The sequence below is a fragment of the Streptomyces sp. NPDC055243 genome (assembly GCF_044544025.1).
In the GTDB taxonomy this organism is placed as follows: domain Bacteria; phylum Actinomycetota; class Actinomycetes; order Streptomycetales; family Streptomycetaceae; genus Streptomyces.
Map to the genome: position 1 here is coordinate 953213 of NZ_JBITWR010000001.1, position 54264 is coordinate 1007476.

Annotated in this window: 56 protein-coding genes and 2 pseudogenes (2 of these 58 only partly in view); 30 read left to right on the forward strand and 28 right to left on the reverse strand. The window is 71.7% G+C overall.

All coding sequences use genetic code 11. The features are described 5' to 3' along the window. Positions 1-767 carry the 5' portion of a DUF2252 domain-containing protein gene (locus tag ACIGXX_RS04125; protein ID WP_351156071.1) on the reverse strand. It extends 640 nt beyond the left edge of the window, so only the first 767 of its 1407 coding nucleotides appear in the window; its start codon is at positions 765-767; its stop codon lies beyond the left edge, outside the window. A gap of 124 nt (positions 768-891) precedes the next feature. On the opposite strand from ACIGXX_RS04125, the gene ACIGXX_RS04130 reads away from it, so the two are divergent. Next, positions 892-2196: a diacylglycerol/lipid kinase family protein gene (locus tag ACIGXX_RS04130; RefSeq protein ID WP_399972507.1), complete on the forward strand. Its 1305-nt coding sequence runs from the start codon at positions 892-894 to the stop codon at positions 2194-2196. Positions 2197-2221: 25 nt separating this feature from the next. On the opposite strand, the gene ACIGXX_RS04135 is transcribed toward ACIGXX_RS04130, so the two are convergent. Continuing rightward, on the reverse strand, positions 2222-2683 hold the full coding sequence (locus tag ACIGXX_RS04135; protein WP_351156065.1) for a hypothetical protein: 462 nt from the start codon (positions 2681-2683) through the stop codon (positions 2222-2224). Between the two features lie 182 nt (positions 2684-2865). On the opposite strand from ACIGXX_RS04135, the gene ACIGXX_RS04140 reads away from it, so the two are divergent. Both ACIGXX_RS04140 and ACIGXX_RS04145 read left to right on the forward strand, forming a co-directional pair. After that, a complete protein-coding gene (locus tag ACIGXX_RS04140) occupies positions 2866-3129 on the forward strand; it encodes a hypothetical protein (RefSeq protein ID WP_351156063.1) in 264 nt (87 codons plus the stop codon). Positions 3130-3260: 131 nt separating this feature from the next. Then, positions 3261-3725, forward strand: a complete 465-nt coding sequence (locus ACIGXX_RS04145; protein ID WP_351156061.1) for a LuxR C-terminal-related transcriptional regulator — start codon at positions 3261-3263, stop codon at positions 3723-3725. A 43-nt stretch (positions 3726-3768) separates the two neighbouring features. On the opposite strand, the gene ACIGXX_RS04150 is transcribed toward ACIGXX_RS04145, so the two are convergent. The 3 genes from ACIGXX_RS04150 to ACIGXX_RS04160 form a co-directional block, all read right to left on the reverse strand. Further along, a complete protein-coding gene (locus ACIGXX_RS04150; RefSeq protein ID WP_351156059.1) occupies positions 3769-6069 on the reverse strand; it encodes a LuxR C-terminal-related transcriptional regulator in 2301 nt (766 codons plus the stop codon). 165 nt (positions 6070-6234) lie between these two features. Beyond that, positions 6235-6720: a DUF1269 domain-containing protein gene (locus ACIGXX_RS04155; RefSeq protein WP_351156057.1), complete on the reverse strand. Its 486-nt coding sequence runs from the start codon at positions 6718-6720 to the stop codon at positions 6235-6237. After that, positions 6720-7274: a DUF1269 domain-containing protein gene (locus ACIGXX_RS04160; protein ID WP_351156054.1), complete on the reverse strand. Its 555-nt coding sequence runs from the start codon at positions 7272-7274 to the stop codon at positions 6720-6722. Before ACIGXX_RS04160 ends, ACIGXX_RS04155 begins: the two co-directional genes overlap by 1 nt. Positions 7275-7408: 134 nt before the next feature. Between ACIGXX_RS04160 and ACIGXX_RS04165 the strand changes: the two genes are divergently transcribed. Genes ACIGXX_RS04165 through ACIGXX_RS04175 form a run of 3 tightly spaced genes read left to right on the forward strand, consistent with a single transcriptional unit; the run spans position 7409 to position 13057 of the window. Beyond that, positions 7409-8842 (forward strand): hypothetical protein, encoded by a 1434-nt coding sequence (locus ACIGXX_RS04165; RefSeq protein WP_361464676.1) that lies wholly within the window; start codon positions 7409-7411, stop codon positions 8840-8842. Positions 8843-8861: 19 nt separating this feature from the next. Beyond that, the gene (locus ACIGXX_RS04170) at positions 8862-11558 is read left to right on the forward strand and encodes an MGH1-like glycoside hydrolase domain-containing protein (RefSeq protein ID WP_351156050.1); all 2697 of its coding nucleotides are present in this window, start codon (positions 8862-8864) and stop codon (positions 11556-11558) included. Further along, on the forward strand, positions 11555-13057 hold the full coding sequence (locus ACIGXX_RS04175; RefSeq protein WP_361464671.1) for an alpha-amylase: 1503 nt from the start codon (positions 11555-11557) through the stop codon (positions 13055-13057). The genes ACIGXX_RS04170 and ACIGXX_RS04175 overlap by 4 nt, the downstream gene beginning before the upstream one ends. Before the next feature lie 10 nt (positions 13058-13067). Here the strand turns inward: ACIGXX_RS04175 and ACIGXX_RS04180 are convergent, their stop codons facing one another. Genes ACIGXX_RS04180 through ACIGXX_RS04195 form a run of 4 tightly spaced genes read right to left on the reverse strand, consistent with a single transcriptional unit; the run spans position 13068 to position 16556 of the window. Further along, complete coding sequence (locus ACIGXX_RS04180) at positions 13068-14807, reverse strand: sulfate permease (protein WP_366463460.1); 1740 nt, start codon at positions 14805-14807, stop codon at positions 13068-13070. Positions 14808-14814: 7 nt separating this feature from the next. Further along, the gene (locus ACIGXX_RS04185) at positions 14815-15108 is read right to left on the reverse strand and encodes a hypothetical protein (protein ID WP_399972517.1); all 294 of its coding nucleotides are present in this window, start codon (positions 15106-15108) and stop codon (positions 14815-14817) included. After that, positions 15105-16124 (reverse strand): polyphosphate kinase 2 family protein, encoded by a 1020-nt coding sequence (locus ACIGXX_RS04190; protein WP_361464664.1) that lies wholly within the window; start codon positions 16122-16124, stop codon positions 15105-15107. Before ACIGXX_RS04190 ends, ACIGXX_RS04185 begins: the two co-directional genes overlap by 4 nt. 12 nt (positions 16125-16136) lie before the next feature. Further along, complete coding sequence (locus tag ACIGXX_RS04195; protein WP_351156037.1) at positions 16137-16556, reverse strand: hypothetical protein; 420 nt, start codon at positions 16554-16556, stop codon at positions 16137-16139. Positions 16557-16735: 179 nt separating this feature from the next. Between ACIGXX_RS04195 and ACIGXX_RS04200 the strand changes: the two genes are divergently transcribed. Beyond that, positions 16736-18148, forward strand: coding sequence for an MFS transporter (locus ACIGXX_RS04200; RefSeq protein WP_399972521.1), 1413 nt, complete (start codon positions 16736-16738; stop codon positions 18146-18148). Between the two features lie 28 nt (positions 18149-18176). Here ACIGXX_RS04200 and ACIGXX_RS04205 read toward each other — a convergent pair whose 3' ends face one another. The 5 genes from ACIGXX_RS04205 to ACIGXX_RS04225 form a co-directional block, all read right to left on the reverse strand. Then, positions 18177-18626, reverse strand: a complete 450-nt coding sequence (locus tag ACIGXX_RS04205; protein WP_351156032.1) for an RDD family protein — start codon at positions 18624-18626, stop codon at positions 18177-18179. After that, the gene (locus ACIGXX_RS04210; protein ID WP_361464658.1) at positions 18623-19183 is read right to left on the reverse strand and encodes a hypothetical protein; all 561 of its coding nucleotides are present in this window, start codon (positions 19181-19183) and stop codon (positions 18623-18625) included. Before ACIGXX_RS04210 ends, ACIGXX_RS04205 begins: the two co-directional genes overlap by 4 nt. 73 nt (positions 19184-19256) lie before the next feature. After that, positions 19257-20108, reverse strand: a complete 852-nt coding sequence (locus ACIGXX_RS04215) for a universal stress protein (protein WP_351156026.1) — start codon at positions 20106-20108, stop codon at positions 19257-19259. Positions 20109-20138: 30 nt separating this feature from the next. After that, positions 20139-22490 (reverse strand): phosphoketolase, encoded by a 2352-nt coding sequence (locus ACIGXX_RS04220; RefSeq protein ID WP_399972526.1) that lies wholly within the window; start codon positions 22488-22490, stop codon positions 20139-20141. A gap of 43 nt (positions 22491-22533) precedes the next feature. Beyond that, entirely contained in the window at positions 22534-23397 is an 864-nt protein-coding gene (locus ACIGXX_RS04225) for a universal stress protein (RefSeq protein ID WP_399972529.1), read from the reverse strand. 552 nt (positions 23398-23949) lie between these two features. On the opposite strand from ACIGXX_RS04225, the gene ACIGXX_RS04230 reads away from it, so the two are divergent. The 10 genes from ACIGXX_RS04230 (at position 23950) to ACIGXX_RS04275 (ending at position 33713) form a co-directional block, all read left to right on the forward strand. Beyond that, positions 23950-24474: a flavodoxin domain-containing protein gene (locus ACIGXX_RS04230; RefSeq protein WP_399972532.1), complete on the forward strand. Its 525-nt coding sequence runs from the start codon at positions 23950-23952 to the stop codon at positions 24472-24474. Then, complete coding sequence (locus ACIGXX_RS04235; RefSeq protein WP_351156014.1) at positions 24471-24686, forward strand: hypothetical protein; 216 nt, start codon at positions 24471-24473, stop codon at positions 24684-24686. The genes ACIGXX_RS04230 and ACIGXX_RS04235 overlap by 4 nt, the downstream gene beginning before the upstream one ends. A 377-nt stretch (positions 24687-25063) precedes the next feature. Further along, entirely contained in the window at positions 25064-26365 is a 1302-nt protein-coding gene (locus ACIGXX_RS04240) for a PHB depolymerase family esterase (protein WP_399972835.1), read from the forward strand. Between the two features lie 101 nt (positions 26366-26466). Continuing rightward, positions 26467-27921 (forward strand): 3-hydroxybutyrate oligomer hydrolase family protein, encoded by a 1455-nt coding sequence (locus tag ACIGXX_RS04245; RefSeq protein WP_351156009.1) that lies wholly within the window; start codon positions 26467-26469, stop codon positions 27919-27921. Positions 27922-28073: 152 nt separating this feature from the next. Then, positions 28074-29678, forward strand: a complete 1605-nt coding sequence (locus tag ACIGXX_RS04250) for an ATP-binding protein (RefSeq protein ID WP_383824236.1) — start codon at positions 28074-28076, stop codon at positions 29676-29678. Beyond that, complete coding sequence (locus ACIGXX_RS04255) at positions 29675-30121, forward strand: roadblock/LC7 domain-containing protein (RefSeq protein ID WP_351156006.1); 447 nt, start codon at positions 29675-29677, stop codon at positions 30119-30121. The genes ACIGXX_RS04250 and ACIGXX_RS04255 overlap by 4 nt, the downstream gene beginning before the upstream one ends. Continuing rightward, positions 30118-30480: a DUF742 domain-containing protein gene (locus ACIGXX_RS04260; protein WP_351156003.1), complete on the forward strand. Its 363-nt coding sequence runs from the start codon at positions 30118-30120 to the stop codon at positions 30478-30480. The genes ACIGXX_RS04255 and ACIGXX_RS04260 overlap by 4 nt, the downstream gene beginning before the upstream one ends. After that, positions 30458-31084, forward strand: a complete 627-nt coding sequence (locus tag ACIGXX_RS04265) for a GTP-binding protein (protein WP_399972538.1) — start codon at positions 30458-30460, stop codon at positions 31082-31084. The genes ACIGXX_RS04260 and ACIGXX_RS04265 overlap by 23 nt, the downstream gene beginning before the upstream one ends. Then, positions 31081-32382 carry a cytochrome P450 gene (locus tag ACIGXX_RS04270; protein ID WP_351155999.1) on the forward strand — a complete coding sequence of 434 codons (1302 nt, stop codon included), beginning with the start codon at positions 31081-31083 and terminating at the stop codon, positions 32380-32382. The genes ACIGXX_RS04265 and ACIGXX_RS04270 overlap by 4 nt, the downstream gene beginning before the upstream one ends. Before the next feature lie 71 nt (positions 32383-32453). Continuing rightward, positions 32454-33713: a cytochrome P450 gene (locus ACIGXX_RS04275; RefSeq protein WP_351155997.1), complete on the forward strand. Its 1260-nt coding sequence runs from the start codon at positions 32454-32456 to the stop codon at positions 33711-33713. A gap of 41 nt (positions 33714-33754) precedes the next feature. Here the strand turns inward: ACIGXX_RS04275 and ACIGXX_RS04280 are convergent, their stop codons facing one another. Together ACIGXX_RS04280 and ACIGXX_RS04285 are read right to left on the reverse strand one after the other, a co-directional pair. After that, positions 33755-34150, reverse strand: a complete 396-nt coding sequence (locus ACIGXX_RS04280; RefSeq protein WP_351155995.1) for an SHOCT domain-containing protein — start codon at positions 34148-34150, stop codon at positions 33755-33757. Between the two features lie 39 nt (positions 34151-34189). Continuing rightward, positions 34190-34816, reverse strand: coding sequence for a 2'-5' RNA ligase family protein (locus ACIGXX_RS04285; protein ID WP_399972543.1), 627 nt, complete (start codon positions 34814-34816; stop codon positions 34190-34192). A 79-nt stretch (positions 34817-34895) separates the two neighbouring features. Between ACIGXX_RS04285 and ACIGXX_RS04290 the strand changes: the two genes are divergently transcribed. Then, the gene (locus ACIGXX_RS04290) at positions 34896-35300 is read left to right on the forward strand and encodes a Rid family hydrolase (RefSeq protein ID WP_351155991.1); all 405 of its coding nucleotides are present in this window, start codon (positions 34896-34898) and stop codon (positions 35298-35300) included. Positions 35301-35311: 11 nt separating this feature from the next. Next, a complete protein-coding gene (locus ACIGXX_RS04295; protein ID WP_399972547.1) occupies positions 35312-35875 on the forward strand; it encodes a cysteine hydrolase family protein in 564 nt (187 codons plus the stop codon). Positions 35876-35885: 10 nt separating this feature from the next. On the opposite strand, the gene ACIGXX_RS04300 is transcribed toward ACIGXX_RS04295, so the two are convergent. Next, a complete protein-coding gene (locus ACIGXX_RS04300; protein ID WP_351155987.1) occupies positions 35886-36206 on the reverse strand; it encodes a cupin in 321 nt (106 codons plus the stop codon). A 172-nt stretch (positions 36207-36378) separates the two neighbouring features. Between ACIGXX_RS04300 and ACIGXX_RS04305 the strand changes: the two genes are divergently transcribed. After that, a complete protein-coding gene (locus ACIGXX_RS04305) occupies positions 36379-37413 on the forward strand; it encodes an endonuclease/exonuclease/phosphatase family protein (RefSeq protein ID WP_399972552.1) in 1035 nt (344 codons plus the stop codon). On the opposite strand, the gene ACIGXX_RS04310 is transcribed toward ACIGXX_RS04305, so the two are convergent. Continuing rightward, positions 37414-38769: a sugar ABC transporter substrate-binding protein gene (locus ACIGXX_RS04310; protein WP_351155984.1), complete on the reverse strand. Its 1356-nt coding sequence runs from the start codon at positions 38767-38769 to the stop codon at positions 37414-37416. A 197-nt stretch (positions 38770-38966) separates the two neighbouring features. On the opposite strand from ACIGXX_RS04310, the gene ACIGXX_RS04315 reads away from it, so the two are divergent. Continuing rightward, positions 38967-39272: a hypothetical protein gene (locus tag ACIGXX_RS04315; protein WP_399972555.1), complete on the forward strand. Its 306-nt coding sequence runs from the start codon at positions 38967-38969 to the stop codon at positions 39270-39272. A gap of 92 nt (positions 39273-39364) precedes the next feature. Then, positions 39365-39490, forward strand: coding sequence for a hypothetical protein (locus ACIGXX_RS04320; protein ID WP_344526339.1), 126 nt, complete (start codon positions 39365-39367; stop codon positions 39488-39490). Between the two features lie 85 nt (positions 39491-39575). Here the strand turns inward: ACIGXX_RS04320 and ACIGXX_RS04325 are convergent, their stop codons facing one another. From ACIGXX_RS04325 to ACIGXX_RS04335, 3 genes are read right to left on the reverse strand one after another with little or no spacing between them, the layout of a single operon-like run. Then, positions 39576-41108 (reverse strand): aldehyde dehydrogenase family protein, encoded by a 1533-nt coding sequence (locus tag ACIGXX_RS04325; RefSeq protein WP_399972558.1) that lies wholly within the window; start codon positions 41106-41108, stop codon positions 39576-39578. 40 nt (positions 41109-41148) lie between these two features. Further along, positions 41149-42546: a 2-oxoadipate dioxygenase/decarboxylase family protein gene (locus ACIGXX_RS04330; RefSeq protein ID WP_399972562.1), complete on the reverse strand. Its 1398-nt coding sequence runs from the start codon at positions 42544-42546 to the stop codon at positions 41149-41151. A 40-nt stretch (positions 42547-42586) separates the two neighbouring features. Further along, complete coding sequence (locus ACIGXX_RS04335; protein ID WP_383824456.1) at positions 42587-43693, reverse strand: NAD(P)/FAD-dependent oxidoreductase; 1107 nt, start codon at positions 43691-43693, stop codon at positions 42587-42589. 323 nt (positions 43694-44016) lie between these two features. Here ACIGXX_RS04335 and ACIGXX_RS04340 point away from each other — a divergent pair, with 323 nt between their 5' ends. Beyond that, complete coding sequence (locus ACIGXX_RS04340) at positions 44017-44931, forward strand: LysR substrate-binding domain-containing protein (RefSeq protein ID WP_351155972.1); 915 nt, start codon at positions 44017-44019, stop codon at positions 44929-44931. A 35-nt stretch (positions 44932-44966) separates the two neighbouring features. Here the strand turns inward: ACIGXX_RS04340 and ACIGXX_RS04345 are convergent, their stop codons facing one another. Next, positions 44967-45707 carry a nitroreductase family protein gene (locus ACIGXX_RS04345; RefSeq protein WP_351155969.1) on the reverse strand — a complete coding sequence of 247 codons (741 nt, stop codon included), beginning with the start codon at positions 45705-45707 and terminating at the stop codon, positions 44967-44969. A 102-nt stretch (positions 45708-45809) separates the two neighbouring features. Here ACIGXX_RS04345 and ACIGXX_RS04350 point away from each other — a divergent pair, with 102 nt between their 5' ends. Then, positions 45810-46397 carry a helix-turn-helix domain-containing protein gene (locus tag ACIGXX_RS04350; protein ID WP_361464615.1) on the forward strand — a complete coding sequence of 196 codons (588 nt, stop codon included), beginning with the start codon at positions 45810-45812 and terminating at the stop codon, positions 46395-46397. 90 nt (positions 46398-46487) lie between these two features. On the opposite strand, the gene ACIGXX_RS04355 is transcribed toward ACIGXX_RS04350, so the two are convergent. Both ACIGXX_RS04355 and ACIGXX_RS04360 read right to left on the reverse strand, forming a co-directional pair. Continuing rightward, a complete protein-coding gene (locus tag ACIGXX_RS04355; RefSeq protein ID WP_399972567.1) occupies positions 46488-46688 on the reverse strand; it encodes a hypothetical protein in 201 nt (66 codons plus the stop codon). Next, entirely contained in the window at positions 46685-46927 is a 243-nt protein-coding gene (locus ACIGXX_RS04360) for a LysR substrate-binding domain-containing protein (protein ID WP_399972570.1), read from the reverse strand. Before ACIGXX_RS04360 ends, ACIGXX_RS04355 begins: the two co-directional genes overlap by 4 nt. Here ACIGXX_RS04360 and ACIGXX_RS04365 point away from each other — a divergent pair. Next, positions 46881-47048, forward strand: a pseudogene (locus ACIGXX_RS04365) (hypothetical protein); the annotation flags it as partial. The gene ACIGXX_RS04360 and the pseudogene ACIGXX_RS04365 sit on opposite strands and share 47 nt — an antisense overlap. Before the next feature lie 52 nt (positions 47049-47100). Continuing rightward, a pseudogene (locus ACIGXX_RS04370) lies at positions 47101-47516 on the forward strand (hypothetical protein). Positions 47517-47529: 13 nt separating this feature from the next. Here the strand turns inward: ACIGXX_RS04370 and ACIGXX_RS04375 are convergent. Continuing rightward, positions 47530-48732, reverse strand: a complete 1203-nt coding sequence (locus ACIGXX_RS04375; protein WP_399972573.1) for an alanine--tRNA ligase-related protein — start codon at positions 48730-48732, stop codon at positions 47530-47532. Between the two features lie 669 nt (positions 48733-49401). Here ACIGXX_RS04375 and ACIGXX_RS04380 point away from each other — a divergent pair. Then, positions 49402-50028 carry a helix-turn-helix domain-containing protein gene (locus tag ACIGXX_RS04380; RefSeq protein WP_351155956.1) on the forward strand — a complete coding sequence of 209 codons (627 nt, stop codon included), beginning with the start codon at positions 49402-49404 and terminating at the stop codon, positions 50026-50028. A 40-nt stretch (positions 50029-50068) separates the two neighbouring features. Here the strand turns inward: ACIGXX_RS04380 and ACIGXX_RS04385 are convergent, their stop codons facing one another. Further along, complete coding sequence (locus ACIGXX_RS04385) at positions 50069-50590, reverse strand: hypothetical protein (RefSeq protein ID WP_366464128.1); 522 nt, start codon at positions 50588-50590, stop codon at positions 50069-50071. Positions 50591-50737: 147 nt separating this feature from the next. On the opposite strand from ACIGXX_RS04385, the gene ACIGXX_RS04390 reads away from it, so the two are divergent. The 3 genes from ACIGXX_RS04390 to ACIGXX_RS04400 all read left to right on the forward strand — a co-directional run bounded on the left by ACIGXX_RS04390 (position 50738) and on the right by ACIGXX_RS04400 (position 52410). Further along, complete coding sequence (locus ACIGXX_RS04390) at positions 50738-51319, forward strand: sugar O-acetyltransferase (RefSeq protein WP_361464607.1); 582 nt, start codon at positions 50738-50740, stop codon at positions 51317-51319. An 11-nt stretch (positions 51320-51330) separates the two neighbouring features. Further along, complete coding sequence (locus ACIGXX_RS04395; RefSeq protein WP_351155949.1) at positions 51331-51876, forward strand: TetR family transcriptional regulator; 546 nt, start codon at positions 51331-51333, stop codon at positions 51874-51876. Positions 51877-52017: 141 nt separating this feature from the next. After that, positions 52018-52410: a dihydrofolate reductase family protein gene (locus ACIGXX_RS04400; protein WP_399972579.1), complete on the forward strand. Its 393-nt coding sequence runs from the start codon at positions 52018-52020 to the stop codon at positions 52408-52410. Here ACIGXX_RS04400 and ACIGXX_RS04405 read toward each other — a convergent pair. Both ACIGXX_RS04405 and ACIGXX_RS04410 read right to left on the reverse strand, forming a co-directional pair. After that, on the reverse strand, positions 52317-53180 hold the full coding sequence (locus ACIGXX_RS04405) for a calcium-binding protein (protein WP_399972582.1): 864 nt from the start codon (positions 53178-53180) through the stop codon (positions 52317-52319). The two genes, ACIGXX_RS04400 and ACIGXX_RS04405, sit on opposite strands and share 94 nt — an antisense overlap. 335 nt (positions 53181-53515) lie before the next feature. Beyond that, positions 53516-54264: the 3' portion of a lytic polysaccharide monooxygenase gene (locus tag ACIGXX_RS04410; RefSeq protein WP_399972585.1), read on the reverse strand. 301 nt of this gene lie beyond the right edge of the window; only the last 749 of its 1050 coding nucleotides appear in the window; the start codon falls outside the window, past its right edge; its stop codon occupies positions 53516-53518.

The window sequence follows — 54264 nt, forward strand, 5'->3', positions numbered from 1 at the left end:
TTGCGCTCGACCCCCGGCAGAAGCTCGTCGAGGGGTGTGACCAGGGGCGGGTCGGCGGTGATCCGCAGCCGGCCGTCGACGACCCGGGCCAGTTTCTCCAGGGCCTGGAGGTGGTCGCGGGTGCGGGCCTTGCTGAGCGTGCGCGAGACCCTGCGCCGTGCTCGCGCGTCCAGCCTGGCGGACATCGTCGCGTACAGGTCATCCGCGTCGATCCGCGAGTACCACACGTCGAGGGTCCGCATCCGGGCGAACTTCCTCATCGCCTCGCGGTACGAGCGCACCGTGGCGCGCACCACGCGGGCCCGCTCCGCCGTGCCGAAGCCGTTCTCGCGCCCGGCGATGACGAGGCTGACCACCAGACGCTTGACGTCCCACTCCCACGGTCCGGGAAGCGTCTCGTCGAAGTCGTTGACGTCGAACATCAGCCGCCGCTCCGGTGAGGCGAGCAGCCGGAAGTTCAGCATGTGCGCGTCTCCGCACAGCTGGGCCCGCAGCCCGCTGTCCGGGGTGGTGGCCAGATCGGTGGCCATGATGGCGGCGGCCCCGCGGAAGAACCGGAACGGCGATTCGAGCATGCGGCCGTAGCGGATCGGCACGAGCTCCAGGAGCCTGCTCACCGACTGCCGCTCGATCACGTCGACCGGGTCGGGCCGGCCCGGCGCCGGCGCGAACTCGGCGTGCTCGGACCGCCGGGCACGCGACCGGGCCGCCCTTCCCCGGGCCGCCCGCTCCTGCGGGGTGAGGTGACGGTGCGTGGTCTCGGTCATGGTGCGCTCCCTCCAGGCGCAAAGGACTCTGGGCGCGGTCGCGCCGCCCGGCGTCACCCCGCCGGTGTGAGGTCGCCTCCCAGGGGTGAGGCCCGACGCGCTCCGAGGCCACAGACTGAGAGACATGGAACCGACGATGCGAGGACAGCGATGGCTGGCCCGTGCGTCCCTGGCGTCCGCCGCTGCCGCGGTGCTGGTCCTGGGAGTGTTCGCGGGGTTCAAGACCTTCGCGCTGCTCGGGGTGGGGCTCGCGGGCCTGGCGGTCACGGCCGCCGCGGTCTGGTGGATCCTCAGCAGGCGGGGCCTGCCACGGGTCCTCGCGGTGCTGCTCGCGATCACCACGCCGATCTGGGTACTGGTGGAGTACACACAGGCCCGGCTCACCTGGGTGGTCCTGGTCTCCGGTGCGCTCTGGCTCCTGGCGGCGGGCACGGGACGAGCGGCTCTCACCCGGCACAAGGCCCCGGAGCCGATGCCCGAGCAGCCGGCCGCGACGTTCCGCCACCCGGTCCTGATCATGAATCCGCGCTCCGGCGGCGGCAAGGTGCGCCGGTTCTCCCTGAGCCGGCGGGCCGGCGCGCTGGGAGCCGAAGTGGTGCTTCTGGAGTATCGCGGCGAGACCGATGTGGCGGCCCTCGCGCGCAAGTACGCCGCCGAGGGCGCCGATCTGCTCGGGGTGGCCGGCGGCGACGGCACCCAGGCGCTGGTCGCCGAGGTGGCCGCCTCCCTCGACCTGCCCTTCCTGGTGATCCCGGCCGGCACCCGCAACCACTTCGCCCTCGACCTGGGCCTGGACCGCGAGGACCCGTCGAAGGCCCTGGACGCCCTGCACGACGGGGTGGAACTGCGGGTGGACCTCGGCCGCGCCGGCGGGCGGCCCTTCGTCAACAACGTGTCGTTCGGCGCGTATGCCGAGGTGGTGCAGAGCCCGGCCTACCGCGACGGCAAGACGCGCACCACCCTCAAGCTCCTGCCCGACCTCCTCATGGGCCACCGGGGCGCGCGGCTGACGGCGCGGGCCGGGGAGCACGAGTTCACGGACCCGCAGGCACTGCTGGTGAGCAACAACCCCTACGGCACGAACGACATCGCGGGGCTCGGCCGCCGCACGCGGCTGGACGGCGGGATCCTCGGCTGCGTCGGCGTGCGCGTCACGAGCGCCGCACAGGCCGCCGGGCTGCTGCGCGCGGGGCAGTCCGCCGGACTGACCCGGGCGACCGCCACCTCCGTGGTCGTCGACGCCGACCAGGAGGAGATCCCGGTCGGCATCGACGGCGAGGCGGTGCGGCTGAGCGTCCCCGTGCACTGCGAGGTGCGGCCCGGGGCCCTGCGGGTGATCGTGCCCCGCTTGCGGCCGGGGACCTACCGGGAGCGGCCGCGGCTCGACTGGCGCCAGATCGGCAGGCTCGGGCTGACCTCCCGGAGCTGAGCGGCCGGCTGCGATCGGACACCGGCTAGAGGGGCGCCCCGTAGACCTTGTGCGCCTGACGGTGCCCGTACGTGGTCAGCGACCAGATCACCAGGATGTCCAGGGCGATGATGATGGCCGACCACACCGGGTAGTACGGGGTGAAGAAGAAGTTCTCCAACGCGCTGAACCCCGCGACGGCGATGCCGACCGCACGGGCCCAGGTGCGGCCGTTGAAGATGCTGAACGCCGCAGCGAAGACCAGGACGCCGGTGAGCATCTGGACCCAGCCACGGACGTTGACGTCGAAGTCGAACGGGTAGTCGTTCTGCGACTGGTAGAAGTTGTCGTCGAGGATCGCGGTGAGCCCCGCGATCGCGTGGAACGCGCCGATGATGCCCAGCACACACACCGCGAAGACGACTCCGCCGACGGCGACCGGACTGACATGGGGCTGCGGTTCGGGCGCACTGGAACGCGCCTGGTCCGGACGGATCTGCTCTGCCATGTCGAACCTCCTCCTCGATGGACCCGGAGCATCCCGCCCGGCTCCGCCCGGCCGGTTCACCCGCAACGGATGAGCCCGGAAGCCCAGGTGGCGCCGCCGTCACCCGCGCAAGGTGATGCCGTCGGCCACGCGGCCACGAGAATGGCGGCCGATGGCCAGGCCGTCGTACAGGAGGTGTCGTCATGGGCGGGGCACAGGACGACTCGGGGCCCGGACCGGCCGCGACACCAGCCGGCGGGGCCGACTTCGAGATCCGCGTCCGGGGCAGGATCGGCGAGGCCTTCCGGTCGGCGTTCGGAGAGCTGACGGTCGTGCTGCGCCCGGCCGAAACGGTGCTGTTCGGCGTGGGACTCGACCAGGCCGCCCTGTACGGGATTCTCGACCGCATCCAGGCGCTGGGCCTCGAACTTCTCGAGGTGCGCCGGGTTCCCGGACCCAGCACCTAGGCCGCGGGGCCCAGACAGCGCAGGAGGTCCGGACGAGCCACCTTCGAAAAGGGCCGACCGGACTCTTCCACAGCCGTGCCGGGCCCCCCACGGTGTAGGGGTAATGCCCTGCACATGGGGAGGTGAGGGGCATGTCCGCGGCGCTGTGCACCGAGCCGGGAGCCGGCTCCAGGGGGTCGGCGGGGGAAGTGTCCGTCCTGCACGGGCGGTTGCACCTGCTGAGCGGGGAGGATCCGGCGGCCGATTCGACGGTGACGACCTGTCTGGTGTGGGTCGCCGGCACCCTGGTGCGCATCGCGGGGGACGTAGGTGACCTCCGCAGCGCGGGCGCGCTGGTCGGCGAGGCGGCGGCCGTGCTCGCCCTGGTGCCCCCGCAGCCGGGACGGACCGCACCGCCTGCCCCGCAGCCGTTGACGCAGTGTCAGCTGACCGTGCTGCACCAGTTGCAGCAGGAAGTGCCGCTGCGGGAGATCGCCGACGGCTTGTACGTCTCGGTGAACACCGTCAAGAGCCACGTCCGCGCCGTCTACCGGAAGCTGGGCGTGTCCTCCCGGGCCGAGGCCGTACGGCGCGCTCGCGTGCTGGGGCTCGTATAGGAGGCCGGACGGGGGAAGCCGCCGTCACAGCCACGAATCACCGTCACAGGAGCTGGAGTTCGCGGGCTCGCCGGACGGCGGCCGAGCGCCGCGTCACGGAGAGCTTGCGGTAGACGCTCTTGAGGTGCGTCTTCACCGTGTTCACCGACAGGTACAGCTCTTCGGCGATCTCCTCGGTGGTCATCATCTGCGCCAGCCGGTTCAGGACGTCGCGCTCCCGAGCGCTCAGGCGCTCGGTGGGTGCCGCCGGGGCGCTCATGAGGGTGAGGGTGGGCCGGGCCGTGCGCTGCTGCACGGGGGTGACGGCGATCCTGTGACGGGCGGAGTCGAGCAGGGACACGCACGCGGGCCCCATGGCCCGCAGCACGCTGCGCGGCAGCCGGGACGCGGCCACCACGTCAGCGATCGGCGCGGGCGCCGAACCACCCTGTTCCACGGCCTTGGCGAGCCCCGCCACCAGGGACCCGACCTCGGAGAGGAAGACGTCGGGCAAGGCGCCCAGCACGGCTTTGGCCCCGGCGAGTTCGTGCCGGGCCCGGCCGGGTTCGGCACGCGCCAGCTCCACCCAGGCGCGCACGAGACGCAGGGACGCCTGCGAGCGCTCCGCCACGGTCCAGGCGGGCAGGGGAGGCTGGGTGGCCTGGGCGGCCAGTTCGTCGGCGGCCCGGAAGCGGCCGCGCAGCGCGTCGAGCAGCGCCAGTTCGATGAGGCAGTCCCTGCGCAGCGCGCCGTTACCCGCCGCGCCCGCGGCCTTGAGCCCTCCGGTGAGGGAGGCCTCCGCCGCCTTGAGGCTGCCGGTCCGCAACTCGCCGCCGCCGCGGATCGCCAAGGTGAGGGCGAGGATCTCGGGGTGCTGGGCCAGGGCCGCGTGGGGCAGGCGGGCGAGGGCCGACTCGGCGTCGGTCGCGGCGGCGCCGGCCTCCTGAGGGCTGCGGGAGCGCAGCAGGTCCATGCGGATCACGGCATGGGCCAGGCGGCACCGGACGGCGCGGTCCTCCTGCGCGGTCAGGTCCGCCAGCAGCCGCTCGGCGAGGTCGAGGTACCGGCAGCACCCCTGGTCGTCGTCGTGGGCCAGGGCCACCGCCGCGGCGAGCAGCGCGGGTTCGGGGTTCTCCGTCGGCGGCTGCTCGGGCAGCCGCCGGGTCAGCTCGCTCGGCAGCCGCAGCTTGGTCAGGCCGAGCACCTGGCCGATCGCAAGGCGGTCCACGATCAGCCGCCCCGCCTGGTCCCAGTCGCCCGCAGCCAGCAGGTGCCGTACGGCGTCGGCAAGGAGACCGTGCTCGCCGAGCCAGGCCGCCGCGCGGCGGTGCAACGGCGCCACCAGGCCGGGCTTCTCGTGGCGCAGGCACATCCGCAGTACGTCGGCGAACATCTGGTGGCAGCGGTACCAGCCCTGCCCGACGGGTTGCAGGAACGAGTTCTCCCGGACGAGGGCGGCGAAGTGCCGGCCCGCGTCCTCGCCGGAGAGCTCGACGGCCAGTTCGGCGTTCACCTGGTCCAGCACACTGGTCGTGAGCAGCAGGCGGCGCATGCCGTCGGGCTGCAGGTCGAGCACCTCCTCGACGAGGTAGCTGGCGATGGCCTCGTCGTCGCCGGCGAACTGCGTCACGAACCGCTCGGGATCGCAGCGCTTCTCCATGGACATCGCGGCGAGCCGCAGCCCCGCCGCCCAGCCGTCCGTGCGCCGCCGCAGCGTGCTCACCGTCTGCTTGGGCACGTCGATCCCGTGCTGGGCGAGGAGGGCCGCCGTCTCGCGGTCGTCGAAGGCCAGGTCGCCGGTGCGCAGTTCGGTGACCTCGCTGGTGAGTCTGCCGCGGCGCAGATGCAGGGGAGGGTCCCGGCGGGCGAGCACCACCAGGCGCAGCACCCCCGGCAGATGCCGCAGGAGGCTGCTGATCCCGTCCGCGATCGCGGAGCCGGGAGCGGGCTGGAAGTCGTCGAGGACCAGCACCACCGGCTCGCCGCGCTGGTGCAGATCGGCGGCGAGCGCCGCCACGAGCAGCGGTTCCGCCTCCGAGGTGACGGATTCGGGCACGTCCACGCCCGCCTCGCGCAGCGCGCCGATCACGCGCGGCCAGAAGACGCAGGACTGCTCGGCCCGGCCGTCGCAGGTGACCCAGGCCAGCGGGCCGGGCAGCCGCCGGGTGTGCGCCCACTCCAGGGCGAGGGCCGTCTTGCCGGCGCCGACGGGACCCACGATCACGGTCAGCGGTCCCAGGACGCCTCGCGCGAGACGGTCCGTCAGGCGCGGCCTTGGCACGAGCCAGGTGGGCAGCGAGGGCGCCGTGCCGACGGACGCCCGGTCGGGGTCGGGATCGCGTGCAGGGCCTGCGCACTCGGCCATGGGCGGCACCTCGCTCTCGGAGCAACATGGTGCGGCTGCGGCAAGTATGGGGTCGGCGGCGCGGGGCGAACGCACGGCAAGCGCCATCTCACCCGGGTGAAATATGCCGGTGGAGATGGCGCCTGCCGGGGCGGCCCGGCCCGGAGCGCCGGGCCGCGGGTTCGGTCACTTCGCCTGGAGGGCCTCGACCAGTTCCTCCTCCCGGTCCTTGGTGAGCGACGTACGGATCACGGTGGGGTTGAAGGGACGCACCGCGTCACGCACGCGGTCGGGTGTCGAGCGCCGGACGAGGGCGAAGACGGCGGCGCGGCCCGGTTCGAGGGCGCTGGCGGTCTCCTTGACGAAGGCGTCGTTGATGCCGATGTCGGTGAGCTTTCCGGCGACGGCGCCGGTGGCGGCCCCCACCGCGGCACCGAACACCGGCATCAGGAAGAGCAGGCCGAACAGCGAGCCCCACAGGGCGCCGCCGGCCGCGCCGGTGGCCGTGGTGCTGAACGTCTGGCGCACATGGAGCTTGCCGTCCATGGTCCGCCAGGCCAGCGCCGCGTCCTCCAGGTCGAGCAGTTCCTGGCGGGCCAGTTCCTTGGCGAGCCGCAGAACTCCCTCCGCCTTCTCCTTGTCCGAGAATCCGAGCACGACGAGATCGGCCATCAGGCCCTCCTCCGGTGGTTGCGGTTCGGCGGGTCCGGCCGTGGTTCGGGTGTGACCGGGTCGCCCAGCTTCTGTGCCATCGCCGTGAGTTCGGCGAGTACGGGGGCCAGTGCCTCATCGGTGAGGAAGCCCTCGGCGACGGGGACGGCGCCGGCGTCACGGAGGGCTTTGCGCAGGTACTTGGCCCAGACGTGCTCCAGCAGGACGAAGGCCGCCGCGGCCCCCGGATCGAGGGAGTCGGCCATCTCCCTGATCTCGGAGAGCGTCAGGCCGAAGGCGTTGCCTTCGGCCAGGCTCGGGTACGCCTCCTGCGCGGCCCTGACCTGCTCGCTCGAGATGCCGAGCAGCGCGGCGACGGTCTCGCCCATGCCTTCGGCCTGGAAGTCGAGGGTGAAGAGAGTTCCGCCGGGCTCCTTGCGGACGAAGAGCATGTCCAGGACGCGTATCTGTCCGTTCGCCTCGAGGATCGCCAGTTCCTCGATGATGCGCCCCTCGAACTTGGCGTCGGGTCCGAACTCGACCGTCAGGAGTTGTACCGGTCCGATCCCAGCCATCGTGTCTCCTCTCGGGCAACTGCCGCCGTCACGGCCGTCATCACAGCGGCGGAGCCCGGGCCGCGCGTCACCCGCCGCAGGTGAGGGAGGCGGGCGCGGGCGCGGTGACGGTGGGAGTCGGAGGTACGACGCCCATGACGCATGAAGAGACACCGGGCCGGGACGGCGACGGGCCCGTCCGGGACAGCGCCACCGAGTCCGAACTGGAGCGCCTGCGGGCGGAGGTCAGCGAGCTGCGGGAGCGTGCGGGCACCGAGCGGCGGCGCCGGGTGCGCCTGCTGTCCGTCCGGCGGGCCGTCGCGGCCGTGCTGATCGCCCTGGTCGCCGTCCTCGCCGTCACCTCGATCGTGGGTGTGTGGGGTGGGCGGACCACGCTGAACACGGACCGCTGGATCGCCACGGTGGGGCCGCTGCCCGAGGACCCCGACGTGAACGCGGCCGTCTCCACGTATCTGGCGCGTGAGATCTTCGACCAACTGGACGTCGAGCAGAGGCTGTCCGAGGCGCTTCCGCCGCGCGCGTCCTTCCTCGCCGCTCCGGTCACCGGGGCCGTCCACGACTATCTGCGCGACTCGATCTCCAAGCTCATCGCCACGGACCGCTTCCAGGAGCTGTGGCGTGCGACGAACCGGGCCGCCCACGCGCGGATCGTCGCCGTGCTCGAGGAACGCAACGACAACGTGCGGGTGCACGGCGACACGGTCACCCTGAACCTGCTGCCGATGGTCAACAACCTGCTGCGGTCCCTGGAGGAGCAGCTGCCCACCCTGTTCGGCAAGAAGCTCGACCTGCCCGCTCTCTCCTCCGGCGAGATCCCGCCGGGTTTGCACGAACGCGTCGAGCAGGCGCTGGGGGTGTCGCTGCCCGAGAACTTCGCCCAGGTCCGGCTCTACAACCGCAACGAACTGGGCCAGCTCCAGGACTCCGTCCTGATGTTCAAGCGCGCCGTGGTCGGCCTGGTGATCGCCGTGCCGGTGCTGCTCGGGCTCGCCCTGTGGATCTCGCCCCACCGGCGGCGCACCCTCCTCCAGCTCGGCCTGTGGCTGGTGGTGACCGTCACGGTGCTGTCGACCGTGCTGCGTGCGGTGCGGGACCAACTGCTCGGCCAGGTGCCGCCCGGCGTCTACCGCGAAGGCGTACGCGCCGTGCTGTGGACCGTGTTCACGACCCTGCGCGACCGGGGCGACCAGCTGCTGTGGCTGGGTGTCGGCATCGCCGTCCTGGCGTACCTGGTGGGACCGGGGCGGCTGCCGGTGGCGCTGCGTCGGTACACGGCGCAGGGGGCGCGGGCCACGGGCCACTTCGTCGCCAAGGCCGGCGAACGCCTCACCGACGGTGCGCGGGTGCGGCCGTGGCTGGCCCGGCACGCCGATGTGCTGCGGGTGTCGGGCGTGGTCCTCGCGGCCCTGATCGCGCTGCTGCTGTCGTCGTGGACCGCGCTGTTCGTGGTCGGCGCGCTGCTGGCCGCGTACGAGATCGGGCTCACCCTCGTCGCCCGGGCGGAGGGCTCACCCCCGGAAGGTGAGGCGGGTCCTCGGGCCCCCGCGAAGACTGGCGCATCCGGTTGACCGAGGCAGGGAGACGCGCATGAAGACGCGGACGCACGCCGGGCGGATCGGACCGAACGGCGACGGGAGCGGACGGTCGCGGCTGTGGGGCCCGTATCTGAGCGAACGGCAGTGGGGCACGGTCCGCGAGGACTACAGCGCCGGCGGCGACGCGTGGTCGTACTTCCCGCACGACCACGCGCGTTCGCGCGCCTACCGGTGGGGCGAGGACGGCCTGGGCGGCATCTGCGACGAGAAGCAGCGCCTGTGCCTGGCCCTGACCCTGTGGAACGGGCGCGACCCGATCCTCAAGGAGCGCGCCTTCGGCCTCACCAACGGCGAGGGCAACCACGGAGAGGACGTCAAGGAGTACTACTTCTACCTCGACAGCACCCCCAGCCACTCCTACCTGCGGTATCTGTACAAGTACCCCCAGGCCGCGTTCCCGTACAACGACCTCGTCTCCGTCAACCGGGACCGCACGCGCCAGGAATTCGAGTACGAGCTCATGGACACCGGCGTCTTCGACGACGACCGGTACTTCGACGTGACGGTGGAGTACGCCAAGGCCGACCACGACGACATCCTGATGCGGATCACCGTGGACAACCGGGGCCCCGACGAGGCGACCCTGCACGTGCTGCCGACCCTGTGGTTCCGCAACACCTGGTCCTGGGGCGAGCAGCACGACGAGGAGGACAGGCCGCGCCTGCGGGCGGTCGACGGACCGCGCTCGACCGCCACGATCCGGGCCGACCACCCGCAGCTCGGCAGCTACGACCTGCGGTGCGGCGACGTGCCGCTGCTGTTCACGGAGAACGAGACCGACAACGAGCGGCTGTTCGGCGCGCCCAACGCCACCCCGTACGTCAAGAACGCCATCGGCCGCTACGTCGTGGAAGGGGACGAGAGCGCCGTCAACCCGGAGCGGGAGGGCACCAAGGCGGCCGCCCACCACGTGCTCGGCGTTCCCGCGGGCGGCTCGCAGACGCTCCGGCTGCGGATGGGCCCCGCGGGCGCGAAGCTCTCCCTGGACCGGGGCTTCGACTCGGTGTTCAAGGACCGCATCGCCGAAGCCGACGCCTTCTACCGGGAGTTGACACCCGAGGGCGCGAGCGAGGACGAGGCACGCGTCCTGCGCCAGGCGCTCTCCGGGATGCTCTGGTCCAAGCAGTACTACGCCTTCGACCTGGAGCGGTGGCTGAGCGAGCACGACATGACCCCATGGAGCCCGCCACGGCCGGGGCTGCGCAACGGCGAGTGGTTCCACATGGTCAGCGACGACATCGTCTCGATGCCGGACAAGTGGGAGTACCCCTGGTTCGCCGCCTGGGACCTGGCGTTCCACGCCGTGGGCCTGTCGGTCGTCGACATCGGCTTCGCCAAGGAGCAGCTCGAACTGCTGCTGCGCGACGCCTACTTGCACCCCAACGGCCAGATACCCGCCTACGAGTGGAACTTCGGCGACGTCAATCCGCCGGTGCACGCCTGGGCCGCGTACTTCGTGTACACGATGGAGAAGGGCACGACCGGCCACGCCGACCACGCCTTCCTCGAGCGCACCTTCCAGAAGCTGCTCACCAACTTCACCTGGTGGGTCAACCGCAAGGACCCCGGAGGCCGCAACATCTTCCAGGGCGGCTTCCTCGGCCTCGACAACATCGGCGTCTTCGACCGCAGCGCCCCCCTGCCCACCGGAGGCACCCTGGAGCAGGCGGACGGCACCGCCTGGATGGCGCTGTACTGCCAGTCGATGCTTCAGATCGCCATGGAACTCGTCGAGCACAACGCGGCCTACGAGGACCTCGTCCTGAAGTTCGTCGAGCACTACCTGTGGATCGCCGCCTCGATGGACCGCATCGGGGACCTCGACGACGAGCTGTGGGACGAGGAGGACGGGTTCTTCTACGACGTGCTGCGGCTGCCCGACGGTCAGGCGGTGCGGCTGAAGGTCCGCTCCATGGTGGGCCTGCTGCCGCTGTGCGCCTCGACCGTCTTCCAGCCGGACCAGCTGGCGCGGCTCTCCGGTCTGGGCGACCGGCTGCGGCGGTTCGCCGCGCGCCACCCCTCGCTGTCGGTGACCCTGACCGCGGCGCAGGCCGGCACGGCGGGCGGACCGCGACTGCTGTCGGTCCTGGACGAGAAGAAACTGGTGCGCGTGCTCGCCCGGCTCCTGTCGGAGGACGAGTTCCTCAGCCCTTACGGCATCAGGGCGCTCTCCCGCCACCACGCCGAGCACCCGTACACGTTCTGGGTGCACGGTCAGGAGTACCGGGTCGGCTATCTGCCCGCCGAGTCCGACACCGGCATGTTCGGCGGCAACTCCAACTGGCGAGGCCCGGTCTGGCTGCCGATGAACGCCCTCGTCATCCGCGGACTGCTCAACCTGTACGGCTTCTACGGCGACGACTTCACCGTCGAGTGCCCGACCGGCTCGGGGGTGCGGAAGAACTTGTACGAGGTCGCCGAGGACATCAGCGGCAGGCTCTCCCGGATCTTCCTGCGCGGCGACGACGGACGCCGACCGGTGTACGGCGGCCAGGCGAAGTTCACCGACGACCCGCACTGGCGCGATCTGATCACCTTCTACGAGTACTTCCACGGCGACAACGGCGCGGGCCTCGGCGCATCGCACCAGACCGGCTGGACCGCTCTCGTCGCGGCCCTGATGAAGATCTTCGGCACGCTCGGCCCCGACGACTTCCGCTCCGGGCCCGCGAGGAGGCAGAACCGATGACCCAGTTGCCCGCGCAACCCGTCGTGCACGAGGTCAACACCCGCGTCTGGCTGCGGGAGATCGGGCTGCGCACCGGCGGCGGCCCGGCCGGCCTGGCGGACGTGCCCAAGGACGTGTGGGACGAGATCACGCCCGCCGGGATCGACGCCGTCTGGCTGATGGGGGTCTGGGAGCGCAGTCCGCGGGGGCGGGCCATCGCCCTGGAGAACCCGGCGCTGCGCGGCGCCTTCGCCGAGGCCGTCCCGGACATCGGCGAGGAGGACATCGCGGGATCGCCGTACTGCATCCGCCGCTACGAGGTCGACGCGGCGCTCGGCGGCGCCGAGGGACTGGCCGCCGCCCGCGCCGAACTCGACCGCAGGGGAGTGGGGCTGCTGCTGGACTACGTGCCCAACCACGTGGCCCCCGACAGCCCCTGGGTGACCGAGCACCCCGAGTACTTCGTCCAGGGCGACGCCGAGGACGCGATGCGCGATCCGGCCGGGTTCCTCGACACCGGACGCGCCGTGCTCGCGCGGGGCCGCGACCCGTTCTTCCCGCCCTGGCCGGACGTGGTGCAGCTGAACGCCTTCGCCCCGGCCCTGCGGCGGGCGACCGCGGAGGTGCTCGGCGGCATCGGGCGGGTCTGCGACGGGGTGCGCTGCGACATGGCGATGCTCCTGATGAACGACGTCTTCGCGCGCACGTGGGGCGAGCGGGCGGGGAGCCCGCCGCAGGAGGAGTTCTGGCCCGAGGTCGTGACCGCCGTGCGCCGCCGCCACCCGCACATGGTCTTCGCCGCGGAGGCGTACTGGGACCTCGAATGGGCCCTGCAGGAGCAGGGGTTCGACTTCTGCTACGACAAGCGACTCTACGACCGGGTGCTGAGCGAGAGCGCCGATTCGGTGCGCGCGCATCTGCGGGCCGACGAGCACTACCAGCGCCGGCTCGTCCGCTTCCTGGAGAACCACGACGAGCCGCGGGCCGCGCGGACCATGCACCCGGCCAAGGAGCGGGCGGCGGCGGTCCTGATCGCCACGCTGCCCGGCGCCACGCTCTGGCACGAGGGCCAGTTCACCGGGCGCCGCGTCCATCTGCCGGTCTTCCTCGACCGCCGCCCCGACGAACCGCCGGATCCTTCCCTGCGGGCGTTCCACGAGCGGCTCCTTTCGGCCGTGCACCGCAGCGCCATGCGGACCGGGCGGTGGCAGCTCCTGGAGAGCGACGGCTGGCCCGACAACGACTCAGGGCGCGCCCTGATCGCCTCGTGCTGGTCGGGTGAGGCGGGCCGGTTCCTGACCGTGGTGAACCTCTCGGAGCATCGGGCCCAGGCACGCGTCCGGCTGCCCTGGGGCGAACTGACCGAGGGCGCCTGGGAGTTGAGCGGCCTGCTCGACGCCGAGCGGTACGAGCGGCCGGGCACGGAGCTGGTGGCGGACGGGCTCTACGTCGATCTGCCGCCGTGGGGCACGCATCTGCTCTCGGTCGTCGAGGCGGGCGCGTCCCGGACCTCGCCCTAGCGGAACCCGCTCAGTTCTGGCTTCCGTTCTGGCCCCGGTCACCGGCCTCCCGGTGTGCCGGGGCCCAGTGCGCTCCGTTGTCCGACCGGAACGCCTCCACGGCGCCTTCCACGGTGGGGCGGAAGCGGCGGGCGTCGAAGGTGTGGGTCAGGCCGTAGCGCTCGACCTTGCGCCGCACCGGGTCCTTGAGCTCGGCGAAGACCAGGTCCACGCCCAGCTCCCGGAGCGTGGCGTCCAGCTCCTCCAGGATGTCCGCCGCGGTGGTGTCCACGTCGGTCACCGGTTCGGCCGCGATCAGCACGCACCGCGTCGCCGGCCGGGCGCGTGTGTACCGCAGGACCTCGTCGCGGAACGACTTGGCGTTGGCGAAGAACAGCGGCCCGTCGAAGCGGAAGATGACCAGGCCAGGCAGCAGTTGGGCGCCCGGGTGCGACCGCACGTCGTGGTAGCCCTCCAGGCCGGGCACGCGCCCCAGCACGGTGCTGTAGGGCCACCACGCGCGCCGGAAGACGTTCAGGATGGACAGGCCCACCGCGACGGCGATCCCCGGCAGCACCCCGAGCAGGGCCACCCCGAGGAAGGCCGCGATGGACAGCCAGAACTCCGCCTTGCGCTGGCGCCACAGCCGCGTGGTACCCGCGAGGTCGGCCAGCGACAGGGAGGCCGTGATGACCACCGCGGCGAGCGCGGGCTGCGGCAGATCGCGGAAGAGACCCGGCAGCAGGACGAGCATGAGGACGATGAGCGCCGCCCCGACGACCCCGGTCAGCTGCGTCTTGGCCCCGGCCCGTTCGGCCACGGCTGTGCGGGAGCCGCTGGTGCTCACGGGAAACCCCTGGAACAGGCCGGCGGCCACGTTCGCCGAGCCGATCGCGATCATCTCGTCGTTGCCGCGGACCTCCTGCCCGGTGCGGGCCGCGAAGGCCGAGGCGTTGGAGATGGTGTCGGCCAGCGACACCAGGGCGATGCCCAGCGCGCCGACGAACAGCGGGCCCAGGTCGTCCCAGCCGATGTGCGGCACCGTGAACGGCGGCAGCCCTTCGGGGAGCCGGCCCACGGTCTTCACGCCGTGCTCGTCCAGATCGAGGACGACGGATGCGGTGATGGCCAGGACCACCATGACCAGGACGGCGGGCACCTTCGGCAGCAGCCGTTGCAGCAGCAGGATCAGGAGGATGCAGCCACCGCCGACCGCGACGGCGGCCGCCACCGCCTGTCCGTCGGCCACCCCGTCGACGAAGGCGTCCACCTCGCCGATCAGCCCGTCGGCATCGGTGGAGAAGCCGAACAGCTTTGGCAACTGCCCGATGAGGATGGTCAGGGCCAGCCCGTTCATGTAGCCGATCATGGTCGGTTTGGAGATGAGGTCGGCGACGAATCCGAGCCGTGCCACCCCCGCCAGGAGCGTGATCGCGCCGACCATCAGGGCCAGCATCGAGGCCAGCGCGATCGCGCGCCCGCTGTCCCCGTCGGCGGCGAGCAGCGGCAGGACCGTCGCGGCGATCATCGGGCCGAGCGAGGAGTCGGGGCCGAGCACCAGGACGCGGGAGGGACCGGCCACGGCGTACGCGAGCAGACAGAGCACCGAGGTGTACAGACCGGTGATCGGCGGCAGGCCGGCCAGTTCGGCGTAGGCCATGCCCTGCGGCACGAGGAGGGTGCTCAGGACGACGCCCGCGACCAGGTCCTTCAGGAGCCACTCCCGGCGGTAGGTCCGCAGCGTCTTGAGCCCGGGAGGCGTCCCGCGCACCGGCCGCTCACCCCTGCCCGGCGCCGGTCGGCCGGTGGCGGGCGGGGACGAGCAGGACGACGTCCCCCACGACCGCTTCCTCCGCCGGTCCGATGACCGCGTTCAGCACGGCCAGGCCGAGCAGCACCACCGCGGCGCCCCCCTCCTGGATCGCGAGCGACACCGCGGCGGAGGCGACGAGGACGATCTGCGTGGACGAGGTGTACCGACCGGGGAAGCGGCTCCGACCGCTGCTGGTCCGCTCCTGCGGCAGGCAGCGGGGCCCGTCATCGGCGAACCGCGCGGCCACCCGCGCGGTCATCGCGCCCGCCCCCGATCGCCCTTGCGGCGCCGGGCGGCCGCGGCGGCCCGTGCCGCGTGCGGGTCCGGTGCCGCAACGGCGGGCGCCTCGTCCTCCAGTCGCTGTTTCTCCACCTCCAGTGCGTGCCGGCTCTTGTCGTCGATGACCGGATACCGCGGGTCGATGTCGATCAGGGTGTGGGCGAGCACGGCCGCCGCGCAGACGCGCGCGAACCACTTGCGGTCCGCGGGCACCACGTACCAGGGCGCCCAGGACGTGCTCGTGGCGGACAGCATCTCGGAGAACGCCGTCTGGTACGCGTCCCACCAAGTGCGTTCGCGGGCGTCCGCCGCCGAGAACTTCCAGTTCCGCTCCGGGACGTCGATCCGTTTGAGGAAGCGGATGCGCTGCTCCTCCTTGGACAGGTTCAGGAACAGCTTGACGATCCTGAAGCCGTTGTCCGTCAGATGCCGCTCCCAGCCGTTGATCTCCCGGTAGCGACGGCGCCAGATCTTCTTGCCCAGGACCTCGTCCGGCAGCCGCTGGCGGGTGAGGTGTTCGGGGTGCACCCGCACGACCAGGACCTCCTCGTAGTGCGACCGGTTGAAGATGCCGATCTCCCCGCGGCGCGGCAGGTGGCAGACGTAGCGCCAGAGGTAGTCGTGGCCCAGCTCCTCGGCCGACGGCACCCGGAAGTTGGCCACGTGCACGCCCTGCGGGTTCACCCCGCTCATCACGTGCCGGATCGTGCCGTCCTTGCCCCCGGCGTCCAGCGCCTGAAGGCACATCAGGACGCCGTGCGTGCCCTGAGCGGCCAGCCGCCGCTGGTAGTCGGCCAGCAGGGTGACGCCGCTGCGGAGCAGTTCCTGGCCGTCCTTCTTGGTCTTGATGCCCGCCTTGTGGGCGGGATCGAAGTCCTTGGCCAGGTCCACCTTCGAGCCGGGTTCGACCCGCAGCGGCGCGATGAACTCAGCGATCCGCTCTGCCCGATCGTCGCGCTCCGCCCGATCGTCCGAGCGCCCCCGTCCGTGCTTCATGGGCCACCTCGGCTAGTAGAGCGTGTCCTTCTCCACCACGCACAGGGCCCAGATGACGAACCCGCCCATCGCGATCAGGGTGATGGACCACAGCGGGTGGTACGGGAGGGACAGGAAGCTGGAGATGATCATCAGCGCGGTGATGACCACGCCCGTGATCCTGGCCCACTTGGAGCCCACGAACAGGCCGAAGCTCACGATGACCGCGATCGTTCCGATGGCCATGTGGATCCAGCCCCAGGCCGTCAGGTCGAACTGGAAGACGTACTCGGGCGTGTTGACGAAGACCTGGTCCTCGAGGGCGGCCATCAGACCCCGGCAGAAGTCCAAGGAACCGGAGATGAACAGGAGCACCCCCGCGAAGATGGTCAGCCCGGCGGCCGCCGCCTGCACGGTGTCGGAGCGATGGTGCTGAGTGGTCGAGGTGGCCATGACAGGACCTCCGTACTCGACGAGGGTGCCGATTGCACCGCTGTGCCCCGAGTGTTGCCCCCGACAGGTGCCCTCGGTCGTCACCCTCCGAGGGTGACGCCGCAGGGCAGGCCGCCCAGGAGGCTGGCCGTCGTCCGGCCCGCGAACACAGGCTTCGGCCAGCGAACGGAGGCGAGGCGATGTCCGTGCCGTCCACCCCGGAGGAAGCAGGCGCCCGGCAGGAGAAGCGCCCCTGGCCGCGCAAGGTCCTCGCGCCGCTCGCCCTGGCCCAGTTCGTCTGCAGCTTCGCCGGGTCGAACATGACGGTGATGATCCAGGACATCAGCGAGGACCTGGACACCACGGTGCAGGGCGTGCAGACCGCGATCACGATCTTCCTGCTGGTCATGGCGGCGCTGATGATCCCGGGCGGCATCCTCACGGACCGCTACGGCCGCAAGCGCTGCCTCGTCGTCGGACTCGCCGTCTACGGAGTCGGCGCCCTGCTCAGCGCGGTGGCCCCGGGCCTTGGCATCCTCATCCTGGGCAACTCGATCCTGGAGGGCATCGGTACGGCCCTGCTCATCCCGCCCGTCTACATCCTCACCACCCTCCTGTTCACCAACGTGGCCGACCGCGCCCGTGCCTTCGGGGCGATCATGGCGATGGGCGGCATCGGCGCCGCGGCGGGTCCGCTGATCGGCGGGCTCATCACATCGGCGATCAGCTGGCGGGCGGCCTTCGTCTTCCAGGCCCTGGTGGTGGGGCTGATCATCGTACTGAGTCGGCGCATCGAGGACCCGGTTCCGCCGGACCCCGACCGCGCCTTCGACACCGGCGGCGCGGTGCTGTCCGCGACCGGTCTGGTCCTGGTCGTCATGGGCATCCTCGCCGCCGACGACAACGCCTGGCTGATGGCGGGCCTGCTCCTGGCCGGCGCCCTGGTGCTGGTGGCCTTCTTCCGCTGGGTGCGGGCGAAGGAGGGCCGCGGGGCCCAACCGCTGCTGCGGACCGCGCTGTTCCGCAACCGCACGTCCAACCTCGGTCTGATCACCCAGCACACCCAGTGGCTGATGCTCATGGGCGTGTCCTTCGTGGTGGCCGCGTACCTCCAGGTCGTGCGGGGCTACGACGCGATCGGCACCGGCGTGATCTTCAGCGCGTCCACGCTGGGCCTGCTCGTGTCCTCACTGGGCGCCGAGCGCTTCGCGAAGAGACGAGAGCAACGCACGCTCGTCATGGGCGGGTTCGCCGTGACGGTCTGCGGCATCGGTGTGCTGCTCGCCATGGCCCACGGGTCACCGAGCGCCTGGAGCTTCGTCCCCGGGCTGCTGCTGATCGGTCTGGGGATGGGGGTGATGCTGACGCCTTCGGTCAACGTGGTGCAGTCGAGCTTCCCCGAGAGCCAGCAGGGCGAGATATCGGGGCTCTCGCGCAGTGTGTCGAACCTGGGTTCCTCGGTGGGCACCGCGGTCGCGGGCACCATCCTGGTCGCGGATCCGGCCGTGGGACCGTACGCCGTGGCGCTCGCGGTGCTGGCCGCCATCGGGCTCTGCGGCCTCGGCGCCGCCGCGATGCTGCCCCGGACCCCGGCGCCCACCCGGCACGGGTGAGCCGCGCGGCCCGCACCGCGATGCGGGGTCAACGCCCGTCGTAGTGCACGCCACTTGCGACCATCAGGTCCTGCACCGACGCGCGGCGGGCGCTGAGCGGGATCCAGAACAGCCCCAGCGGAAACGTCACGCTCAGGGCGGCCCGCACCAGGGCCCGCGGCAGCCGCAGGAGCTCGCCCGCGCGGTCGGTGACGCGCAGCCCCATCAGCCGGTCTCCCGCCGTGCACCCGATCAGGGCCCACGACCCGCCCAGGTACAGCACGGCGAGGGTCCACCCCACCGTGCCGGAGAGCCAGCCGGGAAGTTCGGGAAACCGGAAGGGAGGTCCCATGACGAGGAGGCGCGCGATTCCGGCGCTCGCCTGGACCGTGAAGCCGACGGCGGCGAGGATCAGCGCGTCGAGCACCGCCGCGACGCCGCGCGAGACGATCCCGGCCGGCTCGTGCCCGGGGCCGCGCACGCCCTCCGGCACGGTCACCGGGCACGCCCGGGCGGCGGACCGTTCCCCTCGTCCTGCGAAGGCCCCGCCCGATGGTGCTGCGGCGGCCCAGCCCGCCCCAGGAGCCGGTCGCCGAACCGGTTGACGCTCCGGTCACCGCGCCTTCCGAGCAGGCGGATCGCGTCGGCGGTCTCCGTGGCCATCCCGCCCCCGGTGTCCCGGACGATCCGCCCCAGATCGATCTCGGACAGCACGTCACGGGTGAGTCCCACCAGGTCGATCCGGACGATCACCGCGTCGACGTCGACCCGGGCTGCGACCCGGTTCACGTCGACCCGGGCGGCGATGCGGTTCACGTCGACCCGGTCGGCGATCCGCTCCACGTCCACCCGGTCGGCGACCCGTCGTACGTCGACCCGTTCGGCGATCAGGTTCACGTCGACGCGGGACACGAGGTCGTCCAGATCGATGCGGTCGAGGACCGCACCGGCCACCGTACGGATCACCGCGGTCGCCGCGTCGTCCACGATCCCCAGCACACTCCGCGCCCGCCGGACGAGGAAGTTCAGCGGCCCACCCGCGTTGTCTTCAGCCATCCCGTGATCGCAGCGGTGACCGGCGGTTCTGGCATCCTCCGCCGCGGGTGAGTCGCTCCTGCGGGGCGATCCCTCAGTAGTGCGGCACGACGACCACCGGGCACCTCGCGTGGTGGATCGCCGCGTGCGCCGTCCGTCCCAGGCGCGGCCCGGCAGGGATGCGCCGCCCGACGACCAGCAGTTCGGCCCTCGCCGCCGCTTTGACCAAGTGGTGGCCGGGCAGACCGTGCACGAGCCGCTCGGTGAGCTGTGTCCCGGGGAACTTGTGCCGCCAGGGGGCGAGCACGGACGCCAGCAGACGTGACTTCTCCTCCACGGGGTCGACGGCATCGGCCGATGGGATCAGGGGCGCGGTCCAGATGTGCACGACCTGGAGCGCACTCCGGCGGGACGCCGCCGCGTCGAAGGCGTACTCCAGCAGCTCGTCGTCGGGACGGTCGAGGTCGAGGCCGAGCACGACCGGGCGGTGCGGACCGCCCGAGCCCCGGTGCTCGTCCTCGGGGTGGTCTCCCGCCCGGACCAGGACGACCGGGCAGGCGGCGCGCGCTGCGACGGCCAGCGCGACCGAGCCGACCAGGACCCCGGTGAGCGCGCCGAAGCCGCGTGAGCCAAGGACGAGCAGCGCCGAGGATCTGGCCGCCGCCAACAGTGCCTGCACCGGCGGCCCGGTGACCTGCTCGTCGAGGATTCCCAGGCCGGGGTGCGCGCGGGAGAGCTGGAGGACGGCGCGGTCGAGCGCGGCGTCCGCACGCTGGAAGGGGACGTCGATCTCCGGCGGCCGACTGCCGTCCGCCGGCGGGTCGCAGGCGTGCACGACGTGGAGGGGCAGGCCGCGGCGCAGGGCTTCGCGGGCCGCCCAGCCGGCGGCGTCCAGGCTCTCGGACGAGCCGTCGACGCCGGCGGTGATGGTCTGCTGCGTGGGCATGGTGCGCACCTCCGCGGTGCGGTGGGGGCGTCAGCCGGCCCAGGCCCAGGCGGCGACCTCGGGCAGGTCGGTGCCGTGGGCGCGGATCCAGGCGTGGTGGCGGGTGCGGGCGTCGGCCATGGCCTGGCGGACGGGAGCGGCGCGGACGCCGAGACGGGGCACGCGGTCGATGACGTCCATGACCAGGCGGTACCGGTCGAGGTCGTTGCGGACGACCATGTCGAACGGCGTGGTCGTGGTGCCCGCCTCCTTGTAGCCGCGTACGTGCAGTTGGGCGTGCCCGGAACGGCGGTAGGCCAGGCGGTGCACCAGCCAGGGGTAGCCGTGGTACGCGAAGATCACCGGCTTGTCGGGGGTGAAGAGGGCGTCGTACTCGGCCTGGGTCATGCCGTGCGGGTGTTCCTCGTGCGGCAGCAGCCGGGTCATGTCGACGACGTTGACCACGCGCACGGCGAGTTCGGGCAGGTGCTCGCGCAGGAGACCGGCCGCGGCCATGACTTCCTGCGTGGGCACGTCGCCCGCGCAGGCGAGCACCACGTCGGGCTCGCGCCCGCCGTTCTCGGACCCGGCCCACTCCCAGATGCCCGCGCCGCGCGCACAGTGGACGCGCGCCTCCTCCAGCGAGAGCCAGTCGAAGCAGGGCTGCTTGCCCGCGACGACGACGTTCACATGGTCCCTGCTGTGCAGGACGTGCTCGGCCACGCAGAGCAGGGTGTTGGCGTCCGGCGGCAGATAGACGCGGACCACCTCGGGGCTCTTGTTGAGCACGTGGTCCACGAAGCCGGGGTCCTGGTGCGAGAAGCCGTTGTTGTCCTGGCGCCAGACGTGCGAGGTCAGCAGGTAGTTGAGGGACGGCACCGGCGCGCGCCACGGCAGCAGACGCGAGGTCTTGAGCCACTTGATGTGCTGGCCGACCATCGAGTCGACGATGTGGACGAACGCCTCGTAGCTGGAGAACAGGCCGTGGCGGCCGGTGAGGGTGTAGCCCTCCAGCCAGCCCTGGCAGAGGTGTTCGGAGAGGATCTCCGTGACCCGCCCGTCCCCGGCGAGGTGCTCGTCGGTGCCGAGGATCTGTGCCTGCCAGGCCTTGCTGGTGGCGTCGTACAGCGCGGCGAGACGGTTGGACGCCGTCTCGTCCGGCCCCACGACCCGGAAGTCCCGGCGCCCGGAGGTGTCCGCCATGATCCGGGCGAGGAGACCGCCCAGGACCCGCGTGGGTTCGTGCAGGGTCGTGCCCGGCTTCTCGACCGGGACGGCGAAGTGCTCCAGCGGCTGCTGGGGCAGCTCGCGGGTGCGCAGACCGCCGTTGGCGTGCGGGTTCGAACCGAGCCGCCGACGACCCTCGGGGACGCAGTCGAGCACCTGCGGGGTGGGGCGGCCGTGCTCGTCGAAGAGCTCCCGGGGCCGGTAGGAGCGCAGCCACGCCTCCAACTGCGCCAGGTGGTCCGGGTTCTCGCGCACGAGGGCGAGCGGCACCTGATGGGAACGCCAGGTGCCCTCGACCGGCTCTCCGTCCACCGTCGCGGGACCGGTCCAGCCCTTGGGCGTACGCAGCACGATCACGGGCCAGCGCGCACGGCCGTGCGAGCCGCCGCTCCGTGCGGCCCGCTGGATCGCGGAGATCCGTTCCAGGGCCTGGTCCATGGCCCTGGCCATGGAGTGGTGCACCTTGCGCGGGTCGTCGCCGCTGACGTGCAGCGGGTCGTGGCCGTACCCCTTGAGCAGGGAGTCCAGTTCGGCCTCGGGGATGCGGGCGAGCACGGCCGGGTTGGCGATCTTGTAGCCGTTGAGATGCAGGATCGGCAGGACCGCGCCGTCGTGGACGGGATCGAGGAACTTGTTGGAGTGCCAGGAGGCCGCCAGCGGCCCCGTCTCCGCCTCGCCGTCGCCGATGACGCAGGTGACGAGCAGACCGGGGTTGTCGAACGCGGCTCCGTAGGCGTGCGCCAGGGAGTATCCGAGCTCACCGCCCTCGTGGATCGAGCCGGGTGTCTCCGGGGCCACGTGGCTCGGGACGCCGCCGGGGAAGGAGAACTGGCGGAACAGCTTCGCCATGCCCTGCGCGTCCCGCGTGACGTCGGGGTACGTCTCGCTGTACGAGCCCTCCAGCCAGGAGTTGGCGAGGACGGCCGGGCCGCCGTGCCCGGGCCCCCACACGCACAGCGCGTCCAGGCCGTGTTCCTTGATGGCACGGTTCAGATGCGTGTGGATGAGGTTGAGGCCGGGCGACGTGCCCCAGTGGCCGAGGAGGCGTGGCTTGATGTGCTCGGCCCGCAGCGGTTCGGTCAGCAGGGGATTGCTCATCAGGTAGATCTGGCCGACGGCCAGATAGTTCGCCGCGCGCCAGTGGGCGTCGAGGGCTGCCGTTCGGACGGGTGTCACGGTGCCTCCTGCATAAGGGGGTTCGGGGGTGGTGCCTGCGTGATCAGGCGTGCGGGACGACGGCCACCGGGCAGGACGAGTGGTGCAGCACGGCGTGGTTGACCGGGCCGAGCTGCATCCCGATGTGTCCCTTGCGGCGCCGGGCGCCGACCACCAGGAGATCGGCGGTGCGGGAAGCGGCAAGGAGCGCGGTGCGCGCGTGGCCCTCGACGATCTCCCGGCGGACCGTGACCTCGGGATGGGAGGCCATCGCGTCCCGCACCAGATCCTCGACCAGTTCCGTGGCCCGGCGCTGGTGGTCGTCATAGGCCGTCGAGGGGAAGTCGGGGGCCTCCCGGGCGGGGCAGCGCCAGGCATGGACGACATCCACGGTGGCGTTGCGCGCCGCTGCCTCGCGGAGGGCGAACTCCACCGCGCTGTCCGCCTCCTGGGCGTCGTCGACGCCGACGGCGACGGTGCGGAACCCGCCCCGCAGGTTCTTCTCGCCGCCGCGCACGACGAACACGGGCGACGCGGCGTGCGCGGCGACCGACAGGCTGATCGAACCGAGCAGCAGCTCGGCGAGTTCACCGCGGCCCCGGCTGCCGACCACGAGGGCGCCGGCCTCCGGGCTGATCAGGGAGAGCGCGACGGCCGGGTCCTCGGGCAGCACCTCGCTCGTCACCTTCACGGTGGTGGTGCGCCGCAGCGCACGCTCGACCGCCGAAGCCGCGATGTGGTCCGAAAGGGCTTGTACAGACGTCCGGTTGATGTCGAAGGACGGTTCGTGCCCCTCGTACCACTCCCACCTCGACGCATGGACGACATGCAGCGGCACCCCTCGCGTCGCGGCCTCGTCCACCGCCCAGTCCAGTGCTCGCAGGCTCGGATCCGAGCCGTCGACTCCGACGATCAGGGGCTTGTCCACGCTGCCACCACCTTCCGGCACGCCCCCGCAGGGGCCCTGCTTGGGACGGTTCCACCGAGGAGGCCGACCGGGGAGGGGTGAACCGGCCTCGGTGGCGGACGGATGTCGCCGCCCCCTCTTCGCCGCAACCACGCCCCGTCGGCTTCCGGTCGCGGCGAGTGACGACTGTGGCCGACAGGCACCTGTTCGATGTTGTCGGCCGCCCCTAGGGTGGCGGATGCCCCAGACCTCGGCGTTCCACCTTTCTGTGTCGTTTTCAACTGACAGTGGGAGAGCCGGGATGTCGCGCCCTGGGAAGCATTCGCAGACAGCCGCCGACGGCAGCAGACCGTCGGGCCCGGCGTCCTTGTCCCACGTCGCGGCCACAACGCCTCGCCCGGCAGCTGCCCCCGGTGGCCGCCTGCCGGTGCGAGGGCGGCGGCCTTTCCCGGCCCGGGGAACATCCACGATGTTCCGCAATCCCCGTGCGGCTCCCGGGAGAGGCCGTACCGCGGCTCCCCGCCCACGTCCTGGAACCGGCGCGCAACCCCGTCACGGAAGAGGAACCTCGGCATGAACATCCTGGTCGGCTACACCGGGGTGCACGGCTCCACCCATGGCATCGCGGAGCGTCTCGCGACGCGGCTCGCCGAGTGCGGGCACGTCACGGTCGTCGTGCCGTTGGCCGCGGAGCAGAAGACGGGCGGCTACGACGCCTTCGTGCTGGGCAGCGCGGTGCACCACGGCGCCTGGCTCGGGCAGGCCACGGACTTCATCCGCAGCCACCCCAGCACCCTGGCGACGCACCCCACATGGCTGTACAGCGTCTGCCTGCCGCCCCACGCCGGACGCTGGCCCGCCCGGCGCAGCGTCGAGCCCCGCCAACTGGACGGCATCCGCTCCCTCATCCGCCCCTGGGAGCACCAGATGCTGGCCGGGGCCGTCTACCGCGACCACGTGCCGCGGTGGCGGCACCTGGCCTTCCGGGCACGCGGCGGACGGTACGGCGACCACCGGGACTGGAAGGCCGTCGACAACTGGGCCGAGCGCATCCACCGCGGGCTCGCGGGCGTCGACGGCACCGACACAGGCCTGTGACGCCGCGGGCCACCACCGGCCGACGCGGCCAGGACGCGCCCGCCGCCGCCGGACGCGGCGAACCCGCGGACGCCCCGCTGGGCGGCACGCGCAGCCTGTTGGAGGCGGTACTGCGGGAACTCAACCAGGGCCTGCACAGTCACCGGCCCGGTCAGCAGCCGATACCACGGCCCGGGCCGAGCGACAACAGCTCGGAGACCAGCGGCAGTTGACGGCGTTGTGGCGGCCACCGCCATTCTGCGCCCGTTGCGCGGGCTCCTACGGTTGCCGGCACCCCGGCGTCCCGCTCCGCGGCAGGAGCGGACGGACTCCGGGGTCGCGTGATCCGCCCCGGAGACCGCGTCGCCCTGTGTCGGGAGCCGCCATGCCGTCGTACGAGAGACGTTCGAACCCGCCGCCGTCCCCAGTACCCCCTCGCCGTGCGACCCGGCGGGGCCGGTGGCGTCGGGCCCTGGGGCGGGCGACCGCCCTCGTGGGCCTGGTCGTGGCCGTGGCGGTGTCCGCACCGTCGCCCGCGGCGCAGGCGGCGCAGTCCGCCGTCGCCCTGGAGAGGGTCGGCGACTTCGGCGCCAATCCGGGCAGCCTGAACATGTACGTGCACCGGCCGGCCACCCTGGCGGCCGAGCCCGCGGTGGTGGTGGCCCTGCACGGTTGCACCCAGAGCGCGCAGTTGTACGCCGACAACGCGGGCCTGGTGAAATTCGCCGACCAGTACGGCTTCCTGCTCGTCTTCCCCGAGCAGACCTCCGCCAACAACAGCAGCAAGTGCTTCAACTGGTTCCAGCCGGGAGACACCCGGCGCGGGCAGGGCGAGGCCGCCTCGATCCGCCAGATGGTGGCGCATGCCGCTGCCGCGTACGGCACCGACCCGGAACGGGTCCATGTCACCGGCCTGTCGGCGGGCGGTGCCATGACGTCGGTGATGCTCGCCACCTACCCGGACGTGTTCACGGCGGGCGCCGTCGTCGCGGGCCTCCCGTACGACTGCGCCGACGACGTGCTGTCGGCCTACGGCTGCATGAGCCCCGGCGTCGACCGCACCCCATCGGCCTGGGCGCAGGACGTCCGTGACGCCCACCCCGGCTACGCAGGACCCTGGCCCCGGGTGGCGATCTGGCAGGGCGACAACGACCCCACCGTCGCCAAGAAGAACGCCGACGAACTGCGTGACCAGTGGACCGCCGTCCACGGCCTGGACCAGAGCCCGGACCGCACCTCCGCCATCGGCCCCAACTCGACCCGCAGGGAGCAGTACCTGAGCGCGGACGGCGCCACCGCCGTGGAGGTCGACCGGGTGCCCTCCATCGCCCACGGCACCCCGGTCGACCCGGGGACGGGCGCGCAGCAGTGCGGCGCGACCGGGACGGCGCACTTCATCGACTCCATCTGCTCCAGCTACTGGATCACCGGCTTCTTCGGCCTGGACGGCGCCGATCCGGACCCCGGCGGTCTGCCGGCCCCCGGCGGCCTGGCCAGGACCGGCGCCACCGACACGTCCGTCACCCTGAACTGGAACAGCGTCAGCGGCGCCGCGTCGTACGCCGTGTACCGGGACGGCGCACGGATCGCCACCCCCACCGGACCGCCGTTCACGGACACCGGCCTCAGCCCCGGCGGCAGCCACACCTACAGCGTGGCCGCCCGCGACGCGTCCGGCGCGGAAGGGGCGCGGTCGGCGCAAGTCACCGCCGCCACCACGGGCTCCGCCGCGAAGTGCTGGACGGCGAACAACTATCAGCACGTCCAGTCCGGACGGGCCACCACCAGCGGCGGCTACGTCTACGCCAAGGGCTCCCACCAGAACATGGGCCTCTACAACACCGCCGTCACGCACACCCTCAAGGAATCGCCGGCCGGCCACTACGTCATCGCCGACGGCACCTGCCCCTGACGGACCCCGCACAGCACCGCGGCGGTGGCGCCGGACCTCGGTCCAGCCACCGCCGCTCCACGTCGTCGCCGTACGCATCCGCACATCCACCGGAGGTACCCGTGCCCGCCACAGATCCGCCCGCACCCCTGCCCGGCAGGACGCGCCCCGCCCGGTCGCTCCGCGGCGCCCTCGCCCTGACGGCACTGCTCGTCCCCCTCGCCGCGGTACCGGCGGCCGCCGAACAGCCCGGCGGGCCCCACGGCGGCGCCGCCGGGCACTGCGCCTCGTCGGCGCGGCTGAAGGTGCCGGGCGCCGAACGCCAGGAGACGTCCTGCCTGGCCGAGTTGACCACCGCGGGGACGGTCTCCTCCGGCCACACCGACCCGGCCGACTGGGCGGGACTGACCCCCGCCGGACTCACGACGCCGCGCGGGGTGCCCGGCATCCAGATCGACGGCTACTTCCCCGACACCTCGGCGACCAACACCAACCACGGCTGGAAGCACGACGCGCAGTTCGTCCTCCGCCTGCCCGACCGGTGGAACGGCGGCCTGGTGGTCGCGGGCACCCCCGGGGTCCGCGAGCAGTACGCCAACGACCGGGCGATCGGCGACTGGGCGCTCTCCCGGGGCTACGCGTTCGCCTCGACCGACAAGGGCAACACCGGCGCCGCCTTCCACCGGGACGGAGCCGAGCCCGGCGACGCGATCGCCGAATGGAACGAGCGCGTCACCCAACTGACCCGCGCCGCACGGACCGTGGTCGCCCAGCGCTACCACCGGCCACCCGCGCGCACGCTGGCCACCGGCATGTCCAACGGCGGGTATCTGGTGCGCTGGCAGCTGGAGAATCATCCCGAGCTCTACGACGGGGGAGTGGACTGGGAAGGCACGCTGTGGAGGGCCAAGGGCCCCAACCTGCTCGACTTCCTGCCGCCCGCGCTGCGCGCCTATCCCGTCCACGCGGCGGGCGGCGAAGGAGCGGGCCGAGCCCATCGCGAGCTGGTCGCCGCCGGCTTCCCCGCCGGTTCGGAGTTCCTGTGGCCCTACCACCACCAGGTCTACTGGGACCTGACCCAGCGGATCTACCGCGAGGAACTGGATCCGGGGTACGACGGCGCGACCGAGGCCGGAACTCCCTTCTGCGCACCGGGGACACCGGCATGCGACGCCGACTACGCGTACGGGTCCCGCCCTCGGGAGGTCCGCGACGCCGTCGAGAAGATCGCCCTGACCGGACGGATCGGCAAGCCGCTGATCACCCTGCACGGCACCCTCGACGTCCAGCTGCCCATCAGTAGAGATTCGGACATCTACGCGAAGATGGTGCGCGGCGCGGGCCGCGGCGCGATGTTCCGCTACTACCGCGTCGAAGACGGCACGCACGTCGACTCGCTCGTCGACAGCTTCCCCGACAGGCTGCGGCCCCTGGTGCCCTGCCACCGCTCGGCCTTCACGGCGATGGAGGCCTGGATCGGCAGGGGAGAGAAGCCGCCGCCCAGCCGGACGATCCCGCGTCCTCAGGCAGCCCAGCCGGCCGATCTGCTGACCCGCTGCCCCCTCGCCAGGCATTAGTTTCGGCCAAGCCCTGGCAGGCGAACGTCTGCCGGAAGGCAGGCTTCCTCAACGACGAGCCAAAAATGCCGAGTTGACCTAAGATCGCCACGCTCCCCATTCGTAAGGGAGTTCGGTGCGTTCGGGGAGGGTTCGTTCGTTGTGGTGAAGGTGTGCAGGATCGCCGGGTCAAGTGCGCCGTGGTGAGCCGTCTCAAGCGCGGATCCGTGGGCCGCGAGGCCGTGGTGTGGCTGTTGGCCGTGGTGCTCGCGGCCGCGGGAGCGGTGCTCGCCGCGCTCGACGCGGCGGCCGAGTGGCGACAGGTGCTGGCCGGCGGCTGCGCCGCGGTCGCGGTGCTGCTGCTCGCCTGGGTGCTCGTGCTGGTCCGGCAGCTGTCCGCCGAACGGGCCGACCGGGCCCGGCAGGAACGGCTTGCCGCGGCTCGGCAGGCCGAGGTGACGCACCTCGCCGGTGTGCGGCTCCCGGCGATCGCGGAGCGGGTGCGCGCCGGGCAGCGACTGGAGGGTGTGCCGGGGCCGTTGGCACCGCCGGGGGAGACCGGTGAGGAGTTCGCGCGGGCGCTGGCGGCCGTGGCCGTCGCGCTGGGCTCGGACGAGGCGGTACGCCGCGAGCGCGGCCTGCGGGACTCGGTGCAGGCCGCCTTCGAGTCCGTCGCACGCACCATGCACGCGATGGCCACCGTGCAGCAGCAGGTCCTGGACCGCGTCGAGCGCTCCATCGACGACCCGCACCTCATGGGCGAGGTGATGAAGGCCGACCACGCGGCCGCGCAGATGACCCGCAAGGCCCAGACGCTCCTGGTGATGTGCGGCATCTGGCCCGCGCGCCGCGAGACACGGCCGGTCTCGCTGTACGACTGCGTACGCGGCGCACAGTCGCGGATCGTGGAGTACAGCAGGATCGAGGTGCACGGCGGCCAGACGCTCTACGCGGTGCCGCCCGCGGTGGAGGGCCTGATGCACGCCATCGCCGAACTCCTGGAGAACGCCACGGTGTTCTCGCCCTCGCGCTCCCAAGTCGTCGTCACCATCCGCGAGGTGGGCGCCGGAGCGGTCCTGGAGATCGACGACGGCGGGCTCGGGATGCCGCCGGACGTGCTGCACCGGGCGATGGGCCAGCTCCGCGACGACCAGGACCTGGCCCGCCTCGGCGCGGTGCCCCGACTGGGCCTGGCCTGCGTGGGCCGCTGGAGCCGGGAGCTGGGCTTCAACGTGGAGCTGAGCGGGGCCTCTGCCTACGGCGGCACGCGCGCGGTGACGTTCGTGCCGTTCCGGCTGCTGACCGAACCGCCCTCGCACCTCACGGGATCCCACCGCATCAGCGCCCAGGCGACCGCGCCGCAACAGGCCGCCGAGCCCGACCCCCTGGGCCCTCCCGCGCACGTGCACGAACGGCACGACCCGGCCGAGCACCTGGAACTGTCCGTCCGGGCCGCACCGGTCACGCCCCCCGCGAGCGAGACACCGGTCGGCCTGCCCCGGCGCAGGAACCGCCGCCAAGCGGCCCCGGCCACCGCGGCCCGTAGGCCGATGCCGGAGCAGCGGCAGGCGCCCCCGGCCGCACCCGCGACCCCCTGGACGCCGGAGGCGGCGCGCGCGTCGATCGCCAGCGTGGTGTCCGGTTCGCTGCGCGGCCGCGCGGCCCTCGACGCGGACCAGGCCTCCGCGCGGGACGCGGACCCGTCGGCCCAGCCCCCGCAGACCGCGACACCGTCGCAACCCCCCACCCCCGACGAGCATGACGGAGGCCGGCCGTGACCGGAATCATCAACCCCCTTCCCGACCTGGGCTGGATGCTCCGCCCGCTGATCGAGATCCCCGGGGTCCGGCACAGCGTGGTGGTCTCCGAGGACGGCCTGCGGCTCGGACACGCATCCGCCGAGAACCTCTCCGGGCCCGTCGCCGACCTGAGCGTCGCCGAAGCCGAGTCCCTCTCCGCGGCCTGCGCGGCGATGACCATGACGGGCCGCTCCACGACCTCGCTCCTCTTCGGGTCCGGCGCCGGCGTACGGCAGTTGATGCTGGAGTCCGACCACGGGTTCGTGCTGTTCACGCACGCCGGTGTGGGCGCGCACCTGGGGGTCGCCACCGACCTGGACGCGGACGTGGGCCTGGTGGCCCAGCAGATGCAGCTGCTCGTGGTGAAGATCGGCGCGCACCTGAGCAGCCAGCCGCGGGATCCGGCCGCCGCGGCGTCATGACGGACCCGCGGCCGGAGGAGCCGACGGCCTCGGCGGTCCGCCCGTACGTGATCACGCGCGGGCGGGCGGCATCCGACACCGAGGCGCTGGCCTGGGAGTCCCTGGTGATGGCGACGGACGCGGCGTTTCCCGCGTCGCTCCAGCCCGAGCACCAGACCATCCTGGCGCACTGCCAGGGACTCCTCTCGGTGGCCGAGGTGGCCGCCCACATCGGCCAGCCCCCTTCGGTCGTCCAGGTGCTGCTCTGCGATCTCCTCGAATGGGGGCTCATCGTGACCCGCCCGCCCGTGCCCCCGGCCGAACACACCGATGTGACCATGCTCAGAAAGGTCCTCCATGGTCTCGAAAGCCGCCTCTGACGCGCCGTCCCGGGACCCGCGACCAGCCGGCTCCGGGAAGTACCTCACCTCCAGCGTCGCGGGCGCCGCCAAGATCCTGGTCGTCGGACCGCTGGGGGTGGGCAAGACCACCATCATCGGCACCGTCTCGGAGATCAAACCCCTGTCCACCGAGGCCGTCATGACCCAGGCGGGCGCCCGGGTCGACACCGTCGTGGCCGACGGCAAGACGACCACCACCGTGGCCCTGGACTTCGGCCGGATGACCATCGACGGGGAGCTGGTGCTCTACCTGTTCGGCACCCCCGGCCAGCAGCGCTTCCTGCCCGCGTGGCGGGACCTGGCCAAGGGCTCGCTCGGCGCGCTTGCCCTGGTGGACACGCGTGACCTGGAGGCGTCCTTCGACGCCCTGGGCAACCTGGAGGAGCTCGGACTGCCCTTCGCGGTGGCCGTCAACGTCTTCCCCGACAGCCCCCGGCACAGCGCCGACGACCTGCGCGCCGCCCTCGACCTGCTCCCCGACACCCCCGTGGTGGCCTGCGACGCACGCGACCCCGCGTCCTCGGTCCGGGCCCTGATCGCCCTCGTCAGCCACCTCATCCACGTCGCCACGGAGACCTCATGACCTCGCCCCACCCCGCGGCCGGGCCGCCCACCCGCTGCCCGGTCACCGGAGCCCCGGCGCCGGTGACCGCGCTGTACGGACCCGACCTCGACGGCGACGCCCTGCCCGCCCTGTACGAGCAACTGCGCGGCGCCCATGGACCGGTGGCCCCCGTCGCCATCGCCCCCGGCGTCGACGCCTGGCTCGTCATCGGCCACCGCGAAGTGCTCCAACTGACCCGCGACGAGCAGGACTTCTCGCACGATCCGCGCCGCTGGAGCCTGCTGCGGGAGGGCCGGGTGCCCGCCGACTCGCCGATCCTGCCCATGGTCGGCTGGCGGCCCGCCCTGCTGTTCGCCGACGGACAGCAGCACCGGCGGATGCGCGCGGCCGTCTCCGCCGCGCTCGCCGGGATCAACGGCCACGAACTGCGGCGCTCCGTGCGGGCCGAGGCCGAGCGGGTGATCGTCTCGTTCGCCGAGCGCAGCGAGGCCGACCTGGTGGCCGACTACGCGCGCAAGCTGCCGATGCGCGTCATCACCGCGCTGCTCGGCGTGGACGAACAGACCGGCCGCCACCTGGTGGAGGCCGTCGCCGGAACGGTCGCCGCCACCGCTGATTCCGCCGACGCCAGCAAGCGCATGGGCGCGATCCTGCTCCAGCTCATCGAGGAGAAGCGGCGCCGCCGCGGCAACGACATCACATCGGCCCTGCTGCACCACCCGGCCCGGCTCACCGACGAAGAGGTCCTGCACAACCTCGTGGTCATGTTCGTCGCGGGCAACCAGACCACCGTCAACTGGATCGCCACCACCCTGCGCATCCTGCTGTGCGACCCGCAGTTCCGCTCCTCGCTGACCGGCGGCCACCTCAGCGTGGACGACGCGCTCGACCTGGTGCTGTGGCGCTTCCCGCCCACCCAGAACTTCCCCGCCCGCTACGCCACCCGCGACATGACCTTCGGCGGGCAGTCCATCCGCACCGGCGACATGCTCATCCTCGGTCTGGCCGGCGCCAACGCGGACCCGCAGATCCTCCCGGACGACGGCACACCGGTCGTGGGCAACCGCTCCCACCTGGCCTTCGGCGCGGGCCCGCACATCTGCCCCGCCCAGGACCCGGCCCGGCTCATCACCCGCACCGCCGTGGACACGATCCGCCACCGGCTGCCCGACCTCGAACTGGCCATCCCGCAGAGCGATCTTCAGTGGATCAAGTCGCCCTGGAGCAGGGGACTGGCCGCCCTCCCCGTCAGCTTCACCGCCCCTGTCCTGCCCCAGCACCCGGCCCCCTCGCCGGAGCCCCAGCCCGTCCTCTGACCGGCCACGCCGCCACCTGCGCAGCGCGCCCGCCCCGCCCCCTCGACGCCCCCTCGACCAGGAGAGCCCCGTTGAACACGTCACCGGCGAACACCGCAGCCGACCAGCCGTACCGCTTCGACCCGGCCGGCGGCTGCCCGCACGCGGACAACGCCCGCCTCCTGGCGCGCGGCGCCGTGGCGTCGGTCGTCCTGCCCGGTGACGTACAGGGCATGGCGGTCCTCGGCCACGACGCGCTCAAGGAGTTCCTCGCGCACCCCGATGTCGCCAAGAACGCACAGCACTTCGCCGCCCTGCAGGCCGGCGAGATAGCCGACGGCTGGCCGCTGAAGACATTCGCGACGGTGCAGGGCATGACCACCGCCGACGGCACCGACCACCGCAGGCTGCGCTCCCTGATGGGCAAGGCGTTCACACCGCGCCGGGTGGCGGAGCTCCAGCCGCGGATCACGACCCTGACCACCCAGCTGCTCGACGACCTGGAAGAGGCCGCCGCGGGCGACGGCATCGCGGACCTGCGCAAGCACTTCGCGCTGCCGCTTCCCATGGGAGTCATCTGCGAGCTCCTGGGCGTGGACGCCGAGTACCACGACCGCCTCCACCACCTGTCGAACCAGATCGTCGCCACCGACATCGGCCCCGCAGAGGCGATGGCCGCCAACCGGGAGATGGTGGAAGTCCTCGGCGCGGTCGCCGCCGCCCGCGCCGCGAGCCCGGGAGACGACCTCACCACCGCCCTGATCGCGGCCCGGGAGGAGAACGGCGACCGGCTCAGCCCGCACGAGCTGATCGGCACCCTGATGCTCACGATCATCGCCGGGCACGAGACCACCCTGAACCTGATCACCAACGCCGTACGCGCCCTGTGCACCCACCGCGAGCAGCTCGCCCTGGCCAAGGCCGGCAAGGTGGCGTGGGCCGACGTGGTGGAGGAGACCCTGCGCTGGGACAGCCCCGTCAGCTACTTCCCCTTCCGGTACCCGACCCGCGACCTCACGCTCGACGGCACGGTCATCCCCCAGGGCACCCCCGTACTGGCCGGCTACTCCGCGGCGGGCCGCGACAAGCAGGCCCACGGCACCGACGCCGACCGCTTCGACATCACCCGCGACAACACCGCCACCCGGCACCTGTCCCTGGGCCATGGCGCACACTTCTGCATGGGCGCCCCGCTGGCCCGCATGGAGGCCACGATCGCCCTGGAGCAGCTGTTCAGCCGCTTCCCCGACCTGGACCTCGCCGTCCCGGAGGCCGCACTGCCCCGCCACGCCTCATTCGTGGGGAACAGCGTGCAGAAGCTGCCCGTGCGAGTGGGGGCCCGGCGGCCGTAACCGGTCAGCGGGGGTGGCCGTCGGGACCCCGGAAGCACCGCTCAGGCCAGGACCTTCTCCTTGGCCTTCTCGTACTCCTCGGTGGTGATGTCGCCGTTCTTCCTCAGTTCGGCGAGCTTCGCCAGCTCGTCGACGTGGCCGTCGCCCGGGCCGGAACCGGCCGCCTTCTGTACGTAGCTGCGGAACGCCTGTTCCTGCTGCTTGGCCTGGGCCACGTCCCGCTCGCCCATGCTGCGGCCGCGGACGATGAGGTACACGAGGACGCCGAGGAAGGGGAGGACCAGCACGAAGATGAGCCAGCCCGCCTTCCACCAGCCGCTGAGCGTGTGGTCACGGAACAGGTCGGTGATCACCTTGAACAGCAGGAAGAACCACATGATCCACAGGAACAGATAGAGCATGGTCAGGAACAGGTTCAGGAGCGGGTAGTCGTCCACGGCGGATGCCCCTTTCGCGGAGTCCGCGAGGTCGCGGAATCACTTCCGGTCAGATGAGTCAGGCATATCCCTGAAACGGGAGTCCTGCATCTCGGGCGGTGGGCCGCCGCCCGGCCGAAGACCGAGGGGATACGCGGTGCGGTCCTGCCAGCGCGTGCCGTCCCAGACGATCAGGTGCACCTCGCGGACACGGCAGGTCAACGGCAAGAAGGGCTCAAGATCGGCCTGCAGCGCGTCGTACGCGGCGTCCTGGGTGGCGGGGCCCTCACTGTTCGCGACCGTCAGATGCGGGGCGAGCGGGGTGTCGAATATCCCCCGGTAGGGCACGGCCTCGGGCCAGCGCCGGGTCAGGTCCTTGGCCAGGGCGGTGACCGGGGCGTGCGGCCACGGATCGAGGTAGAGCACCCCGGGATAGCGGGCGAACTCGGCGAACGTCAGGGTGAAGGCGTCGTGTCCGGCGAAGAGAGCGGCCAGATCGCGGTGGGCCGCGGTGTCCAGACGGCTCTCGTGGACGAAGGGGTAGAGCACCGTCACATGGGCGGGAAAGCCCGCCCGGAGCAGCGGATCGGCTTCGGGGACCTTGATGGTGAGCGCGGTGTCACCCGGTACGTCCGGCCACCCGACCACCGCGGGCTCGCGCTCGGCACGCTCTGCGTCGACGTTCATCACGCGCCATGATCGCACCGGCGGAGATTGCCCCCGCACTCGCGGAATGGGCGGGCCCCCGCACGATGTTCGACGAGACATGACGACCGATCAGCGCACGATCACCAACCCGGACACCCTCCACGACCCGACACCGTTCGGCTACAGCCACGCCGTCTCGGCACCCGGCGAACTCGTCTTCATCGGCGGCCAGTACGCCTCCGACGCGACCGGCGCCCCCGTGCCCGGCGCCTTCGCCGCCCAGGTGGACCTGGCCTTCGACAGGCTGCGGTCGGCCCTGGAAGGGGTCGGCCTCGGCTACGAACACGTGGTCCGGCTCGGCACCTTCATCGTCGACCACGACCTGGAGAAGCTGGAGGTCCTGGGCAAGGCGCTTGAGGCCCGCTTCGGCGACCGGCTGCCGGCCCAGACACTGAGCGGTGTGGCTTCTCTCGCGCTGCCGGGGATGCTGTTCGAGGTCGACGCGGTGGCGGTGCGGCCGTAGTGACGACAGGCATGGAGAACAGCGCCCTCCTCGTGATGGACGTCCAGCGCGACGTGGTGGACCTCGCCGACGACGGCTCCGGATATCTGCCGCGCTTGCGCCGGGCGATCGAGGGAGCCCGTGCGGCGGACATCCCCGTGATCTACGTGGTGATGGAGCTACGGCCCGGCCGGCCGGAAGTCAGCGCCCGCAGCAAGGTGCTCACCACCGTCGTACAGGCGGGCCTGTTCACCGAGGGTGAGCCCGGCACCGAGATCCACCCCGACATCGCGCCCCGGCCGGGCGACCCGGTGGTCGTCAAACGACGCGCGAGCGCGTTCTCCGGCAGCGACCTCGACCTGGTGCTCAGGGCCCGGGACATCGACAGCCTGGTTCTCACCGGCATCGCCACCAGCGGCGTAGTGCTGCACACCGCGTGTCACGCCAACGACCGGGACATCGGGCTGACCGTCCTGGCGGACGCCTGCCTCGACCTGGACCCCGATGTGCACGAGACCCTGACCCGGAAGCTGTTCCCGCAGTGGGCGCAGGTGCTCGCCGTCGAGGAGTGGGTCAAGGCCGTCGCACCGGGGTAGCACCGCCCGCTCAGACCTCGGTGACGGCCGTCAGGATCACGGCGGAGTCGTCGAGCGCGGTCAGGCCGTGCCGCTCGTGCGGGATGGGAGCGAACTCGCCCTCGCCCAGTTCCAGCACACCGCTCTCCGAGGTGAGCCCGACCCGGCCGCGCAGGACGAACAGGGTCGCGGCCGTGGGCGTGTCGTGCTCGCTGAGCTCGGTTCCGGTGGTGAGCACGATGAGGCTCTGCCGCAGCGGACCGTCGTGCAGGAGCAGCTCGGCGCTGCGCCCGTGGGCGGCGGTGCGGGCCTTCTCGAGATGCTCTCCGACGAGGGCGTAGAGATCGGCCACGGTAGGTCCCTTCGACGGAGCGCGTGTGCGTGGGTGCGGGCACGCGTCCCCCAGTGTTCCCGCTGCCCGTGCGGGCCGCATCCGGCAGCCGGAACCCGATCACCCGATGGTGGCGTCCTACCGGGCACGTCGCGCTCACGGCCGAGGGAGCGGGGATACGGAGGGGAAGCGGGTGGAGCGGGCGGACAGCGGCGCGGTGCCGGGGAGGCGGACCGCACGGCTTCGGCGACACCTGCCCCGCGGCGCCTGGCTGCGCTGGGGCGCGGAGGCGACAGGCCGCTCGCCCTGGGCGCGCGGCCGGATTCTCGCCGCGCTCGCCGTGCTGACCGGGGGACTGCTGGCCTTCCACTCCGCCGTGCCCAACACCGTCGGCCGCATCGGCAGCCTCCTGGAGACCTTCCTGCCCTGGCTCGGCCTCGCCGTTCCCCTGCTGCTCGTCCTGGCCCTGCTGCGCCGCTCGGCCGTCGCGCTGGTGGCCCTGCTGCTGCCCGCCGCCGTCTGGGCCACCCTCTTCGGCGGGCGGGTGGCAGCCGGGGACCGCGGCGCCCACGACATCACGGCGGTCCAGCACAACGTCAGCGACGTGAACACCGACCCCGCGGGCACCGCCCGCGCCCTGATCGACTCCGGACCGGACCTCATCGCCCTGGAGGAGCTGACGTCCTCCGCGCTGCCGGTGTACGACAGAGTTCTGGCGCCGAGCTATCCCCACCGGGCGGTGCGGGGCACGGTCGGCCTCTGGTCGAAGTTCCCGCTCACGGACATCCGGACGGTGGACATCAGGCCGGAGGGGGTCGGGAGGGACTGGAACCGCGGGGTGCGGGCGAAGGCGCGTACACCGTGGGGCGATGTCGCGGTGTACGTCGCCCACTTGCCCTCGGTGCGGGTGCGGTTGAGCGGATTCAGTTCCGGCCGGCGCGACGAGAGCGCCGCTCTGCTGGGCGCGGAGCTGGCCGCCGAGAGGCTGGACCGGTTGATCCTCCTGGGCGACCTCAACAGCACGGTGGACGACCGCGGACTGGACCCGGTCCTCACGCGAATGGACTCGGTGGCCCGGGACTTCGACTTCAGCTGGCCCGCCGCCTTCCCCGTGTCCCGCATCGACCACGTCATGGCCCGCGCGGCGACGGTCACCCACGTCCGGTCGCTGCCCGCCACCGGAAGCGACCACCTGCCCGTCGCCGCCGACCTCACCTTCGCCCCCTGATCAGGAGCTCTGCCGCCGCCAGTCGGCCTGCGCGGTGTTGAGCTGGTCGGCGAGGTCGTCCAGGAAGTCCTTCGCGCCGGTCTTGCCGAGCAGGACCTTCTGGAAGGCGGGTTCGTTCTCGGCCTTGGAGATCGTGTTCCAGTCCGGCAGGTAGTACGGCAGCTGAACGATCGTGGTGGCGGGGGAGTCGAGTGCCTCGGCGGCCAGGCGCGTCGGCTCGGACTTCTCGACCCAGGCGTCCTTGACGGCCTTCTTGTTGGCGGGGATCAGGCCGGCGGACTCGTTGAACTTCGAGCTCGCCTCGTGCGAGGAGGCGAACTCGATGAACTTCCACGCGGCCTTCTTTTTGGTGCTGGTCTTGAAGATCGAGAGTCCGTCGATCGGATTGGACACCTGGACGCGTTTGCCGCCCGTCGCCTTCGGGTTCGGCAGACCGCGGAACTTTCCGGGGCCGAGGGCTTTCACGTGGTCCTGGTAGGAGCCCAGGTTGTGGCTGAGCATGCCGATCCGGCCGCCGTCCCACTGGGCGACCATCTGCGTGAAGTTGTTGTTGAGGTCGGCGGCCGGGGTCGTCTTCTTGTAGAGGGCCGCGTACTTCTCCAGGGCCGCGACGTTCCTCGGGTCGTTGACCGTGGTCTTCGTCTCGTCCGCGTTCCAGAAGGACTTGATGCCGCTCTGTCCGTACATCGCGTCCAGGGCCTGGGCGATGGACCCCACACCGCCGCGGATGGTGTAGCCGAACTGGTTCTCGTCCTTGGCGGTGAGGCGGTCGGCCGCTGCGTAGAACTTCTTCCAGGTGGTCGGCGCCTCCAGACCGGCGGCCTTGAAGAGGTCGGTGCGGTAGTACATGACACCGTTGTTCGCGGAGGTCGGGACCATGAGCAGCTGCGACGTGCCGCCCGCCGAAGTCGTCGACGCGAGCATGCTCTTGCTGAGCTCGCCGTCCAGAGGACTCTCGGCCAACCGGTCATCCAGCGGCTCCAGCGCACCCTGGGCGGCGATCGCGGCGAGCATGGCGGCGCCGACACCGCCGACGTCCGGCAGGCCGCCGCCCTGAATGGAGTTGTCGTACTTCGACTGGGCGTTCTCGGCGGGGACGCCGACGTAATCGACCTTGATGTCCGGGTACTTCTTCTCGAAGTCCTTGATGATCTCCAGCCAAATGCCCCGACGGACGGCCGTGTTGTTGTCCCAGAAGGTGATGGTCCCCTTACCGGACCCCTCGCTGCCCGCGTCGCCCGCGATGCCCGAGCCGTCGTCCCCGCACGCGGTGGCGGTGACGCCGAGGAGGAGGGACAGGGCTATGGCGGCGGCAGGGGTGGAACGACGGGGGCCCTTGCGGATGCGGGAACTCATGGTGGGTTCTCCTCCTCTGAACTCTTGCTCTGAACTTCGGATCTGAACTCTGGTCGGCTGAGCCAACGGCCCGTGCGTACACCGCGTATGACATACCGCGTCTCGTATATGACATACGAAGCGCGGCGAATCGAAGCTAGGAGCAGGTAGTTGGTTCGTCAACGCATCTGACAAACTTGCTCCGGGAAGATGCCGGGATGGGATACGACCTACAAGCAGTCATCGGCGGCCGGGTGTCGCGCACCGCCTCGCAGGATCTGCCCGCCGCGCGGCTGGCTTCGATCGGGCAGGGCCTGCGGCCGGACCGGTCTCAGGCGCTGCGGCGGCTGGGCGTGGTGGCGGGCGCAGGCGAGGACGAGTTCGATGCCGTGGGGTTGGGCCGGCATCGCAGCGTCGAGGGATGGCTCGGCCGAGGCACGAGAGGTTCCGTCCACGGTGCGCTGGTTCGCCTCGTGGAGGACGGCGGCGTGCTTCCGAACACCCGTGACCCATCGGTATGTTGAGTCCGTCTGCTTCTCGCGTTGGGGGAGGGGCGCGCGGGGTTGGCCGTCACCAGGCGGCCGATTCGTGCGCCCCGGCACCGAGAGGAGGAGATATGGCCGAGCGCAAGTCGTCCATGCGGACAAAGGTGGGGCAGGACCTCGCGACACGTATCACAGCGGCCCTGGTGGGCCGCGCCCTGTGGGCGGTGATCGTCGAGTTCTTCCGGCGCGACCTTTGAGGGCCTGAACAGCCCTGACAGCGTTCAACGGCGCCCCTCGGCAACCCCCATTCCGAGGGGCGCCGCACTGCGCCCGTTCTGTCGCCTAGAGGAAACTCACGTTCTGGGCCAGGGCGAGGTTGCTCGAGTAGTTGATGGTGTTCGTCGCCGGGCGCATGTACGCGCGCCAGGCGTCCGAGCCGGACTCGCGACCCCCGCCCGTCTCCTTCTCGCCGCCGAACGCGCCCCCGATCTCGGCACCTGACGTGCCGATGTTGACGTTGGCGATGCCGCAGTCGGAGCCCTCGGAGGACAAGAAGAGCTCGGCCTCCTGCTGGTCGCGGGTGAAGATGCTGGAGGAGAGTCCCTGCGGGACGTCGTTGTGCAGAGTGATGGCCTCCTCCAGGGTGTCGTAGGTCAGGACGTACAAGATGGGCGCGAAGGTCTCCTGACGTACGACGTCGGTCTGTTCGTCGACTCGGACGACGACCGGTTCGGCGTACGCGGACCGCGGCGCCGCATCCGCAAGGCGCCGGTTGCCGCCGGCGAGGATCTTGCCGCCCTGCGCCTGGACGCGGGCGAGCGCGTCCCGCATCCCGTCGAGGGCGGTGGGGGAGATGAGCGGGCCGACGAGGGTGCTCTCGTCGAACGGGTCGCCGATGGGGAGCTTCGTGTACGCCGCCGCCAGGCGTGCGACCAGGGTGTCGGCGATGTCGCGGTGGACGATCAGGCGGCGCAGCGTGGTGCACCGCTGGCCCGCCGTGCCCGCCGCGGAGAAGACGATGCCCCGCACCGCGAGGTCCAGGTCCGCCGAGGGCGCCACGACCGCGGCGTTGTTGCCGCCGAGTTCGAGCAGGCTGCGTCCGAACCGGGCCGCCACGCGCGGGCCGAGCTCGCGGCCCATGCGGGTGGAGCCGGTGGCGCTGACGAGCGCGATCCGCGGGTCGTCGACGAGGCGCTCGCCCACCGTGCGGTCGCCGAGCAGCAGACGGTGCACGTCGGCGGGGGCGCCGACCTCTTGCGCGGCCAGGGCAAGGAGCCGGTCGCAGGCCAGCGAGATCAGCGGCGTCAGCTCGGACGGCTTCCAGACCACGGTGTCGCCGCAGGCGAGCGCCACCGCGGTGTTCCATGACCACACAGCGGCGGGGAAGTTGAACGCGGAGATCACGCCGACCACGCCCAGCGGGTGCCAGGTCTCGGCGAGACGGTGGCCGGGGCGCTCGGAGGCGATGGTGCGGCCGTAGAGCTGGCGCGAGAGCCCGACCGCGAAGTCACAGATGTCGATCATCTCCTGGACCTCGCCCAGCGCCTCCGAGCGGATCTTGCCCGCCTCGATGGTGATCAGGTCGGCCAGCTCGCTCTTGTGCTCGCGCAGCAACTCGCCCAGGCGGCGTACGAGTTCACCCCGGCGAGGCGCCGGAGTGGCGCGCCAGGCGAGGAACGCCTCATGGGCGGCGGCGACGGCGTCCTCGGCGTCGGCGGCGGTCGCCGCGGTCAAGCCGAACAGCTCCTCGCCGGTGATGGGCGTACGCGCCTGGAAGTCACTGCCCTCCGGGACGGTCGCACCGATGCGCCGCAGGCTCGTGCGGGCACGCGCGCGCAGGTCGTCGGTGCTGGGCAGGGCGGTGGTGCCGGTCATGGTGCTCCCTGGGTGAGGTGTGCGGGTGGAGGTGGAGGGTTCAGTCACGGGTGTCGTCGAGGGCCAGGCCCAGGCCGTGCCCGGCCTGGGTGATCGAGAGGCTCTGCTGGCGCTCGTACAGGGCGAACGGGTCGAGGACCTCGCGGTCGACGGCGCCGGAGAGCCAGTCGCTGTCGTACGCGGCGCCTTCCTGCTCGGTGTCCAGGGAGCCCTCGCCGCTGAGGTTGGACTGGAAGATGCCGGCGGCGGACCGGGGCAGGAAGTCCTCGTAGACGACTGGTTCGGCCCGCACCCAGCCTCTGCTCTCCAACTCGCCGATCGTGGTGGGGGGTTGGGTGCCGTCGCGTGGACGGTCGGGTGCGGCGCGGTAGGTGAAGTAGGCCAGCTCCCGTGCGGCTAGCTCGCGTTCGGTGGCGGGTACGTGCGTGGCCCAGAGGGTGCGGGCCAGTTCGGTGCGGTCGGCCGCGGGGCGCCGGGCGGCCTCGTCGTCGACGAGGGTGAGCAGACGGTCGTAGAGCGCGCGGCCCGCGGGGGTGAGGGCGATGCCACGGGCCTCGACCTCGCCGAACCGCACCCGCAGGGCGCCGCGCGTCACGCTGCCGTCGGCCTGGCGCAGGGCGCGCGGTTCGGCCAGGGCGCGGAAGGACGTCTGGCGCAGCAGCAGGTCGGGGCCCTTCCAGGCGGGCGGGCCCTGGATGGTGTCGATCATCTCGATGCCGCGGTCGGTCATCCGCCGGTACAGATCGTCGATGTCCAGGACGCGCGGGGTGAGGTGGTTGATGTGGGTGGAGCGGACGCCGCCGATGTCCGCGGCGACCGCGGAGACCCTCTCCAGCTCCTCGTACCAGGCCTGGTCGATCGGCTCGGCCGACAACTCGAAGGCCTGCACGGCGAGATGGAGGAAGCGCTCGGCCTGCGCATCGGGCAGTTCGCGTTCGGCCTCGGCCCGGTCGGCGAGCGAGAGCAGCTCCGGCGGGAACAGCTCGCGCCCGGCGAGGAACGTCTCCAGGCGGGAGCGCAGATCGGCGTCGAAGAAGCGCGGGTCCGCGGGCGTGAGCAGCGAGGTGAAGACGCGGAAGGGATTGCGCGCCAACTCCTCGGCGTCCACCGGGCGGAACGCCGTCGACACGACCGGCACCGCGCTCGCCGCCGCCTCCCGCAAGTCGTAGAAGCCGACCGGGCGCATGCCGAGCGCGCCGAAGATCCGGGCGACATGCCGCAGTTCGGTGGGGGTGCCCACGCGGATCGCGCCGTGCCGCTCCGCGGTGACCCGGCCGATGGAGCCGAGCCGTTCGGCCTCGGCGCCCTGCGCGCGCAGGGTGTCCTCGTTGACCTCGCGCGAGACGTCCACGAGCGTGTTGTAGGCGGGGACTTCCCGCCCGTACATCTCCGAGAGCCGTGCGGCGAAAGCGGCCCGCAGCTGCCACTGGCTGATCATGGGAGGTCTGCCTTTCGAGCGGTCGGATGGGAGGTAGGGGTCATACGACGTGGGCCTCGGGGCGGATCGCGGCTCCGTTCCGGAAGCGGTCGGCGCTCAGTGGCGCGACGTCCACGCACGGCGTGCGCTCCAGGTGCAGGTCGCGCACGATCTCGCCCACGGCGGGGGCCTGGAGGAAGCCGTGGCCCGAGAACCCGGTGGCGTAGAGGAAGTTGGGCAGCTCGCCGGAGCGGCCGATCAGTGCGTTGTGGTCGGGCGTGACCTCGTACAGGCCCGCCCACCCGTCGGCGATCGGCATCTCGGCGAGGGCGGGGGCGCGATGGCGTACGACGTCCTGGAACAGGTCGAGCCACTCCGGGGTCCACGTGGTGTCGAAGCCGTCGGGCTGGCGGGGGTCGGCGAGGCCGAACAGCAGGCCGTCGTCACTGTTGTGGAAGTACGCCGATGAAGTGAAGTCGATGGTGAAGGGGATTCGCGGGGCGGCGGGCGAAAGCCGTTCGGTGAAGACCAGTTGGCGGCGCACCGGCCGTACGGGGAGGTCGATGCCGACCATGGCGCCGATCCGGGCGGACCAGGCGCCCGCCGTACAGATCACGGTGGAGCAGGCGACGGTGCCGCGGTCGGTGTGCACGGCGCTGACGCGGTCGCCGGTGGTGTCCATGCCGGTGACGCGGGTCTGCGTGGCGAAGCGGACGCCCGCCCCGGCCGCCGCGTCCGCATAGCCGTGCACGACCAGGCCGGGGCGGGCGTGTCCGTCGGTGGGGGAGTGCACGGCGGCCATGAGACCGTCGGTGCTCAGGTAGGGGCACAGGCGCCGTGCCTCGTCGGCGTCGATCATGCGGCTGGGCACGCCCAGGCTGTTCTGGAGCCGCACGCTCTCGGTGAACGCGGCGACCTGTCGCTCGCCGGTGAGCAGGAAGAGATAGCCCACGGTGTCGAGGCGGATGTCGGCTCCGGGCCGGTGCGGGAAGTCCTGGTAGGCGCGCAGGCTCCGATGGCCGAGCTCGATGTTGAGCGGGTCGGAGAAGTGGGCGCGCACGCCGCCGATCGGTTTGCCGGAACTGCCGCAGGCGAGTTCGCCGCGTTCGACGACGACGACGTCACGCACCCCGGCCTCGGCGAGGTGGAAGGCGATGGAGGCGCCCATCACGCCCCCGCCGACGATCACGACATCGGCGGTCGGCGGCAGGTCGCGGAAGACGGTGGGGAAGACGGGGGCGAGGGCGGTGGACGGACGCGGTGAGGAGGACAAGAGCCGATCCCTTCCAGAGGCCTGCGTCCGGACCGACGTACCTGAAGAGGCGTCAGTTCACGGGCGGGGCATGGGCCGTCAGTACGTGCTCGGTACTTGCTCAGTAACGTGCGTGGCGCCGATCAGCCGGCTGTCCGTCATCGTGACGCAACCCATCCGTTGACGTCCATGAACAGTTCCTGCTCCCGATCTTTGACGGTCTCTATACGGTCTCCTCCATGGATTGGACGAGTTCCCAGCTGCGTTCCCTGGTCGAGCTGACTCGGCGCGGCACCATCACCGCCGTCGCGCAGGCCCTTGGCTACACCCCGGGCGGCGTCTCCCAGCAGATCGCCGCACTGGAGAAGGCCGCGGGTACCCCGCTGCTGCGCCGGGTGGGCCGCAGGGTGGAGCTCACCGACGCCGGGACCACGCTGGCCCGGCACGCCGAGCGGATCCTGGCGACGGAGGCCGAAGCCGTCGAGGAGCTGGAGCGCGGCTCCGGCACGGTCTCCGGCACCCTGCTCGTGGGCCTGTTCGCCACGGCCGCCGCCGAGATCCTGCCGCCGGCCCTGCGCCAGATGAACGCGGCCCACCCCGACCTTGCCGTGCACAGCCGCGACATGGACGTCGACGAGGTGTACGACGCCGTCGCCTCGGGAGGCGTCGACCTGGCGCTCGGCCTCGACTACCCGGACGTGCCCATCCCGCGCGACGCCGCCCTGCGGGTGGCCCGGCTCTACCGCGAGCGCTTCGCCCTCGCGGTGCCCACCGGCTGGATGCAGGGCCGCGACCGCGCCGCCCTGGCCGATACCCGGGGCCTGGCCTGGATCCTGCCGTCGCCCGGCAGCTATTACGGCCGCGCCGTGCGCACCGCCTGCCGCCGCGCGGGCATCGAACCGGACGTGCGGCACGAAGTCACCGACACCGCGGCGACCCTGGCCCTGGTCGAGGCCGGTATCGGCGTGAGCACGGTGACCGAGCTGATGCTCGGCCTGCGCGCCTCGCGCTTCGACGTGGTGCGGCTGCGCGAACGGGTCGAGCGGCACGTCGTCGTGGTCTGCCGCGCCTCCGCCGAACGGCGCCCGGCGGTGGCGGCCCTGGTGGAGGTGTTGCGGACGGTGGCGGAGCAGCGCCGCGTCACGCACGCGTAGGGCGTGCGTCCGCGGCTCTCCGTTCGCGACGGACTCTAGTTGTGGAAGGTGGTGGTCGCCGCCAGGGCCGCCCGGTCGGTCGCGACCTGGTTTACCGGCGCGTTCTCGTCTGCGTAGCCGAAGGAGATCCCCACGAGCAGCTTCCCTTCGTCTACGCGGAGTTCGTCGCGGACGGTGTCCGCGTAGAAGCTGAGCAGACCCTGCGGGCAACTGGCCACGCCGTACGCGGTCATGGCCAGAAGCAACGTCTGCAGGTAGGCGCCGGCGTCGGCGGCCAGTCGCGGCCCGCCGTCGCCGGTGACGAACAGAAACGCGGCGTGGGGAGCTCCGTAGAAGCCCATGCTCTGCGCGTCGTAGGCCGCGCGGGCCGGGTGGTCGTCGGGGCCGATGCCCAGCGCTCCGTACAGATCTGCGCCGAAGGCGGCCCGCCGTTCCTGGTGGACGGGGGCGTACATGTCCTCGGAGTACGGGTAGTCGGCCGTGACGCGTCGCTCGGTGTGGGCCGTCCGCAGGGCGTCGGCCAGACGGTCTCGCCGTGCGCCGCCGACGATCTCGACCCGCCACGGCTGCGCGTTGGAGTTGGACGGCGCGGCGCCGGCGAGGGAGAAGACCGCGCGCAAAACGTCCTCGGGCACCGGGTCGGGTCGGAACGCGCGGGTCGCGCGGCGCCCGCGAATCAGCTGCTCGGCGTACTCCCGCGGGCGTGTCCCGTCGGCCTGCGTCCCGCCGGTAAGTGTCTCGCTCGTGCGTATCTGGGTGCTGACCGGACCGCTCATGGAGCTCTCCTCAGGATCACTTAAGTAAACGTTGGCGTTTACCTGGAAATCCACCATAACCAGTCGGCCCCTCTGAAGTAAACGCGAGCGTATACTTACGTCATGACCACGACGACGGCATCTCGGCGGCAGGGTCGCGGAGGGCGGGAGCGCATCCTGGCCGCCGCGGCCGGACTGTTCGCGGTCCAGGGGATCAACGCGACCGGCATGGAGCAGATCGCGGAGCGGGCGCCGGTGTCCAAGCGCACCCTCTACGCACACTTCCGGACCAAGGACGAGCTCGTCCTCGCCCACCTGAAGGACCTCGCCTCGACAGGGCACACCCTGGAGGGCGCACTGGTACGCGAGGAGGTCCCCGCCAAGGAGAGAATCCTCGCGCTGTTCGATCCGCTCCCGGCGGGCACGGATCCAGTGCGCGGATGCCCGTTCATCGACGCTGCCGTGGAGTTCCCCGACCCGCAGAACGCGGTCCACTCCTACGCCCGCGAACAGAAACTGCTGATGGTGCGACTGGTGGCCGACCTGGTGGCGGAACTGGGCTGCCGCCGGCCCACCGTCCTCGCCGAGCAACTCGTGACGCTCGCGGACGGAGCCGCCAGCCGCGCCATGGTGCTGGGCGAGGCGGACTACGGCCGGCATGCGCGGACGGCGGCGGAGATCCTCCTGGACAACGCGCTGGCCACGGACTGACGGGACCCGCCGAGTTGCCGGTATGCCTGGGCCTGTTGTCGAGGCCCCGTCGTTGGGCCGAGAGGCAGATGGGACCTTCGCGAAGCAGACCTAGTCGGCCCGACGGCTCGCACGGCGGCGGGGTGCGTCGGCCGCGTGCGGGGACGGCTCGTCCGTGGGCACGGCGCCGTGCAGTGCGCCCAGCAGGCTGCACAGCAGCGGATTGCTGTTCTCGGTGCGGTGCAGCGCGAGGACCGTGTGGTGAGCCGCCCGCTGCGTGAGCCGGGTGGCCTCGATGCCGTCGCCGGTCACATGGCCCAGGCCGGCACCGCCGCCACGCCGAGTCCGCAGGACACCGACTCCCGTACGACGTCGTAGTTGTTGCTGCGGAGGACGACCGCGGCTTCGAACCCGGCCGCCGCACAGAGCCGAACCAGCGATCGCGCACCGGCCGTGGTCTCCCGGCTGGTGATCCAGCGGGCCCCGGACAGAACGGGCAGCTGTGTGCTCAGGTCGCTGCCGAGGGCCCGCAGCAGCAAGCTCGACGTCACCGGCTACGGCGTCGCCGAAGCGGCCGACGCCGCGGCCCACCGCACGAGCCTGCCCCTGCCCGGCGTCCGCGTCGCCGTCCCGGGCTTCGGTGCGGTGGGCGCTGTGGCGGACCGGCGTTTCACCGAACTGGGCGCCACCGTGATCGCGGTCTCCACCGCGCACGGCGCCCTGCATGACCCCGGCCGTGGACTGCGAGGTGTTGGTGCCCGCCGCGCTCGAGGAGGTCATCGACCCCACCACCGCACACGAGATCAAGGCCAGGCTGATCGTGGAGGGTGCCAACCTGCCCACCCCACCCGCTGCCCAGAGCATCCTCGCCGAGCGCGGCATCACCTGGTGCCGGACTTCGTGGCCAACGCGGGAGGCGTCGACGCGGCGGCGTTCGCCCTGGACGTCCGCTACTCCGGATTCCGGCCCGACACCACGGCCATCTTCGAGGCGATCGCGACGCGGCTGCGGAGCAACACCCACACCGTCCTGGACGAGGCCGCCCGCCGGGACGTCACCCCGCACACCGCCGGCCGCGACCCGGCGCAGCGGCGGGTGCGGGCGGCGATGGTGAGCAAGGGGCGCATTCCCCGGCCCTGACCCGGCGCGGGCGTCACCCCTGGCGCAAGGCCAGGATCAGGTCACGCGGCAGGCCATGGGTATCGTGGAGATAGTGGAAGTCCTCCTCGCCCAGCGGGCCCCGGAACCGGGGCCGGGCGAGCACCTGCCGCCCCCGCTCCAGGAGCCTGCGGAACCGCCGCTCCTCGTCGACCAGCACTCGGCGCACGTCGTCCGGATCCACGTCCTGGCGGAAGTGGTCGAGAGTGTGCCGCACCAACTCGCCCGGCAGATCGACCAGTTCGCGCGAGGGGTCGTCCCGCCACAGCACGGTGAGCAACCGTCGCACGAGTCGGCGCAGTACATAGCCGCGGCCGGTGTTGCCCGGGCGTACCCCGTCGCCGATCACCACCATGGCGGACCGCAGATGGTCGCAGACAATGCGCAGCGACGGCACGTCCAGCTGCCACAGACCCGGCACGAGCCGACGCCAGGGGTCGAAGAGGTCGCCCTCGAAGACCGAGGTCCGCCCCTGAAGCAGGAAGGCCAGCCGCTCCAGGCCGAGCCCGGTGTCGATGTTGCGCTGGGGGAGCGGCACGAGCGACCCGTCGTCGAGCCGGCGGTGGCGCATCATCACGTGGTTCCACACCTCCACCCAGCGCTCGTCACCGGTCGGCGTCGACTCCGGAGGGGTGTCGCCGGTCCACAGGAAGATCTCCGAGTCGGGGCCGCAGGGGCCGGTGGGCCCGTTGGACCACCAGTTGTCCTCGACGGTGAACTCCACCGGCACCCCACGCTCCTGCCACAGCTCCAGGGAGGAGGTGTCGGGCCCGATCCGTTCGTCGCCACCGAAGACGGTGGCGTGCAGCAGCCGCCGGTCGATGCCGAACCCGTCGGTGAGCAGCCCGTAGCCCCAGTCGAGGCTCTGCGTGCCCCCGTAGTCGCCCAGCGACCAGGTGCCGAGCATCTCGAAGACGGTCAGATGGGTGGAGTCGCCGACCTCCTCCAGGTCCGTGGTGCGCAGACAGCGCTGCACATTGACCAGGCGCCTGCCGAGCGGATGAGGCCGCCCCTCCAGGTACGGGGTGAGCGGATGCATGCCCGAGGTGGTGAACAGCACCGGGTCACCGGAAGGCGGCAGCAAGGTCGAACCGGTGACCCGCCGGTGCCCTAGCTCCTCGAAGTACTCGACGAACGTGCGGACGATGCCTTCGGTGCTGATGCCGGTGCTGGTCTCGGTGCTGATGTCGGTGTTCATGGGGTGGCTCCTTCGCAAACACAGCGGGGAGGCACCGGACGAAGGTCCGCAGACAGGAACCGGGACGTTGACGCCACAGAAAACCACCGGCGGACCGTGTCCGGTCGCCGGTGGAAAGTGGGAAGTACGTCAGGCGGCGGCAACCGGCGAGCTGGTCGCTCGCGCGGTCGCGGTGGTGTTCGGGCCGATGACGTTCATGGGGCCGACGATAGCGCGCTCGGATCTCGGGGGCACGTGATTTTCGGGGCACGTGATTTACGGCCCACCCAGAGTCGCCGCCAGTTACCAGCCCCTCTCCCCACCCCTCACGGCACTCTCGAGAGCCGCCCGCGCTCGGGCCCGTTCAGGCGGGCGCTCACTCGACGTGGGGGCGGAGAGGCACTGGCCCATCGTGTACCGCTGCCGTCCAAGTGCCCCGCGCACCTGCCAGACCGTCGCCGCCGCCAGGACGTCGCAGGCCGCTGACGTGATCGGGAAGCAGGCGTCCGCAGTGTCGTCGGTCAGCCCCGCCTCCCGTAGCAGCCCGGGCTTCAGGCAGGTCAGCGGCTGCGACGCCGGAGCGGCGCCATCTCGCCACCTCTGCCACTTAGTGACACAATGCCGTTTGATGACATCAGCAGGGAAGGGTGGCGAGGCGCCGTGGCGACGGAGCGACGCAGCGGGGGAGGGATGAGCGAGCAGCGGCGTACGCGGCTGCGTCTGGAGATCTCCCGGGAGGCGGCCCGGCTGTTCTGGGAGCAGGGAGTGGCCTCGACTAGCGGCGATCAGATCGCCGAGGCCGTGGGTCTGTCCACGCGCACCATCTGGCGGCACTTTCGCAGCAAGGAGAGCTGTGCCGAGCCGATCGTCATGCAGGGCGTCCTCACCCTGTTGAGCGTGCTGCGCCGCTGGCCCCGGCAGAAATCCATCGAGGACCACCTGGCCGCGGAACTGGCCGGACTGGGCGGCAAGGCGCCCGTCGAGCTCGCCGACGAGATGCTCGCGATGAAGATGATCCGGCTCGCCGACACCGAACCGCCGCTGCGCACGGCATGGCTGATGGCCTGCGACCAGACGGAGCGGGAGCTGTGCGTGATCATCGGCAGCCGTCTCGAGCGGCCGGCCGACGACCTTGAGGTGCGGACGCACGCCGCGGCCGCCGCCGCGGTCGTGCGCGTGCTGGACGAGCACATCGGGGCCGCCATCCTCGCCGGAGCCGACCTGTCGGAGTTCATCGACGTGACGGCCGTCGCTCGGCGTTACGCCCACGCGATCCGCACGGCGACCGGCGGCGTCGTCGGCGACCCCGTCAGCTGAGGGTGCGCGTTCACAGCGGCCGGCCGCGTCGTACCTCCTGCTAACTCTGCAAGGAGGAGCGCATGTAGCGGAAGCGGTCGATGGAGCGGCGACGCATCCACAGGGCCCAGCAGCAGAACCCGATCACGGCAGCCGCGAGGATCAGCGGAAGGACCCAGGAACCCGTGGCCACCCCGGCGGCGAGCGTGCCGACGGCGACAAGGATCATGGAGCCGAGCCAGTACGGCAGCCACCGGCGGCCCCGTTCGATCTGCCCCAACTGCTCGGCGACGAGCCGCCGCATGGTCGCCCTCTCCTCGGGCTCCCTCGGCACCTCACGATGCCGGATCTTGCGGTGGAGCTCGACGATCCCGCGCGCGTCGGTGCCGGCCGCGCGGCTGGCCCTGCGGCGCTGCACGGCCACGAACGCGATGACGATGGCGGCGTAGAGCACGCCCTGGATCACCCACACGACCGGATGCTCGTCCCGGCGGAACAGCGCGGTGACACCCACGCCCAGCAGGAAGATCAAGACCGCCTGCGCGGTCAAACTCCGGTCGAACCAGCGCTTGAAGGCGCGCACGGCACGTACCTCCTCGGAATCGACGACGGCACCGCTGTCGCGCTTCCGAGTACCCCGCCGGGCCCGCCCCATGGGTCGGCGCCCTTGTCCACCCTCGGACGCAGGCAGAGCGTACGGTCGTACCTTCCAGAGTGTACGATCGTACGCATGTCGACGGACTACTTTGCTGACGACCCGCGCACCAACCTGGAGCGCATGCTCGCGGGCGACCTCTACATCGCCGACGACCCGGAGATCGCCCGCAGGCAACAGCGCGCCATGCGGCTCGCGGCCCGCTACCAGGCCGTCTTCCTCGATGACTCCGGCGAGGCCCGGTCGGTCCTCGCCGAACTGCTCGCCTCGGTCGGCGAGGACGTCGAGGTGCGGCCACCGCTGTACGTCGACTACGGCAGCAACATCACCATCGGGGCCCGCACCTTCGTCAACTACCACCTCACCGCGCTGGACGTCGCCCGGATCACCATCGGCGAGGACTGCCAGATCGGCCCCAACGTCCAACTCCTCACCCCCACCCACCCCGTGGAGCCGCGGCCCCGGCGCGACAAGCTGGAAGCGGCGCTCCCCATCACCATCGGGGACAACGTCTGGCTCGGCGGCGGCGTCATCGTCTGCCCCGGCGTGACGATCGGGGACAACAGCGTCATCGGCGCCGGCGCGGTGGTCACCAAGGACGTACCCGCCGACGTCGTCGCCGTCGGGAACCCCGCCCGCCCGATCCGCGGCCTCTAGGAGCCGTCGCGATGGCCACCGGACACGCGGACCCGCAGCGGCGCGAACGCATCCTCGCCGCCACCCTCGACCACATCGCCGACGAAGGCGTCGCCGGTGTCTCCCACCGCAAGATCGCCACACGGGCCGCCGTGCCGCTCGGCTCGATGACGTACCACTTCACCGGCATCGACGACCTGCTGCGCGAAGCCTTCACCCTCTTCGCCGACCACATCGTGGCCGTCTTCGAGCGGTACCTGGACCACGCCGACAGCCCCGAACAGGCGCGTGAGGCCGTCACCGACCTCATCCACACGCTCTCCGAAGGGCCTCGGCGCGATCTGGTCCTCACACAGGAGCTCTACACCCTCGCCGCCCGGCGCCCGGAGTACCGGCAGCTGACCCAGGCATGGATGCGCCGCAGCCGGCACCTCCTGGAACGCCACTTCGAGCCGGACACCGCCCGCCAACTGGACGCGCTCATCGAGGGGCTCGCCCTGCACCGCGCCCTGGACGGCGCACCGCACGGCCGCGACCTGACGAGCCAGGCGGTCAGGCGCATCACCACCCCCGCGTAGAAATCACCTGGAAGAGCGGCCACCGGCAGAGCGTCCACCCGGCAGAACGGCCACCCAGCAGCCTGTGGGCGCGCGGACCTGACGCCGCGCGCCCACAGGCACCAGGCCTTCGCGAAGTGGCTCGTCGGCGCCGACAAGGTCGTGCTCTCCGCCACCCTCGACGAGGCGCCGCGGGAGCGGACGGCCATCGTCGACAAGCCGACAGCCGAGGTGGCAACGGACCTCAAGGCGACCGAGGGCGGCGACGTTCTCGTGCTCTCCAGCGAGAACGTCATCAAGGCACTGCCGGCGGCCGACCGGGTCGACCGCCTCGCGCTCACGATCTTCCCGGTCTTCCTCGGCGGCGGACCGCGCCTCTTCGACGACGGCCTGCCCAAGGGGAAGTGGTCGCTCGCCGGTCAGACTGCGGTTGAGCACGGCACCCCCGGCGGTGTGCGCCGTCAGTCCTGGCGGACGACGTTCGTGCCGGGACCGCCGGAGAGGGTGTCCCGGCCCGCGCCGCCGTACAGCTTGTCGTTGCCGCTGTTTCCGTAGATCGTGTCGTCACCGCTGTTGCCGTACAGGACGTCGTTGCCCTTGCCGCCGTACATGAAGTCGTCGCCGGCCCCGCCGCGGATCGTGTCGTTGCCGTCGCCGCCGGTCAGGTGCTGCCGGGCGGCGCCGCCCTGGATCACGTCGTCGCCGGCGCCGCCGTCGACGGCGCTTTCCCGGCCGTCCGAGTAGATCGTGTCGTTGCCGTTGCCGCCCTGCGCGATGCTGCTGTCTGCGGCGTGGATGGTGTCCTTGCCGTCACCACCGCTCGCCGCTCCGGCCTCGCCCACCGTGAGGTTGTCGTCGCCCGCCTGTCCGTGGACGGAGTTGCCGTCGACGCCGCCGATGTGCGTCCAGGTGTCCTTGCCGTCGCCCAGGTCCGCCGAGGTGAAGTAGTAGGCCTGGTCGGTGGTGTTGTCGTGGGTCACACTGTCGTCGCCGTCGCCGAGGTCCAACATCAAGGTGGCGTACGGGTCTTGTGACTCCAGGGTGGCGACCGTGCAGGAGATCTTGGTGCGGTCCGCGCCGTCGGGGTAGGAGCAGCTCTCGCCCACGCTGACCGGGACGGCGTCGTCGATCACGTAGGCGATCTCTTCGGATCCCTCGGATATGGACGCGGTGACGGAGACCTTGTTGGTCTGGCCGGGGGCGGCGGTGTAGACGATCGCGTGATCGCTCGCGCTGAACGCGGCTGTCGCCTCCGGCGCCGCGGCTCCGGCGGTGCCCGCCAGGAGGAGCGGAGCGGCCAGCCCCGTACCGAGAGCCAGCGTCACCGCCGACGTGGTACGGAAAACCCGGCGGCGAATGAGGTGAGAGGGCATTGCATAACCTCCGTGCGACGTATGTGGTCCTTGCAACTACGTGTGACCGCCGGGGTTTGCGGTTGGTTGTGATCCGAATTGCGCGGAGGTGTAAGCAAAATTCCGACGCCGATGACACAACTGGCGTCTGGCCAGGGGTGTTTGACAACTCCTCTGCCGCGTGACGATGTGCCGTAAGGCGTGGTTCGGCTGAAATTCATGAGGGGGAGGCGGGCGATACCGGCCGGGCAGGAAGAATTCCTCGCCGTCGTATCGCCCGGCCTCTCCCCTCGCCTGCGCCGCCTTCCCTACTGATCGGTGGTCGATGGCCGCCGCTGGCGCAGGCGCAGGACCGTACCGCCGACCAGGACCGCGGCACCGGCACCCGCGAGGGCGCTGATCAGGCCGGGGCCGGGGGAGTCCAGGGGTGAGTCGGAGGCGGCGTTCTCGATGTCCGGAGCGGCGTCGGCCGCGCGGCGGGAAGCAGCCGACGCGTCGCCGCCATGCCCCTCGTGGCCGCCATGGTCCTCGTGCACCGCATCCGCCTTGGTGTTCTTCTCGCCCGCGCCGAGCGCGGTCACGGCGGCGCTGGACTGTTTACCACCGGTCAATCCGGTGACCTCGCCATTGCCTCCGTCGAAGACCACGTCCGAGCAGGAGAAGAAGTTCTCCTGGCTGTCGGATCGGATCCACTGGACGAACAGCATGTGGCGGCCGGAACGTTCCGGCAGTTGCAGGTCCCAGTAATAGTGGCCCGCCTCGCTGCCGGGGCCGCCGTTCTGCGGCGGGTTCTGGACGGTCTGCACGCTCTCCAGGTCCGACCAGCCCAGCGGCTGTTGCGGGTCGAAGCCCTCCTTGGTGACGTACACCTTGAACTGGCCGGGGTGGTGCGCCCAGTTGCTGTAGTTCACTTCGACGGTGGCGCCCGCGGTGAGATGGGTGACGGGCCAGTCGGTGCGGGCGGCGTTGTACGGGGAGAACGCGTAGGGGCTGCGGTCGCCCGCGCTGCACAGCGTGCCGTCCTCGACATAACCCTCGCCGCGGCCGCCCGCGTTGG

What these genes read in the sequence shown, in the direction of transcription:
- ACIGXX_RS04140 (WP_351156063.1), top strand. Translation starts at nt 2,866, where the DNA reads ATGGGCGGGGCACAGGACGACTCGGGGCCCGGACCGGCCGCGACACCA.
- ACIGXX_RS04375 (WP_399972573.1), bottom strand. Translation starts at nt 48,732, where the DNA reads ATGAACACCGACATCAGCACCGAGACCAGCACCGGCATCAGCACCGAA.
- ACIGXX_RS04290 (WP_351155991.1), top strand. Translation starts at nt 34,896, where the DNA reads ATGACGACCGATCAGCGCACGATCACCAACCCGGACACCCTCCACGAC.
- ACIGXX_RS04295 (WP_399972547.1), top strand. Translation starts at nt 35,312, where the DNA reads ATGGAGAACAGCGCCCTCCTCGTGATGGACGTCCAGCGCGACGTGGTG.
- ACIGXX_RS04185 (WP_399972517.1), bottom strand. Translation starts at nt 15,108, where the DNA reads ATGACCGCGCGGGTGGCCGCGCGGTTCGCCGATGACGGGCCCCGCTGC.
- ACIGXX_RS04330 (WP_399972562.1), bottom strand. Translation starts at nt 42,546, where the DNA reads ATGATCAGCCAGTGGCAGCTGCGGGCCGCTTTCGCCGCACGGCTCTCG.
- ACIGXX_RS04135 (WP_351156065.1), bottom strand. Translation starts at nt 2,683, where the DNA reads ATGGCAGAGCAGATCCGTCCGGACCAGGCGCGTTCCAGTGCGCCCGAA.
- ACIGXX_RS04145 (WP_351156061.1), top strand. Translation starts at nt 3,261, where the DNA reads ATGTCCGCGGCGCTGTGCACCGAGCCGGGAGCCGGCTCCAGGGGGTCG.
- ACIGXX_RS04190 (WP_361464664.1), bottom strand. Translation starts at nt 16,124, where the DNA reads ATGAAGCACGGACGGGGGCGCTCGGACGATCGGGCGGAGCGCGACGAT.
- ACIGXX_RS04380 (WP_351155956.1), top strand. Translation starts at nt 49,402, where the DNA reads ATGAGCGAGCAGCGGCGTACGCGGCTGCGTCTGGAGATCTCCCGGGAG.
- ACIGXX_RS04240 (WP_399972835.1), top strand. Translation starts at nt 25,064, where the DNA reads ATGTACGTGCACCGGCCGGCCACCCTGGCGGCCGAGCCCGCGGTGGTG.
- ACIGXX_RS04335 (WP_383824456.1), bottom strand. Translation starts at nt 43,693, where the DNA reads ATGGGCGCCTCCATCGCCTTCCACCTCGCCGAGGCCGGGGTGCGTGAC.
- ACIGXX_RS04325 (WP_399972558.1), bottom strand. Translation starts at nt 41,108, where the DNA reads ATGACCGGCACCACCGCCCTGCCCAGCACCGACGACCTGCGCGCGCGT.
- ACIGXX_RS04340 (WP_351155972.1), top strand. Translation starts at nt 44,017, where the DNA reads ATGGATTGGACGAGTTCCCAGCTGCGTTCCCTGGTCGAGCTGACTCGG.
- ACIGXX_RS04345 (WP_351155969.1), bottom strand. Translation starts at nt 45,707, where the DNA reads ATGAGCGGTCCGGTCAGCACCCAGATACGCACGAGCGAGACACTTACC.
- ACIGXX_RS04165 (WP_361464676.1), top strand. Translation starts at nt 7,409, where the DNA reads ATGACGCATGAAGAGACACCGGGCCGGGACGGCGACGGGCCCGTCCGG.
- ACIGXX_RS04195 (WP_351156037.1), bottom strand. Translation starts at nt 16,556, where the DNA reads ATGGCCACCTCGACCACTCAGCACCATCGCTCCGACACCGTGCAGGCG.
- ACIGXX_RS04155 (WP_351156057.1), bottom strand. Translation starts at nt 6,720, where the DNA reads ATGGCCGATCTCGTCGTGCTCGGATTCTCGGACAAGGAGAAGGCGGAG.
- ACIGXX_RS04230 (WP_399972532.1), top strand. Translation starts at nt 23,950, where the DNA reads ATGAACATCCTGGTCGGCTACACCGGGGTGCACGGCTCCACCCATGGC.
- ACIGXX_RS04130 (WP_399972507.1), top strand. Translation starts at nt 892, where the DNA reads ATGGAACCGACGATGCGAGGACAGCGATGGCTGGCCCGTGCGTCCCTG.
- ACIGXX_RS04390 (WP_361464607.1), top strand. Translation starts at nt 50,738, where the DNA reads ATGTCGACGGACTACTTTGCTGACGACCCGCGCACCAACCTGGAGCGC.
- ACIGXX_RS04260 (WP_351156003.1), top strand. Translation starts at nt 30,118, where the DNA reads ATGACGGACCCGCGGCCGGAGGAGCCGACGGCCTCGGCGGTCCGCCCG.
- ACIGXX_RS04160 (WP_351156054.1), bottom strand. Translation starts at nt 7,274, where the DNA reads ATGGCTGGGATCGGACCGGTACAACTCCTGACGGTCGAGTTCGGACCC.
- ACIGXX_RS04215 (WP_351156026.1), bottom strand. Translation starts at nt 20,108, where the DNA reads ATGCCCACGCAGCAGACCATCACCGCCGGCGTCGACGGCTCGTCCGAG.
- ACIGXX_RS04175 (WP_361464671.1), top strand. Translation starts at nt 11,555, where the DNA reads ATGACCCAGTTGCCCGCGCAACCCGTCGTGCACGAGGTCAACACCCGC.
- ACIGXX_RS04310 (WP_351155984.1), bottom strand. Translation starts at nt 38,769, where the DNA reads ATGAGTTCCCGCATCCGCAAGGGCCCCCGTCGTTCCACCCCTGCCGCC.
- ACIGXX_RS04265 (WP_399972538.1), top strand. Translation starts at nt 30,458, where the DNA reads ATGGTCTCGAAAGCCGCCTCTGACGCGCCGTCCCGGGACCCGCGACCA.
- ACIGXX_RS04270 (WP_351155999.1), top strand. Translation starts at nt 31,081, where the DNA reads ATGACCTCGCCCCACCCCGCGGCCGGGCCGCCCACCCGCTGCCCGGTC.
- ACIGXX_RS04200 (WP_399972521.1), top strand. Translation starts at nt 16,736, where the DNA reads ATGTCCGTGCCGTCCACCCCGGAGGAAGCAGGCGCCCGGCAGGAGAAG.
- ACIGXX_RS04315 (WP_399972555.1), top strand. Translation starts at nt 38,967, where the DNA reads ATGGGATACGACCTACAAGCAGTCATCGGCGGCCGGGTGTCGCGCACC.
- ACIGXX_RS04210 (WP_361464658.1), bottom strand. Translation starts at nt 19,183, where the DNA reads ATGGCTGAAGACAACGCGGGTGGGCCGCTGAACTTCCTCGTCCGGCGG.
- ACIGXX_RS04170 (WP_351156050.1), top strand. Translation starts at nt 8,862, where the DNA reads ATGAAGACGCGGACGCACGCCGGGCGGATCGGACCGAACGGCGACGGG.
- ACIGXX_RS04150 (WP_351156059.1), bottom strand. Translation starts at nt 6,069, where the DNA reads ATGGCCGAGTGCGCAGGCCCTGCACGCGATCCCGACCCCGACCGGGCG.
- ACIGXX_RS04320 (WP_344526339.1), top strand. Translation starts at nt 39,365, where the DNA reads ATGGCCGAGCGCAAGTCGTCCATGCGGACAAAGGTGGGGCAGGACCTC.
- ACIGXX_RS04285 (WP_399972543.1), bottom strand. Translation starts at nt 34,816, where the DNA reads ATGAACGTCGACGCAGAGCGTGCCGAGCGCGAGCCCGCGGTGGTCGGG.
- ACIGXX_RS04395 (WP_351155949.1), top strand. Translation starts at nt 51,331, where the DNA reads ATGGCCACCGGACACGCGGACCCGCAGCGGCGCGAACGCATCCTCGCC.
- ACIGXX_RS04350 (WP_361464615.1), top strand. Translation starts at nt 45,810, where the DNA reads ATGACCACGACGACGGCATCTCGGCGGCAGGGTCGCGGAGGGCGGGAG.